The organism is Azohydromonas aeria (assembly GCF_009760915.1).
Taxonomy (GTDB): Bacteria; Pseudomonadota; Gammaproteobacteria; order Burkholderiales; family Burkholderiaceae_C; genus Azohydromonas; species Azohydromonas aeria.
Genome location: NZ_VIDQ01000051.1, coordinates 1 through 53,686 on the forward strand (window position 1 = coordinate 1; position 53,686 = coordinate 53,686).

Annotated in this window: 38 protein-coding genes and 1 pseudogene; 18 read left to right on the forward strand and 21 right to left on the reverse strand. The window is 71.6% G+C overall.

The genetic code is table 11. The features are described 5' to 3' along the window. The 6 genes from FJ694_RS24220 to fliF all read right to left on the reverse strand — a co-directional run. The coding region (locus FJ694_RS24220) for a flagellar hook-length control protein FliK (protein WP_198320969.1) at nucleotides 1-2,179 on the reverse strand (2,179 nt) is incomplete at its 3' end. Further along, on the reverse strand, nucleotides 2,176-2,646 hold the full coding sequence (fliJ, locus tag FJ694_RS24225; RefSeq protein ID WP_157269891.1) for a flagellar export protein FliJ: 471 nt from the start codon (nucleotides 2,644-2,646) through the stop codon (nucleotides 2,176-2,178). The genes fliJ and FJ694_RS24220, both read right to left, overlap by 4 nt. A 209-nt stretch (nucleotides 2,647-2,855) precedes the next feature. Beyond that, nucleotides 2,856-4,280, reverse strand: coding sequence for a flagellar protein export ATPase FliI (fliI, locus tag FJ694_RS24230; RefSeq protein WP_157269892.1), 1,425 nt, complete (start codon nucleotides 4,278-4,280; stop codon nucleotides 2,856-2,858). Further along, nucleotides 4,277-5,179, reverse strand: a complete 903-nt coding sequence (locus FJ694_RS24235; RefSeq protein WP_157269893.1) for a FliH/SctL family protein — start codon at nucleotides 5,177-5,179, stop codon at nucleotides 4,277-4,279. The genes fliI and FJ694_RS24235 overlap by 4 nt, the downstream gene beginning before the upstream one ends. Then, on the reverse strand, nucleotides 5,163-6,161 hold the full coding sequence (fliG, locus tag FJ694_RS24240; protein WP_157269894.1) for a flagellar motor switch protein FliG: 999 nt from the start codon (nucleotides 6,159-6,161) through the stop codon (nucleotides 5,163-5,165). The genes FJ694_RS24235 and fliG overlap by 17 nt, the downstream gene beginning before the upstream one ends. 42 nt (nucleotides 6,162-6,203) lie before the next feature. Further along, entirely contained in the window at nucleotides 6,204-7,967 is a 1,764-nt protein-coding gene (gene fliF, locus FJ694_RS24245) for a flagellar basal-body MS-ring/collar protein FliF (protein ID WP_157269895.1), read from the reverse strand. A gap of 210 nt (nucleotides 7,968-8,177) precedes the next feature. Here fliF and fliE point away from each other — a divergent pair, with 210 nt between their 5' ends. Together fliE and FJ694_RS24255 are read left to right on the forward strand one after the other, a co-directional pair. Then, nucleotides 8,178-8,501: a flagellar hook-basal body complex protein FliE gene (gene fliE, locus FJ694_RS24250; RefSeq protein ID WP_157269896.1), complete on the forward strand. Its 324-nt coding sequence runs from the start codon at nucleotides 8,178-8,180 to the stop codon at nucleotides 8,499-8,501. A gap of 244 nt (nucleotides 8,502-8,745) precedes the next feature. Then, nucleotides 8,746-18,864: an SPM autocatalytic domain-containing protein gene (locus tag FJ694_RS24255; RefSeq protein WP_157269897.1), complete on the forward strand. Its 10,119-nt coding sequence runs from the start codon at nucleotides 8,746-8,748 to the stop codon at nucleotides 18,862-18,864. Nucleotides 18,865-18,976: 112 nt separating this feature from the next. On the opposite strand, the gene FJ694_RS24260 is transcribed toward FJ694_RS24255, so the two are convergent. Beyond that, complete coding sequence (locus FJ694_RS24260) at nucleotides 18,977-19,576, reverse strand: class I SAM-dependent methyltransferase (protein ID WP_157269898.1); 600 nt, start codon at nucleotides 19,574-19,576, stop codon at nucleotides 18,977-18,979. 256 nt (nucleotides 19,577-19,832) lie between these two features. Here FJ694_RS24260 and FJ694_RS36785 point away from each other — a divergent pair, with 256 nt between their 5' ends. Further along, a complete protein-coding gene (locus FJ694_RS36785; RefSeq protein WP_198320970.1) occupies nucleotides 19,833-21,419 on the forward strand; it encodes a methyltransferase domain-containing protein in 1,587 nt (528 codons plus the stop codon). A gap of 84 nt (nucleotides 21,420-21,503) precedes the next feature. Here FJ694_RS36785 and FJ694_RS24270 read toward each other — a convergent pair whose 3' ends face one another. From FJ694_RS24270 to FJ694_RS24305, 8 genes are all read right to left on the reverse strand, one after another. Next, the gene (locus FJ694_RS24270) at nucleotides 21,504-22,175 is read right to left on the reverse strand and encodes a class I SAM-dependent methyltransferase (RefSeq protein ID WP_157269899.1); all 672 of its coding nucleotides are present in this window, start codon (nucleotides 22,173-22,175) and stop codon (nucleotides 21,504-21,506) included. A 22-nt stretch (nucleotides 22,176-22,197) separates the two neighbouring features. Continuing rightward, complete coding sequence (locus tag FJ694_RS24275; protein ID WP_157269900.1) at nucleotides 22,198-23,016, reverse strand: glycosyltransferase family 2 protein; 819 nt, start codon at nucleotides 23,014-23,016, stop codon at nucleotides 22,198-22,200. A 94-nt stretch (nucleotides 23,017-23,110) separates the two neighbouring features. Continuing rightward, nucleotides 23,111-24,499, reverse strand: coding sequence for a TolC family protein (locus tag FJ694_RS24280; protein WP_157269901.1), 1,389 nt, complete (start codon nucleotides 24,497-24,499; stop codon nucleotides 23,111-23,113). Nucleotides 24,500-24,509: 10 nt separating this feature from the next. After that, nucleotides 24,510-25,724 (reverse strand): beta-barrel domain-containing protein, encoded by a 1,215-nt coding sequence (locus FJ694_RS24285; RefSeq protein ID WP_157269902.1) that lies wholly within the window; start codon nucleotides 25,722-25,724, stop codon nucleotides 24,510-24,512. A 19-nt stretch (nucleotides 25,725-25,743) separates the two neighbouring features. Continuing rightward, nucleotides 25,744-27,963: a type I secretion system permease/ATPase gene (locus FJ694_RS24290; protein WP_157269903.1), complete on the reverse strand. Its 2,220-nt coding sequence runs from the start codon at nucleotides 27,961-27,963 to the stop codon at nucleotides 25,744-25,746. 21 nt (nucleotides 27,964-27,984) lie between these two features. Continuing rightward, nucleotides 27,985-29,841: an O-linked N-acetylglucosamine transferase, SPINDLY family protein gene (locus FJ694_RS24295; RefSeq protein WP_157269904.1), complete on the reverse strand. Its 1,857-nt coding sequence runs from the start codon at nucleotides 29,839-29,841 to the stop codon at nucleotides 27,985-27,987. 122 nt (nucleotides 29,842-29,963) lie between these two features. Further along, nucleotides 29,964-30,440, reverse strand: coding sequence for a hypothetical protein (locus FJ694_RS24300; protein WP_157269905.1), 477 nt, complete (start codon nucleotides 30,438-30,440; stop codon nucleotides 29,964-29,966). Nucleotides 30,441-30,533: 93 nt separating this feature from the next. Further along, complete coding sequence (locus FJ694_RS24305) at nucleotides 30,534-31,238, reverse strand: hypothetical protein (protein WP_157269906.1); 705 nt, start codon at nucleotides 31,236-31,238, stop codon at nucleotides 30,534-30,536. Nucleotides 31,239-31,462: 224 nt separating this feature from the next. On the opposite strand from FJ694_RS24305, the gene FJ694_RS24310 reads away from it, so the two are divergent. After that, nucleotides 31,463-32,155: a hypothetical protein gene (locus FJ694_RS24310; RefSeq protein WP_157269907.1), complete on the forward strand. Its 693-nt coding sequence runs from the start codon at nucleotides 31,463-31,465 to the stop codon at nucleotides 32,153-32,155. 31 nt (nucleotides 32,156-32,186) lie between these two features. Here the strand turns inward: FJ694_RS24310 and FJ694_RS24315 are convergent, their stop codons facing one another. The 6 genes from FJ694_RS24315 to FJ694_RS24340 all read right to left on the reverse strand — a co-directional run bounded on the left by FJ694_RS24315 (nucleotide 32,187) and on the right by FJ694_RS24340 (nucleotide 37,385). After that, on the reverse strand, nucleotides 32,187-32,957 hold the full coding sequence (locus FJ694_RS24315; RefSeq protein WP_157269908.1) for a flagellar regulator YcgR PilZN domain-containing protein: 771 nt from the start codon (nucleotides 32,955-32,957) through the stop codon (nucleotides 32,187-32,189). A gap of 8 nt (nucleotides 32,958-32,965) precedes the next feature. Further along, entirely contained in the window at nucleotides 32,966-33,250 is a 285-nt protein-coding gene (locus FJ694_RS24320) for a flagellar protein FliT (protein WP_157269909.1), read from the reverse strand. A gap of 83 nt (nucleotides 33,251-33,333) precedes the next feature. Next, entirely contained in the window at nucleotides 33,334-33,768 is a 435-nt protein-coding gene (gene fliS / locus FJ694_RS24325) for a flagellar export chaperone FliS (protein ID WP_157269910.1), read from the reverse strand. Between the two features lie 95 nt (nucleotides 33,769-33,863). After that, a complete protein-coding gene (gene fliD, locus FJ694_RS24330) occupies nucleotides 33,864-35,282 on the reverse strand; it encodes a flagellar filament capping protein FliD (protein ID WP_157269911.1) in 1,419 nt (472 codons plus the stop codon). Between the two features lie 147 nt (nucleotides 35,283-35,429). Then, complete coding sequence (locus FJ694_RS24335) at nucleotides 35,430-36,296, reverse strand: flagellin N-terminal helical domain-containing protein (RefSeq protein ID WP_157269912.1); 867 nt, start codon at nucleotides 36,294-36,296, stop codon at nucleotides 35,430-35,432. Nucleotides 36,297-36,521: 225 nt separating this feature from the next. Next, nucleotides 36,522-37,385: a flagellin domain-containing protein gene (locus FJ694_RS24340; protein WP_157269913.1), complete on the reverse strand. Its 864-nt coding sequence runs from the start codon at nucleotides 37,383-37,385 to the stop codon at nucleotides 36,522-36,524. Between the two features lie 395 nt (nucleotides 37,386-37,780). Between FJ694_RS24340 and flhD the strand changes: the two genes are divergently transcribed. From flhD to FJ694_RS24410, 14 genes and pseudogenes are all read left to right on the forward strand, one after another. Beyond that, a complete protein-coding gene (gene flhD / locus FJ694_RS24345; RefSeq protein ID WP_157269914.1) occupies nucleotides 37,781-38,104 on the forward strand; it encodes a flagellar transcriptional regulator FlhD in 324 nt (107 codons plus the stop codon). Nucleotides 38,105-38,167: 63 nt separating this feature from the next. Beyond that, nucleotides 38,168-38,707: a flagellar transcriptional regulator FlhC gene (gene flhC, locus FJ694_RS24350; RefSeq protein WP_157269915.1), complete on the forward strand. Its 540-nt coding sequence runs from the start codon at nucleotides 38,168-38,170 to the stop codon at nucleotides 38,705-38,707. 156 nt (nucleotides 38,708-38,863) lie between these two features. Further along, on the forward strand, nucleotides 38,864-40,048 hold the full coding sequence (locus tag FJ694_RS24355) for an HD-GYP domain-containing protein (RefSeq protein ID WP_157269916.1): 1,185 nt from the start codon (nucleotides 38,864-38,866) through the stop codon (nucleotides 40,046-40,048). A 101-nt stretch (nucleotides 40,049-40,149) separates the two neighbouring features. Next, complete coding sequence (locus FJ694_RS24360; RefSeq protein WP_157269917.1) at nucleotides 40,150-41,337, forward strand: HD-GYP domain-containing protein; 1,188 nt, start codon at nucleotides 40,150-40,152, stop codon at nucleotides 41,335-41,337. A gap of 166 nt (nucleotides 41,338-41,503) precedes the next feature. Then, nucleotides 41,504-42,694: an HD-GYP domain-containing protein gene (locus tag FJ694_RS24365; RefSeq protein WP_157269918.1), complete on the forward strand. Its 1,191-nt coding sequence runs from the start codon at nucleotides 41,504-41,506 to the stop codon at nucleotides 42,692-42,694. 83 nt (nucleotides 42,695-42,777) lie between these two features. Further along, nucleotides 42,778-43,638 carry a flagellar motor stator protein MotA gene (gene motA / locus FJ694_RS24370; RefSeq protein ID WP_157269919.1) on the forward strand — a complete coding sequence of 287 codons (861 nt, stop codon included), beginning with the start codon at nucleotides 42,778-42,780 and terminating at the stop codon, nucleotides 43,636-43,638. Between the two features lie 21 nt (nucleotides 43,639-43,659). After that, nucleotides 43,660-44,640: a flagellar motor protein MotB gene (gene motB / locus FJ694_RS24375; protein WP_157269920.1), complete on the forward strand. Its 981-nt coding sequence runs from the start codon at nucleotides 43,660-43,662 to the stop codon at nucleotides 44,638-44,640. Then, nucleotides 44,637-45,038: a chemotaxis response regulator CheY gene (gene cheY, locus FJ694_RS24380; RefSeq protein ID WP_157269921.1), complete on the forward strand. Its 402-nt coding sequence runs from the start codon at nucleotides 44,637-44,639 to the stop codon at nucleotides 45,036-45,038. The genes motB and cheY overlap by 4 nt, the downstream gene beginning before the upstream one ends. A 21-nt stretch (nucleotides 45,039-45,059) precedes the next feature. Beyond that, nucleotides 45,060-45,704, forward strand: coding sequence for a protein phosphatase CheZ (locus FJ694_RS24385; protein WP_157269922.1), 645 nt, complete (start codon nucleotides 45,060-45,062; stop codon nucleotides 45,702-45,704). Nucleotides 45,705-45,864: 160 nt separating this feature from the next. Next, nucleotides 45,865-47,157, forward strand: a complete 1,293-nt coding sequence (locus FJ694_RS24390; protein ID WP_157269923.1) for a toll/interleukin-1 receptor domain-containing protein — start codon at nucleotides 45,865-45,867, stop codon at nucleotides 47,155-47,157. Between the two features lie 4 nt (nucleotides 47,158-47,161). Beyond that, complete coding sequence (locus tag FJ694_RS24395; protein WP_157269924.1) at nucleotides 47,162-49,768, forward strand: KGGVGR-motif variant AAA ATPase; 2,607 nt, start codon at nucleotides 47,162-47,164, stop codon at nucleotides 49,766-49,768. 123 nt (nucleotides 49,769-49,891) lie between these two features. Next, on the forward strand, nucleotides 49,892-51,037 hold the full coding sequence (gene flhB / locus FJ694_RS24400; RefSeq protein ID WP_157269925.1) for a flagellar biosynthesis protein FlhB: 1,146 nt from the start codon (nucleotides 49,892-49,894) through the stop codon (nucleotides 51,035-51,037). 149 nt (nucleotides 51,038-51,186) lie between these two features. Beyond that, on the forward strand, nucleotides 51,187-53,274 hold the full coding sequence (flhA, locus tag FJ694_RS24405) for a flagellar biosynthesis protein FlhA (RefSeq protein WP_157269926.1): 2,088 nt from the start codon (nucleotides 51,187-51,189) through the stop codon (nucleotides 53,272-53,274). Further along, a pseudogene (locus tag FJ694_RS24410) lies at nucleotides 53,271-53,686 on the forward strand (flagellar biosynthesis protein FlhF); the annotation flags it as partial. The gene flhA and the pseudogene FJ694_RS24410, both read left to right, overlap by 4 nt.

The window sequence follows — 53,686 nt, forward strand, 5'->3', positions numbered from 1 at the left end:
CGTCGCTGCCGTTGCCGTTGCCGCCGCCACCCGCCTGGCGCTCCGACACGCCGCCGCCGGAAAGCGTGAAGCCGCTGTCGCGCAGCGCCGCGGCCAGCGTCGGCAGGCTGTCCTGCAGCGCCGCGCGCGTGGCGGCCAGGTCGGCACCGAATGCCACGTGCGCGCTGCGGCCGTCGAGCTCGATGCTCACCGACACCGGGCCCATCTCGACCGGGTTGAGCTCCAGCCGCGCCTGGCCGATGCCCTCGCGCACCAGCATGCGCAGCTGCGTACCCAGTGCCGGCGCGAATCCCGGCGAGGCCAGCGCCGCCGCCAGCTGCGCCTGGAACGGGGCCGCCGGCGCAGCGGCCGGCGCCGCCGCGGCGGTGGGCGTACCGGGCTGCGCCGCCACCGAAGGCATGCCCGAAGGCAGCGGCGCTGCCGCCGCGGGCTGCGCTTCGGCCGGCAGGCTCGCCGCCGCCGTTGCTGCCGCGGGCCGGTCCGTACCGGCGCCGGCACGCTCGGCCGCGCCGTCGCGGCCAGGCCCGGACACCGCGCCAGCCCCGGCGACGCTCCGCACGCCAGGCTCGACGGCCGTGCGCGCCGGGGACTCGGAACCCGCGCGCCCCGCGGCCGGGCCGCCGGCCCGCACGGTCGGAGCGGCCGGCGGCGCTACCGGGGCGGCCGGTGCCGGTGCCTGCGGCGTCACCGCCTGGTCCGTGCCGGCGGCCGCGGCCGCCGGCTGCTCCTCCGGCGCCGTGGCCCGTGGCCCTGCGGCGCCCTGTACCGGGCGGCTGACGGCCGCCGGCACCGAACCCGGCATGGCGGGGCCCTGCGCCATGGCGCGGTCCGCCGTGGCGGCCGGGCCCGCCGCTTCCGACGCCTGCGTCTCGCGCTTGCCCGCGATCCTGGCGCCGCCGCGTTCGCCCGGTGCCGGCGTGCCGGCCATGGCGGCCATGCCTGCCGGGCGCGGCACTGCGGCCGGTGCCGTGGCGGCGGCAGCCGGGACCGCCTGGACCGGCGCCGTGCTGGCAGCAGCCGGAACGGCCTGGGTCGGCGCCGTGGTGGTGGCAGCCGGGACGGCCTGGGCCGGCGCCGTGGTGGTGGCAGCCGGGACGGCCTGGGTCGGCGCCGTGGTGGCGGCAGCCGGGACGGCCTGGGCTGGCGCCGTGGTGGCGGCAGCCGGGACCGCCTGGGCCGATGCCGTGGCGGCGGCAGCCGGGACCGCCTGGGCTGGCGCCGTGGCGGTTGCAGCCGGGGTGGCCTGGGCTGATGCCGTGGCGGCCTGGGCCGTGAGCGTGGCGCCGGGCGCCGGCGCGGCCGGCGCCGTGTCCTGCGCGGACGCGCGGGCGGCAGAGACGGTGGCAGGCGTCGCGGCAAGGCCGCGCGCCTCGCTTGCGGCCGCGCCGGCCTGCGCCGTGCGAAGCAGTCGGGCCATGCCGTTCGGGGCGTCGCTGGCGGCTTCGGGCCGGGACACGGCAGCCGCGCCGGCCTGCGCCTCGCGGGCCGGCTGCGCGGCCGGGGTCGCTTCGGTAGCTGCGGTGGCCGCCACGGTCCCGGCCGCATCGCGCCCGGACGGGCCGGAGGCCGCCAGGCCGCCGGGGGACGGGTGGGCCGGGAGGTCCGGGGCCGCGCCGGCCACCACGGGTGCGCCAGGTGCGCCGGGTGCGCCGGGTAATAAATCGTCGCTGCGCTGGGGGGCGGCGGCACCGAAGCGGCGCCCGGCAGCCCCCGGCGCGGTGGCGCCGGCGTCCAGCGCGTCCACGCCGACCGGCGCCTGGCCGGCCGGCGTCCCGGCGACGGCCTCGCCCTGCGGCGCGGCGGCGAATCCGGCCATCAGCGCCGCCAGGTCCTGCGCGGGCGTGATGGCTTCGGGCACCGGTACCGGTACCGGTGCCGGCACGGCGGCCGCCGTGGCCGTGGCGGCGTCCGCCATCGGCTCCTTGTCTTCGGGCCGGGCGTGATCGGGGCGCTCGGCTGCGTCCGCGGGATCGGCCGCGGCCGTGGCCGCGTCCAGGCCCGGATCGGCGCCGTCCTGCGCTGCCTGGCTGGCGGCGTGCAGGGCCTGCCTGAAATCGTGGGCACCGGCGCGGCCGGTGGCCGCGGCGGCCGCGGCGGCACCGACGCCGCCGTGCCGGGCTGCGGCCGTGGCCGAGGTGGCCTTGGCGGCCAGGAGAGGGTGGGCAATCGGGTTCGTCATCCCAGGGCTCCGCCGGGGTGGTTCCATGCGCCGCGGGCCGCGGCGCGGCTGGCGGCTTCGTCATTGCGTTTCTGGTCGCGCCGCTCCTCGGCCAGGCGCGCCTGCGCCTGCCGGCGCTCGATGAGCTTTCCCACCGCCGCCACGCGCAGCTCCTGCGCCTGCAGCGCCTGGCGCGCGCGGTCCACCTGGGCCTGCGCCAGCCGGCTGGCCTGCTGCTGCTGGTCCACGGCCTGGTGCAGCCGCTCGGCGAAGCTCTGGTAGCAGCCCAGCACCGCCATGTCCGTGGCGGCGCGGCTGAACTGCGCGCTCCAGCGCTGCTGGTACTCGCCGCGGTAGCCGTCGAGCTGCTCGGCTTGCGCCTGGGCCTGCTGCAGCCGCTGCTGCGCCTGGCGCAGCACGGCCAGCGCCTGGTCGCGCCGGCGCTGCTCGTGTTCGAGCAGCACCTGCAGGCTGCGCAGGTCGCTCATTGGGGCAGCCTCGCGCTGCGCGCGGTCCCGCCGGGCGGGACGGCTCGTCCCCTTCGGAGCGGCCGTGCGGGGGCGTTCACGGCGGCACCCTCGCGCGGCGCGGGGCGGAATGGGGGTTCATGCATCCCGGCAGTGTCCGGCGCGGCGGGCTGGGGTGATGCGTGGAAAAGGCGGGGGAGTGCGGTGCTTTCGCACGCGCGGTGCCGGTTTCAGCCCGCCACCAGCGCCGCCAGCTGCCGCTTGCACAGGTCCAGCGGCGCGTGCTCGTGCATGCCCTGCTGCAGCAGCTGCATCAGCTGCGGGTGCAGCCGCACCGCCAGGTCCAGCTCCGCGTCGTGGCCGGGGGTGTAGGCGCCGAGCTGGATCAGGTCGCGCGCGCGGCCGTAGCGCGCCAGCAGCTGGCGCGCGCGCCGCGCGGCGTCGATGTGCGGCTTCTCCGCCACGCTCGTCATCACCCGCGACACCGACTTCTCCACGTCGATGGCCGGGTAGTGCCCGCCCTCGGCGAGCTCGCGCGACAGCACGATGTGCCCGTCCAGGATGCCGCGCGCCGCGTCGGCGATCGGGTCCTGCTGGTCGTCGCCCTCGCTGAGCACCGTGTAGAACGCCGTGATCGAGCCCACGCCGTGCAGCCCGTTGCCGCTGCGCTCGACGAGCTGCGGCAGCTTCGTGAAGCAGCTCGGCGGGTAGCCCTTGGTGGCCGGCGGCTCGCCGATGGCCAGCGCGATCTCGCGCTGCGCCTGCGCGTAGCGCGTCAGGCTGTCCATGAGCAGCAGCACGTGCCGCCCCTGGTCACGGAAGTGCTCGGCGATGGCCGTGGCGTAGGTGGCGCCCTGCATGCGCACCAGCGGCGGCGCGTCCGCCGGCGCGGCCACCACCACCGAGCGGCTCAAGCCCTCCTCGCCCAGGATGTCCTCGATGAATTCCTTCACCTCGCGCCCGCGCTCGCCGATGAGTCCCACCACGATCACGTCGGCCTGGGTGTAGCGCGCCATCATGCCCAGCAGCACCGACTTGCCCACGCCGGTGCCCGCGAACAGGCCCAGGCGCTGCCCGCGCCCGACCGTGAGCATGGTGTTGATGGCGCGCACGCCCGTGTCCAGCGGCTGGCGCACCGGGGCGCGGTCCATGGCGTTGATCGGCCGGCGCGCCAGCGGCGCCACCGCGCCGGGGGCCAGCGGGCCGTGGCGGTCCATGGGCTGGCCGTGCGGGTCCACCACGCGGCCCAGCAGCGACTCGCCCACGGGCAGCAGCAGCCCGCGGTCCTCGCTGCGGCGCCAGGGATGCACGTCCTCGCCCAGCCGCGGCGCCGCGATCGGCGCCGGGCGCGGCAGCACGCGCGCGCCGCTGGCCAGGCCGTGCAGCTCGCCCGTGGGCATCAGGAAGGCGCGGTCGCCGTTGAAGCCCACCACCTCGGCCTGCACCGGCGCGTCGTGGCCCATGCGCACCTCGCAGGCCGCGCCCACCGGCAGCCGCAACCCCGCGGCCTCCAGCACCAGCCCCGTGACGCGCATGAGCGTGCCCTCGGCCGCCAGCGGGACGGGCTGGTCGGCGAAATCGGGCAGCCGCGACAGGAAGCGGTCCCAGCGCCGCTGCCGCGCGGCCTGGGTGGATGCGATGAACTCGGCGCTCATGGCGCAGCGCCCCCGGCCATGTCGGCCAGGGCGCCGTCGTCGACCGCGACGTCCTCGGCCAGCAACTCCAGCTCGATGTCCGGCTCCTGCACGGGCAGCGGCATCGACACCGGCGCCGCTGCCGCGGCGGCACGCACCGGCGCGGTCGCGCCCGGGGTTGCCGGCGCGGCCGGTTCCTCCCACGGCAGCGGCTGGCCCAGCAGCTGCGCCGCCACGGCCCAGCGCTGCTCGATGCGAGCATCGACGCGGCCGAGCTCGGACTCCACCACGCAGCCGCCGCGCGAGACCGCGGCGCTGGCCAGCACGCGGCCGCCGCGCGCCTCGACCTGCATGCCGGCGCCGGCCTGCACCAGCGGCTCGTCCTCGGGATGTACCAGCACGCGCAGCTGGCGCGCGCCGGCCAGCATCGCGCCCACCGCCTCCAGCGCCACCTCCGTGACCACTTCGGGCCGGGTCGAGAGTTCCGCGCGCAGCACCGCGCGCGCCAGCCGCGTGGCCGTGGCGGCCACCGACTGCGCCATGGGCACCTCCAGCGCCTCGAACTGCGCGTCGATGGACTGCAGCAGCGCGCCCACCTGGGCTGCCATCTGCGCGCCGTGGTGCTGCTTGAAGCTCTCCAGCGCCGCCAGCCCGTCGCGGTAGCCGTCCTCGTAGCCCTGGCGCTGGCCTTCGGCGCGGCCCTGCTCCAGCGCCTCGGCGCGCGCCTGCGCCAGCGCCGCGGCATGCACGGCCGGCGGGATGTCGGGCGGCGGGGGCGGGGCCACCGGCGTTGCCGCGACGGGTTTCGGTGGCTCGAAGCTGCCCGGCATCCAGGCCTGGAAGCTGGTCAGCTCCTCGCGCGGGATGAAGCGCGCGTACAGGCTGCCCGCGCGCGCGGGGCGGTCAGACGAACTGGTCATCCGCGCCACCACCCAGCACGATCGTGCCCTCGTCGGCGAGTCGGCGCACCGTCTTGAGCATCTCCTTCTGCTGCGCCTCGACCTCGGACAGCCGCACCGGGCCGCGCGACTCCAGCTCCTCCTTGAGCGCCTCGGCGCCGCGGCTGGACATGTTCCTGAAGATCTTGTCCTTGAGCTCGGGCGAGGCGCCCTTGAGCGCCACGACCAGCTCGGAGGTCTGCACTTCCTTGAGCAGCGCCTGCATGCCGCGGTCGTCCACCTTGACCAGGTCGTCGAAGGTGAACATGTTGTCCATGATCTTCTGCGCCAGGTCGGTGTCGGCCTCGCGGATGTAGTCCAGCACCGCCGTCTCGGCCGAGCCGCCGAGCATGTTGAGGATCTCCGCGGCGGCCTTGACGCCGCCGAGGTTCGAGCTGCGCGTGGTGCGGTCGCCGCCGGCGAGCACGCGGCCCATGACCTCGTTGAGGTCCTTGAGCGCGCTGGGCTGGATGCCGTCGAGCGTGGCGATGCGCACCAGCACCTCGTTGCGCTGGCGGTCGGGGAAGCACTTGAGCACGCCGCTGGCCTGGTCGGAGTCCAGGTGCACCAGGATCGCCGCGACGATCTGCGGGTGCTCGTTGCGCAGCAGCTCCGCCACCGACGGCGCGTCCATCCACTTCAGGCTCTCGATGCCGGTGATGTCGCTGGACTGCATGATCCGGTCGATCAGCAGGTTGGCCTTGTCCTCGCCCAGCGCGCGGCGCAGCACGCCCTTGACGTACTCGTCGGTGTCGGGCACCAGCAGGCTGTGGTTGTTGGCTTCCTCGGCGAAGCGCCCGATCACGCCGGCCAGGCGGTCGCGCGACACCGGCTTCATGCGCGTGAGCGTCTCGCCCAGGCGCTGCACTTCCTTCGGCGCGAGGTGCTTGAACACCTCGGCCGCCTCTTCCTCGCCCAGCGTCATCAGCATGATCGCGGCGTCTTCCAGGCCCTGTTCGTCCATGACTCTTTCAGCTCGCTCGGGTCGATCGCATCGATCGGGTTGTCAGGCGGATTCCTTGTTGAACCAGCTGCGCAGGATGTTGGCCACCACCACCGGGTTCTCCTTGGCCAGCTTGCGCAGCTGCTCCATCGTGTGCGCGTCGGTGCTCTCGCCGATGAGCATCGGCGCCTGGATCAGCGTGCCGGGCACGCCTTCCTGGGCCGCGTCGGCCGCCACCGCGTCGCCGTCGGGCGCGGGCAGCGCCTCGGTGTCGTCCACCACCGCGTCGAGCTGCGTGCCCGGCGGGGGCAGGGCGGGCTCGGGCGGCTTCGGCGGGCGCAGCGCCGGGCGCACCACGCCCAGCAGCAGCATCAGCGCCACCAGCACCAGCGCCACGGGCATGCCGAAGGTGCGCGCCAGCTCCAGCAGCCAGGGCTGGCGCCACAGCGGCAGATCCGAGGCGCCGTCGGCCGCCGGCGCGCGGAACGGCGCGCTCACCACCTTGACCGAGTCGCCGCGATCCTTGCTGAAGCCGATGCTCTCCTGCACCAGCGCCGTGAGCTTGTCGATCTCCTCGTCGGACAGCGGCACGCTGTTGACCTTGCCCTTGGGGTCGGTGGCGCTGCGGTGGTTGACCACCACCGCGGCGGTGAGCCGCTTGATGTTGCCGGTGGCGTTGCGCGTCACGCGCACCGTCTTGTCCACCTCGTAGTTGATGACGTTCTCGCGCTTGGCACCGCTGCCCAGCGCTCCGCCGCCGGAGTTCACCTGCGTGGGCTGCAGCGGGGCGGAGGCGCCGTTGACGGGCGCGCTGGGCGGCACGGGCGGCTGGTTGGTCAGCGCGCCGGGCACGCCGGCGGGCGGGGCGCTGGCCGCGCCGGGGCCGACCTCGGCGCTGTGCAGGCTGCGCACCGCCGCGGGCTCGCTGCCCTGGTTCGGGCGGAACGACTCGGCGGTGGACTCCGACTGCGAGAAATCGACCTCCGCCGTCACCGTGGCGCGCAGGTTGTCGCGCCCGACCACCGGCTCCAGCAGCTCCAGCACGCGGCGCTGCAGCCCGCGCTCGACCTGCTGCACGTAGGCCAGCTGCTGCGCGTCCAGCCCGGGCTGCTGCTGCCCGGCCGCGCCCTCGGGCCCGGTGAGCAGCGTGCCGCTGTGGTCGAGGATGCTCACCGCCTTGGGGTCCATCTCCGGCACCGACGACGCCACCAGGTGCACGATGCCGGCGAGCTGGGTGCGGTCCAGCGCGCGGCCCGGGTGCAGCGTCACCAGCACCGAGGCGCTGGGCTTTTGCTGCTCGCGAAAGAACCCCGTCTGCTGCGGCAGCGCCAGGTGCACGCGCGCCGACTCCACCGAGCCCAGCGACATGATCGAGCGCGTGAGCTCGCCTTCGAGCCCACGCTGGAAGTTGGTGCGCTCCTGGAACTGGGTCTGCCCGAAGCGGGCGTTGTCCATGAGCTCGAAGCCCACGATCGAGCCCTTGGGCAGCCCGGCCGAGGCCAGCTTCAGCCGCACGTCGGGCACCTTCTCCGCGGGCACCAGCAGCACGCCGCCCTCGCCGTGGCGGTAGGGCACGTTCATCTGCTGCAGCGCCGCCAGCACCGCGCCGCCGTCCTTGTCGGACAGGCCGGCGTAGAGCACGCGGTAGTCGGGGTCGCGGCCCCACAGCAGCAGCGCCACCACCACCGCCAGCAGCCCGGCCACGCCGGCGCCCAGCAGCAGCCGGTTGCGCGGCGGCAGCGCCGCCAGGCGCGCCAGCGGGCCGGCGGGCGACGCGGGCGCTGCGGGCAGCTGCGGGTCAACGGGGGCGGCGAGGGCTTGGTCCATGGCGGCGCGGCGGGATCGGCCCGGCAAGGCGCCGGGCAGGGCATTTCAAAGATGCGCATTCTTGGCCCTCAAGTCCCGGCGCCATCGGCCGATGAAGGCCGCAAAGCCCGGCCACTTCGCGCCACCGTGCCCATCGCGGCGTGCCTACAGTCGCCTCCAGCCTCGGGGGACCACGTCCGCGTCCAACCTGCCCGCGGCGTCCGCACCGCCATGGAACTCAAGCTCAAACCCTTCGACTTCAACCAGGCCGCGGCCCGCGCGGGGCTCCAGCCCAACGGCCAGCCGCTGCGCGACGCCGCCCCGGTGGCCAGGGCCGGCTTCGCCCAGGCCATGGACCAGGCGCTGCGCTCGGTCAGCGCCAGCCAGAACGAGGCCCGGGAGCTGCAGCAGCAGGTGCAGCTCGGCAATCCCACCGTGAGCATCGAGGAAACGATGGTGGCGATGCAGAAGGCGCAGATCGGCTTCCAGGCCACCCTCACCGTGCGCAACCGCCTGGTGCAGGCCTACACCGACATCATGAGCATGCAGGTCTGACGCCCGGGCCATTGCCAGCGCCGTGAAGTTTTCACAACTCGCGCCGCAGCCTCTCAAGTCGCCTTTTCTGGCGCCGATAACACGTAGCAGAACCCCCCTACCGCAGTAGGGGTGAACGACATCGAACGCCGGCCCGACCCTGGGGCGGCGCGTCGCCGGTCGTGGCCCAGCGCAGCGCATCCCTGCTTTATCGGTTGCGATGGCACACGGCCGCCGGCAGCACTTGCTTGAGGAACTTCCTTCCATGGCCACCAACATCTCCTCGATGACCCCGGCGCAGATCGCCCAGCTGTCCACGGCAACCATCGCTGCCTTGACGACGGCGGAGTGGTCGCAGTTCACCGGGGACAAGATCGCGGCGCTGACCACCGCGCAGGTCGCGGCCATCAGCCCCGTGGGAGCAGCGTCGCTGACCACGGCCCAGGTGGCCGCCATCGAGGTGCAGGACATCAGTCGCCTGACCACTGGCGCCCTGTCGATGCTGGGCACGGCCCAGATCAACGCGCTGAGCGTGGACCAGCTCGCCGCGCTGACGACCCGCCAGATCGCCGCGCTCAAGACGTCGCAGCTGGCCAGCCTGACCACCAGCGACCTCAACGTGCTCAGCACGGCGCAGTTCGCCGCGCTGAGCAGCACGCAGGTTGCCGGGCTGACCACCACGCAGGTCGCACGCATGGAGGTTGAAGACCTGCGTGCCCTGTCGCCTGCCGCCATTCGAGCGTTCAGCACCGCGCAGGCGGCCGCGCTCAACAGCACGCAGATCGCCGGGCTGACCACGGCCCAGGTTGCCTCGCTCGCAGGTGCGCAGCTCTCCACCTTCAGCACCGCCGAGATGGCCACGCTGAGCGTGGCGCAGGTGCAGGCGCTGTCCACCGCGGCACTGGCCGGGCTGGGCACGTTGCAGCTCGGGGCACTGGGCGCCGAGCAGCTCGCCGCTCTCAAGACCGCGCAGATCGCCGCACTGAACTCCACGCAGATCTCCAGGCTGTCCACGGACGACCTCAACGCGCTGACCACGGCCCAGTTCGCCGTGCTGAGCACCGCGCAGGCCGCCGGCCTGACGCCGGTGCAGCTGTCCAAGCTGGAAACCCCGGATCTGCGGGCGCTGTCCACGGGCGTCATCCGCTCGCTGAGCACGGTGCAGCTGGCCGCGCTGGACTCCGACCAGATGGGCGCGCTCACCACGCAGCAGGTGGCGGCGCTGACCTCGGCCCACGTCGCCAGCCTGACCACGGGCGACCTCAACGCGCTGAGCACGGCCCAGTTCGCCACGCTGAACTCGGCGCAGCTCGCGGGCCTGACCAATACCCAGATTTCCCGGCTCAACGTCGAGCACCTGGCCACGCTGACCACGGCGGAGATCCGTGCGCTGAGCACGGCGCAGGTGGCCGCGCTCACCAGCGTCCAGGTGGATGACCTCACCACGGCACAGATCGCTGCGCTCACCAGTGCACAGATCGCCACCTTCAGCATTGCCGAGATGGCCGCGCTGAGCGCGGCGCAGGCCGCGGCGCTGTCCACTGCGGCGCTGGTCGGACTGGGCACGGCGCAGTTGGGCGCGCTCGGTGCGGAGCAGCTCGCCGCGCTCAAGACGGCGCAGATCGCCATGCTGAGCTCCTCTCAGCTGGCCGGCCTGGGCACCGACGACCTCAACGCCCTGACCGCGACCCAGTTTGCCGTGCTGAGCACTGCGCAGACTGCCGGGCTCACGCCGGCCCAGCTTTCCAAGCTGGAGCTCGAAGACCTCAAGGCCCTGTCCTCGGCCGTGATCGGCGCGCTGAGCACGGCGCAGCTCGCGGCGCTGGACACCAACCAGATCGCTGCCCTGACCACGCGCCAGGTGGCCGCGCTCACTTCGGCCCAGATCGCCAGCCTGACCACGGGCGACCTCAACGCGCTGGACGCCGCCCAGTTCGCCGCGCTGAACACGGCACAGCTCGCCGGCCTGACCACGGCGCAGGTGGCCAACCTGGAGCTGGAAGACCTGGCCACGCTGACCACGGCAGAAATCCGCGCCCTGAGCACCGCGCAGGTGGGCGCGCTCACCAGTGACCAGATCGACGACCTGAGCACCGCGCAGGTGGCCGCGCTCACCAGCGCACAACTGGCCACCTTCACCACCGCCGAGATGGCCGCGCTGACGCTGGCCCAGGTGGCGGCGCTGTCCACGGCGGCGGTGGCCGGACTGGGCACGGCCCAGCTGGGCGCGCTGGGCGCGGAGCAGCTCGCTGCGCTGCGCACCGCGCAGATCGCCGCGCTGAGTTCCACGCATTTCAACCGGCTCTCCACGGACGACCTCAACGCGCTGACCACGGCCCAGTTCGCCGTGCTGACCACGGCCCAGGCCGCGGGCCTGACGGCCGGGCAGCTTGCCAAGCTGGAACTGGAGGATCTGCAGTCGCTGTCCACGGCCGTGATCCGCTCGCTGACCACGGCGCAGCTCGGTGCCCTGGAAAGCGACCAGATGGTGGCGCTGACCACGCGCCAGATCGCTGCGCTGAGCTCCGACCAGATTGCCAGCCTGAGTACCGCCGATCTCAACGTCCTGGGCGATGACCGCTTTGCCCTGCTGAGCACGGCGCAGGTGCTGGGCCTGACCACGGCGCAGATCGCTGGCCTGGAGGTGGAGGACCTGGTGCGCCTGTCCACCGCCGCCATCAAGGCGCTGAGCACGGCGCAGGTGGCCGCGCTCACCAGCGTGCAGATCGACGACCTCACCACGGCGCAGGTCGCCGCACTCGGCAGCGCTCAGCTCGCCACCTTCACCACCGCTGAAGTGGCGGCACTGAGCCCGGATCAGGTCGCGGCACTGTCCGCACCGGCGCTGGCCGGGCTGAACGCCGCGCGCCTGAACGCGCTCAACGCCGACCAGCTCGGCGCGCTCAAGACCGCGCAGATCGCCGCACTGAGCTCAACGCAGCTTGGCGGCCTGGCCACGGCCAGCCTCAATGCGCTGGGCACCGCCCAGTTCGCCGTGCTGAGCTCGGCGCAAGCCGCGGGCCTGACCACGGCACAGCTTTCCAAGCTGGAGATCGAAGACCTCCAGGCCCTGTCCACGACCGTGATCCGCTCGCTGGGCACGGCGCAGCTGGCAGCGCTGGATACCGACCAGATGGCTGCACTGACCACGCGTCAGGTGAGCGCGCTCAACGCGGTCCAGGTCGCCAGCCTGGGCACGGGTGATCTCAACGCCCTGGGCACGGGACAGTTCGCCGTGCTGAACTCGGCCCAGGTGTCGGCGCTGACCACGGCACAGCTGGCCCAGCTCGAAACCGAGGACTTGCGCGTCCTCACCACGGCCGGCATCAAGGCGCTGACCGCCGCCCAGGTGGCCGCGCTCACCAGCGTCCAGGTCGGCGAACTCAGCACCGCGCAGATCGCGGTGCTCAACAGCGCCCAGCTCACCACCTTCACCACGGCCGAGATGGCCGCCCTGAGCTCCGCGCAGGCCGCGGCGCTGGGCACCGCCGTGCTCGCCGCGCTGAGCACGGCCCAGCTCGGCGCCCTGGGCAGCGACCAGTTCCGTGCCCTGTCCACGGCACAGGTCCAGGCGCTGTCCACGCTGCAGCTGTCGAAGTTGTCCAGCGATGACCTCAACGCGCTGACCACGGCTGCCTTTGCCACGCTGAGCACCGCGCAGGCCGCGGCGCTGGGCACGAGCCAGATGGCCACGCTGGAGACCGACGACCTGCGCGCGCTGAGCTCGACCGTCATCGCCTCGCTGACCACGGCGCAGCTTGATGCGCTCAATGCCGACCAGTTCGCTGCGTTGACCACGCGCCAGGTGGCCGCGCTGGGCACCGCCCAGGTGGCTGCGCTGTCCACGGACGACCTCAACGCGCTGGGCACGGCGCAGTTCGCCGCCTTGGGCACGGCGCAAGTGGCCGCGCTGACCACGGGCCAGGTCGCGCAGCTCGAAACCGACGACCTGCGCGCCCTGTCCACCGCCATGATCCGGGCGCTGAGCACGGCCCAGGTGGCCGCGCTCACCAGCGTGCAGGTCGATGACCTGACGACGGCGCAGATGGCCGCGCTCAACAGCGCGCAGCTCGCCACCTTCAGCACCGCCGAGGTGGCGGTGCTGAGCGTGGCTCAGCTCAAGGCCCTGGGCAGCGCGACGCTGGCCGGGCTGGGCTCGGACCAGCTCGCGGCACTGACTTCCGACCAGTTCCAGGTGTTCAGCACGGCGCAAATCAGTGCGCTGGGCGGCACGCTGCTGTCCAAGCTCGCCACGGACGTGCTCAACGCGCTGGGCACGGCCTCGTTCGCCGGGTTCAACACCGAGCAGGTCGCGGCCCTGAGCACCGGCCAGATCTCCAAGCTGGAGACCGACGATCTGCGTGCGCTGACCACCGCGGCCATCGGCGCGCTGACCACGGCGCAGCTCGCGGCGCTGGGCTCCGACCAGATCACGGCGCTGACCACGCGCCAGCTCGCGGCGCTTGGCACGGCCCAGATCGCCGGCCTGACCACGGAAGATCTCAATGCGCTGACCACGGCCCAGTTCGCGGCGCTGAACTCGGCCCAGGTGGCCGCAATGACCACGGGCCAGATGGCCCAGCTGGAAACCGACGACCTCGTCACGCTGTCGTCGGCCATGATCCGCGTCCTGAGCACGGCCCAGGTGGCTGCGCTCACCAGCGTGCAGGTCGATGACCTGACGACGGCGCAGATGGCTGCGCTCAACAGCGCGCAGCTCGCCACCTTCAGCACCGCCGAGGTGGAGGCACTGGGCGTGGCCCAGGTCAGGGCGCTGACAACCGCAGCGCTGGCCGGGCTGGACTCCGCGCAGCTGGGCGCGCTGGGCTCCGACCAGCTCCAGGCGCTGAGTTCGGCTCAGGTGCTGGCGCTGAGCACGGCGCAGCTCTCCAGGCTGAGCACCGAGGACCTCAACACGCTCACGAGCGCGCAGTTCGCCGTGCTGACCCCCACGCAGGCTGCCGGGCTGACCACGCAGCAGCTCGCCGCGCTGGAGACCAGCGACCTGGCCGCGCTGTCCACGGCCGTGATCGCCGCGCTGTCCACGGCCCAGGTGGCCGCGCTCACCAGCGTGCAGGTCGATGACCTGACGACGGCGCAGATGGCTGCGCTCAACAGCGCGCAGCTCGCCACCTTCAGCACCGCCGAGGTGGAGGCACTGGGCGTGGCCCAGGTCAGGGCGCTGACAACCGCAGCGCTGGCCGGGCTGGACTCCGCGCAGCTGGGCGCGCTGGGCTCCGACCAGCTCCAGGCGCTGAGTTCGGCTCAGGTGCTGGCGCTGAGCACGGCGCAGCTCTCCAGGCTGAGCACCGAGGACCTCAACACGCTCACGAGCGCGCAGTTCGCCGTGCTGACCCCCACGCAGGCTGCCGGGCTGACCACGCAGCAGCTCGCCGCGCTGGAGACCAGCGACCTGGCCGCGCTGTCCACGGCCGTGATCGCCACGCTGTCCACGGCCCAGGTGGCCGCGCTCACCAGCGTGCAGATCCAGGGCCTGGGAACCGCGCAGGTCGCAACGCTCAGCAGCGCGCAGCTCGCCACCTTCGCCTCCGATGAGGTGGCGCAACTGTCCTCGCGGCAGGTGGCGGCGCTGACCACCGCAGCGTTGCCCGGCCTGAACTCGGCGCAGCTCAATGCCCTGGGATCCGACCAGCTCCAGGCAATGACCCCGGGCCAGGTGCTCGCGCTGAGCACGGCGCAGCTGTCGCGCATGAGTTCCGATGCCCTCAACGGGCTGAGCACGGCGCAGTTCGCCGCGTTGACCACCGCGCAGGTGGCCGGGCTGACCACGTCGCAGCTGTCCACCCTGATCAGCAACGACCTGGCCGCGCTGTCCACGGACGCGATCCGGGCCATGACGACGGCCCAGGTCAGTGCGTTCACCAGCCAGCAGGTCGAGTTCCTGCGGGCCGCGCAGCTCAACGCCATGACCACGGCGCAGCTGGCCACCTTCACCACTGGCGAGATGGCGGCACTGACCTCGGCCCAGGTGGCGCAGCTGTCCACGGCGCTGGTGCGTTCGCTGAGCACGGACTACCTCGCCGCGCTGGGCACGGATGACCTGCCGGTGCTCACGTCGGAGCAGCTCCAGGCGTTGAGCTCGCAGCAGATCGCCGGCCTGAGCACCGCCCACCTGAACGCGCTGGGCAGCAGCCAGTTCGCCGCACTGGGCAGTACCCAGACCGCGGGCCTGACGACGGCGCAGGTTGCCGCACTGGAATCCGATGACGTCGTGGCGCTGTCCACGGCCGTGATCCGGTCGCTGACCACGGCGCAGCTCGATGCGCTGACCAGCGCCCACATGGGTCAGCTCACCGTCGCGCAGGTGACGGCACTGACCACGGCACAGCTGGCCGCACTGACCACCCAGGATCTCAATGCCCTGGGTACGGACCGCTTTGCCGCGCTCACCAGCACGCAGGTCGCAGGCTTCACCACGGCGCAACTCTCCAGATTGGACACGGACGACCTCGCCGCGCTGTCCACCGCCGTGATCCGGGCACTGACCACGGCGCAGCTCGATGCGCTGACCAGTGACCAGATGGCCTGCCTGAGCACGGGCCAGGTGGCCGCGCTGACCCAGGCGCAGCTCTCCGCGCTGACGACGCTGGACCTCAGCGCCATGGGCTCGGCGCAGTTCGCCGCGCTCACCAGCGCGCAGGCTGCGGGCTTCACCACGGCGCAGATCTCCAGGATGGACACCGACGACCTCGCCGCGCTGTCCACCGCCGTGATCAAGGCGCTGAGCACCGACCAGGTGGCCGCGCTGACCAGCGCGCAGGTTGACGACATGAGCGTGGAGCAGCTCAACGCGATGAGCAGCGCGCAGCTCGCTACCTTCACCACCGCCGAGATGGCGGCGCTGTCGGCCGGTCAGGTCGCGGGGCTGTCCACGGCGCTGATCCGCTCGCTGTCCACGGCGCTGCTGTCGGCGCTGGGCACGGACGACCTGCCGCAGCTCACCGCGGCGCAGGTCGGCGCGCTGACCTCGGCGCAGCTCGCCGGGCTGAGCACTGCGAACCTCAATGCGCTGACGCCGGAGCAGTTCGGCGTGCTCACCAGCGACCAGGCCGCGGGCCTGACCACGACCCAGATCTCCCGGCTGGCGGCCGACGACCTGGGCGCGCTGTCCGCAGCGGTGATCCGCTCGCTGACCACGGCGCAGATCGATGCGCTGACCAGCAGTCAGATGGCCCAGCTCACGCCTGTCCAGGTGGCCGCGCTGACCACGGCACAGCTCGCCGCGCTGACCACGGTGGACTTCAACGCCATGGCCCCGGAGCAGTTCGCTGCGCTCACCAGCGCGCAGGCTGCGGGCTTCACCACGGCGCAGATCTCCAGGATGGACACCGACGACCTCGCCGCGCTGTCCACCGCCGTGATCAAGGCGCTGAGCACCGACCAGGTGGCCGCGCTGACCAGCGCGCAGGTTGACGACATGAGCGTGGAGCAGCTCAACGCGATGAGCAGCGCGCAGCTCGCTACCTTCACCACCGCCGAGATGGCGGCGCTGTCGGCCGGTCAGGTCGCGGGGCTGTCCACGGCGCTGATCCGCTCGCTGTCCACGGCGCTGCTGTCGGCGCTGGGCACGGACGACCTGCCGCAGCTCACCGCGGCGCAGGTCGGTGCGCTGACCTCGGCGCAGCTCGCCGGGCTGAGCACGACACTGCTCAACGCGCTCACGCCGGAGCAGTTCGGCGTGCTCACCAGCGCGCAGGCCACGGGCCTGACCACGGGCCAGATTTCCAGGCTGGAAGTCGAGGACCTGGCCGAGCTGTCCACGGCGGTGATCCGGTCGCTGAGCACTGACCAGGTGGCAGCCCTGACCAGCACGCAGGTTGATGACCTGCGCATCGAGCAGCTCAATGCCATGAGCAGTGCTCAATTCGCGACGTTCACCACCGCCGAAGTGGCGGCGCTCACGGCGGAGCAGGCCACGCAGCTGTCCACGGCGCTGATCCGCTCGCTGAGTTCGGAGCACCTGGGCGCGCTGGGTGCGGCCCATCTGCCGCTGCTCACGGCGGCGCAGGTCGGGGCGTTGAGCTCGGCACAGATCGCCGCCATGAGCACGGCCACGCTCAACGCGCTGACGGCGGAGCAGTTCGGCATGCTCACCAGCGCGCAGGCCGCAGGCCTGACCACGGGGCAGATTTCCGCGCTGGAGGTTGCAGACCTCGCGGCGCTGTCCACGGCGGTTCTCAGGTCGCTGACGACGGCCCAGGTGCAGGCGCTCACCAGTACGCAGGTCGATGACCTGAGCGTGGAGCAGCTCAACACCTTCAGCAGCGCGCAGTTGGCCACCTTCAGCACCGCGGAAATGGCGGCGCTCACCGCAGGCCAGGTCCAGGGCCTGTCCACGGCGTTGATCCGCTCGCTGAGCACGGATCTGCTGTCGGCCTTGGGCACCGGTCACTTGCCGCTGCTTTCGGTGGAGCAGGTGGGGGCGCTGCGTTCGGCGCAGATTGCCGGCCTGACGACGGCTGCGCTCAACGCGTTGACGGCGGAGCAGTTCGGCGTGCTCACCAGCGCGCAGGCCGCAGGGTTGACCACGCTGCAGGTTTCCGCGCTGGAAAGCGCCGACCTTGCAGCGCTGTCCACGGCGGTGATGAAGTCGCTGAGCACTGACCAGGTGCAGGCACTGACCAGTGCGCAGGTGGACAGCCTGGGCATCGAGCAGCTCAATGCGCTGAGCAGTGCGCAGCTGGCTACCTTCAGCACCGCGGAGATCGCATCGCTGACGGCCGAGCAGGTCACGGGGCTGTCCACGGCGCTGATCCGCTCCCTGAGCACCGCCCACCTGTCGGCGCTGGGCACCGAGGACCTGCCGCAGCTGACCGCGGCGCAGATTGGCGCGCTGACCTCGACGCAACTCGCCGGGCTGGCCACGAACCTGCTCAATGCGCTGACGGTGGAGCAGTTTGCCTTGCTGACCAGCGCCCAGACTGCGGGCCTGAGCACGGCACAGATCTCCAGCCTCGAAGTCGAGGACCTCGCCGTGCTCTCCACCACGGTGATGCGGTCACTGACCACGGCCCAGGTCGAGGCGCTTACCAGCACGCAGGTCGACGACCTGACAGTGGCGCAGCTCAATGCCTTCAGCAGCGCGCAGCTGGCCACCTTCAGCACCGCCGAGATTGCGGCGCTGACACCCGACCAGGTGCCGGGGCTGTCCACGGCGCTGATCCGCTCGCTGAGCACGGACCACCTGACCGCGTTGGGCACGGACGATCTGGCGCTGCTCACGCAGGACCAGATCCGGGCACTGACCTCGGCGCAGATCGCCGGGCTGGCCACGGCCACGCTCGACGCGCTGACGGGAACGCAGTTCGCTGCCTTCACCAGCGCCCAGGCGGCCGGCCTGACTGCGGGGCAGATATCGCAGCTCTCGGCGGAGGACCTGGGCGCGCTGTCCACCGCCGTGATCCGCTCGCTGAGCGTGGCCCAGGTGACGGCGCTCACCAGCGCCCAGATCGACGACCTGACTGCAGCGCAGGTTGGTGCCTTCACCAGCGCCCAGATCGGGGCCTTCACCACGGCCGAGATCGCGCAACTGAACGTCGAGCAGATCGCCGCGCTGAGCGTGGCGGGCATCGACGGCCTGACCACGGCGCAGCTCGCCGGGCTGAGCATGGAGCAGTCCGCGGCCTTCACGTCGGTGCAGGTGGCCTCGATGACGGCCGACCAGATCGCTGCCCGGCCGGGGGTGTCGCCCATCGTGCTGGATCTTGACGGCAACGGCGTGCGGACCTTGTCCGCCGCCCATGGCGTGAGCTTCGATATCGAGGCCACGGGCCACAAGGTGCAGGTGGGCTGGGTCGGAGCGGGTGACGGCCTGCTGGTGATGGACCGCAACGGCGACGGCATCATCAACGACGGCCGCGAGCTGTTCGGCGACGCCACCCAGGCCGCCGACGGCACGCGTGCCGGCAACGGCTACGCCGCCATGGCGCTGTCGGACAGCAACGGCGACGGGTTGCTCAGCAGCCTCGACGTGGACTGGGACCGCCTGCGCCTGTGGGTGGACGCCAACCATGACGGCGTGACCGACGCCGGCGAGTTGCAGACGCTGGCCCAGCATGGCGTGGCCTCGATCGACCTGCGCGCGCAGGCCGGCACGGCCACCGACCAGGGCAACCTGCTGGGGCTGGTGTCGAGCTGGACGGGCAGTGACGGCACGCAGCACGCGGTGGCCGACGTGTGGTTCGCCAAGCAGCCTGCTGCCGTGCCCAGTGCCGGCGAGCTGCTGGCCGAGGCCCCGGCCAGCGTGCTGGCGCAGCCGGAGGCCGCTGCGGTGGTGCCGGCCGCGGCCGGCACGCTGCTGACGGCGCAGGTACTGCCGCTCAAGGAGCAAGAGCAGGAACAGCAGCACCTGCCGCTGATCTGATCCGGCGCATGCGGCGCGGCTCCCCCGGGAGCTGCGCGTCGCGGTCCCCGCAATGCAAGGCGGCCCCAGGAGGGGCCGCCTTTTTTTGTCACCGGCCTGTGCCGGGGTCGCCTCAGCGTGGGAAGTGCTCGCCGGCCAGCGCCTGCAGCGCAGCCTCGTCCATCGGGTCCAGGCAGGCCAGTGCCCAGAGGTCGAAGGCGGCGGGCCGGCGGCGCAGCGCGATGGCGCCGAAGCCGGCCTGGCGCAGCGTGCCGCCCAGCACCTTGCGCGTGAAGCCGCAGCGGTGCGCCATGTACAGGTTGCCCGTGGCCATGGCCGCGCGGTGGCCATAGAGCATGTCCAGCGGCGCGATCGGCCCGGCGGAGGAGCGGTACGCGGGTTCGGCAAGCTTGTCCTCGGCCACCAGCGCGCACACCGACTGCAGGTCCGGGCAGGTGACCACGACAAAGCCGCCCGGGCGCAGTACCCGCCGGAACTCCGCCAGCGCCAACGGCACCTCGTGCGGGTACAGGTGCTCGATGTTGTGGCTGGAATAGACCGCGTCCACCGACGCCGTGGCCACGGCCGACATGTCGGTCATGGTGCCGACCAGGTCGGGCTGCACCGCGGCGTCGATGTCCAGGCGCAGCTCGCGCCAGTCGTCGCCCGCGAAGCCGGCGGTGGTCTGGTGCTTGCGCTTGGGGCCGCAGCCCACGTGGAGGAAAGTCTTCATCGCGGTTGGTCGTCGAACGAGGGATGCGGCGCGCCGCACTGCACTGCGCTGCGCGGCGCTGTGAGGGGGCCGGAAGCGCGATTGTTGCAGGCCGGCGCGGCGCGGCGCGCGCCGTGGCCGGCGTGGAAACAGCCCCGTCACACGGGCGTTGTTCGCGGCATCGGGGTGGCCGCGCCACTCCTAGACTGCGCTCCACACTCAGGCCCTGCGTGCCGGGTCCGCCGTCGCGGGTCCACGGCGCGCGCCGAACCCGCCCATGGACGCAGTACGACCCGACATCCACCTCTTCCAGATCGCTTACTCCGAGGCCACGCTTGCGGCCGTCGAGCCGGGCTTCGCCGTGCTGGACAATCTGGCCAATCCGCGCCCGGACTGGTTCGAGTACTGGCCCATCCGCCGCTTCCTGCTGGAGCAGCCGCTGGACGAGGCCGCGTTCTACGGCTTCTTCTCGCCCAAGTTCGGTCAGAAGACCAGCCTGACGGCGCAGCAGGTGCGCGACTTCGTTGCCGCAGCCGCGCCGCGCGCCGACGTGGTGCTGTTCTCGCCGCAGCCCGATATGGGCGCCTTCTTCCTCAACGTCTTCGAGCAGGGCGAAACCTTCGACCCCGGGCTGATCGACGCCTGCACGGCGTTGCTGGAGGCCATCGGCCGGCCGGCGCCGCTGCGCGAGCTGGTCATGGACTCGCGCCAGGTCGTGTTCTCCAACTACTTCGTCGCGCGCCCCGCGTTCTGGCGCGAGTGGCTGGCGCTCAACGAGGCACTGTTCGCCGTGTGCGAAGGCCCCGAGAGCGTGCTGCGCCAGGCACTGTGCCAGCCCACGTCCTACCGCGGTGCCGCGCAGCGCAAGGTGTTCGTGCAGGAGCGCATGGCCTCGCTGCTGCTGGTCACGCAGCCGCGCTGGCGCAGCGTCGCGCATGACCCATTCGGCTTTGGCTGGTCGATGTCGAAGCTGCGCGAGCACCCGATGGATGCCTTCGTCAGCGACGCGCTCAAGCTGGCCTGGCGCGAGCAGCGCTTTCCCGAGTACCTGAGCGCCTTCGCCAACGTGCGCGAGAGCCTGCGCAACGCGCCGGCGGCCGTGCCCGCGCCCCCCGCCGTGCCGCTGCTGGATCGCGAGGCCGCCTTCCAGCCGGTGGTGCGCGACTACGAGCTCGTCGCCGCCATCCCGCCGGGTGACTACAACTTCACCGGCAACTCCGTCGGCCTCAAGGGCATCGTTCAGCACGTGTTTCCGGCGCGGCGCGACGAGGTGCTGACGCTGCTGGACATCGGCTTCGGCCAGGGCGACCTCGGCCGCCTGGTCAAGACCAGTCCCGTCTCGGCCCACTGGCAGGTGGACGGCGTGGAGGGCTTCTTCGACGCCTGCTGCAACACCGCGCTCTTCGAGCAGCGCTTCTATCGCAACGTCTGGCATGGCCTGGCCAGCGGCATCCCGCCGGCGGAGCTGCAGCGCTACGACATGCTGTGCCTGTTCGACGTCATCGAGCACCTGGAGGCGCCCGCGGCCCGCGCGCTGCTGGCGAGCCTGCTGGAGTCGCTGGGCGAGCACAGCCGCCTGGTGCTGAGCACACCGCTGTTCTTCTGGCCGCAGGCCCATCAGAACCCGGGCGACCTGGAGGAGCACAAGATCGGCATCCCGGCGCAGTCGCTGCTGGCGCTGCAGCCCAGGGCCTACCACATCAGCAGCCGCTACCTGGTGGGCACCTTCGTGTTCTCGCGCGAGAGCCTGCGCCACATCGAGCACTTCCAGCCGCTGTCCACGCCGGCCTTCGACTTCGAGGCCGGCCTGCGCCACCTGCAGCAGCTCGGCCTGCAGGCCGACGACGTGCTGTACCTGGGCTGAAAGCGCGCCAGGGGCCCGCGGGCCCCTGGTGTTTGTCTTGCCTTGGAGCCGCCCGCGCCTGCGCGCTTGGCGGCTTTTTCGTGCTCAGGCCGGCACCAGCTTGAAGACGTACTGGAACGGCAGCGCGTCGCGCACGGCCGTCTCGGGATCGAAGCCGCTGGCCTGCGCCATGCTGCGGATCCCGGCGAGCACGCCTTCCTGCAGCGGCGAGGCCGGCAGGTTGCGCGTGAGGCCCTGCTCCACCTTCCAGCCCGCGGCGGCGAACATCTCCAGCATGGTGATGCGGGTGAACCAGCGGATGTGGGTCCGGTCCATCAGGCCATTGTCCTCGTAGCGGAACTGGCCGCTGGCCAGGCGCCACTGCACGCTCCAGTGCTGGGCATTGGGAATGCAGGTCAGCAGGCAGCCTTGCGGGTCGATGCGCTCGCGGATGCGCCGCAGCAGCGTCCAGGGGTCGCGCAGGTGTTCCAGGCAGTCGCCGAAGATCCAGCAGTCGCTGGGAAAGAGGCTGTCGAAGACGGCCGGCTCCAGCCGCTCCACGTCGCCGGCGAAGGCTTGCGTGCAGTGCTCGGCGGCGGCGCGCGCGTAGTCGGGGTCGATGTCCACGCCGACGTACTCGGCGCGCGGGTGCGCGCCGCGCCAGGCCTGGGCCATGGCGCCGAGCATGCAGCCGATCTCCACGACGCGCTGCGCGCCGTCGGGAATGAGGGCCAGCAGCTCCTGGTTGACGACGTGGTGGGCGGGGGTCTGTTTCATGGGGGGGAGGGGGTGGAAAGGGTCAGGCGGCGGCCAGCGCGGCCTGCAGCTCGCGCACCTTGAGCTTGAGCGGGATGAGGAAGTTGTGGCTGACGCCGTCGTCACAGTCGTTGCGGTCGTACTGGCGGTACCAGCTGTCGGGCCGCACCAGCGCCGGGCTGCCGTCGGCCGCGCCCATGTTCTGCTTGGTCTGCTTGAAGAATTCCCAGCTCTGCACCGCGTAGTGGTTGATGCGCAGCACCTCGCACGACGGCGCGAGTTCCGGCACGAAGCCGTGGCGCAACGGGCGCAGCCGTTCGTCAAAGGTGCCTCGCGGCGTGTCGAAGACGTGCGAGGCCTGGATGTCGATGCGCTCGCCGCCGCGCACGAGGGACTTGACGTGGCGGTTGGGCAGGAAACCCGGCGCGCTGTGGCGCGGGTAGTTCTGCATCACCAGCCCGGCAGGCTCCTCGACGTGGCCGTTGCCGCCGTAGCAGACCCAATACGCGCCCAGGGCCGACAGTGGCTGGTCCTGGTAGGGGGCCAGCGCCTGCGCGAGCTGCTCCTGTGCCGGCGAGAACAGGAACTCGTCGCCGTCGATGAAGGCCATCCAGTCCACCGCCTGGCCGTACTGGGCCCAGGCGTGGCGGTAGGCGGCGAGCTGGGGCTGCGCGTCGGTGTCCAGGGCGTGCACGGCGATCGGGTAGTGGCGCGCCAGCTTGAGCAGCGTCTGCGTCATCCCGTCATCGGTCTTGTGGGCGTAGATGTAGAAGCGGTTGAAGCCCACCAGCATGTGGAAGGCCAGCCACTCCACGATCCACGGACCGCGGTTGCGCTGTATGGAGGTGATGCCCAGGTTCATGGCGTCGGTTTGGCGAGCATGGCCACAGTGGAACGCGGATCGTGGCGCGGCGGTCGGCGGATAAGTCGGGGCCCGGCGCCGGCAATTCGGGCTTTCAGCGCACTGCCGGCGGCGCGGGCAGTGCGGAGGCTTCCACGCCCGCAGCCACGCCCGTGCCCAGCGACCACAGCAGCGCCGTGGCCTGCTGAGCGTCGAGCAGCGCATTGATGCGCGTGACCTGCAGGTTGTGGAAGTCGCCCTCGGTGGAGATCACGTCGAAGAGCGAGCGGCGGCCGAGCTGCTGCCACTGCAGCCGCGTGGCCTGGCGCAGCCGCTGGCTGACCTGCAGCACCTCGGCGCTGCGCAGTGCGCGCTCGAAGGCCGCATCGGCCTGCTCGTGCAGCCCGGCCACGCGTTCCAGGCGCTGCGACAGCGCCTCGTCGCGCTGCGCCACCGCGGCTTCGCCGCGCTGCGCCGAGGCGCGGATGGCCGGCTGCGCCGTCGGATCGAGCAGCGGCACGCTCACGCTGATGCCGCCGCTCCATACCGTGGAGGCGCCGCCGCTGCCCGCGAGCTGCGTGCCGCCGACGCTCCAGCTCCACTGCGGCTGGCGTTGCGCGCGCAGCGCGCGCGTGAGCTCGCGCTGCGCCTCGGCCTGCGCCGTGAGTTGTGCGACGGCGCTGGCGCGTGCGGCCTCGTCGAGCGCGCGCTGCAACGGCGGCGGCTGCTGCAGCAGCAGCTGCAGCGGTGCCGTGGGCAGCGATGCATCACCGATGAAGCGGCGCAGCCGGATCTCGGCCTGGCGCTGCTGTGAGCGTGCCTGCGCCAGCGCCAGCTCGGCCTGGCGTTGCGTGTTGCGGGCCTGCAGCAGCTCGCTGGCGCGGCCGCGGTCGGCAGCCACGATTTGTTCCAGCGCGCCCACCAGGCAGCCCATGCGCGCCGTGTAGCGCTCGTACACCCGGGCCTGCAGCCCGTAGCGCTGCTGCTCCAGCGCGCTGGACAGGGTCTGCAGCGCCACCTGCTCGCGGGTGTCGAGTTCGCCCAGGCGCGCAGCGTCGAGCAGCCGCGCGCGCCAGTCGGCCAGCGCGGCGCTGTAGCCGGCGTCCCACAAGGGTGCACTGACGTTGAGGTCGGCGCGGGCCTGGCTGCCGTTGCGCTGCAAGCCGGCCACGCGCTGGCCGTTGGCCAGGGCGCTGCTGCTCAGCGTGGCGCGCGGCAGCGGCGCGGCCCGGGCTTCTTCCAGGTCGCTCTGCGCGGCCTCGGCCAGCAGCCGGGCCGCGCCCACGGCGGCGCTGCGCGCCTCGGCCTGGGCCAGCAAGGCCTGCAGCTCGCGCCGGGCCGCTGCGGCGGCCTGCGCGTCTGCGGGCAGCAGCTCCACGGGCTGTTCCTCTTCCGTGCCGCAGGCGTCGGCTGCGGCGGCTGGCCCTGCCAGCGCGGCCGCCAGCAGCGCGGCAGCCGCGCGCAGGCCCCAGGCCTGCAGCCGGGGCGGTGTCCGGTACTTCATGGCTCAGCGATCAACGTTCCTGGAAGGCCTCGTGCGCGCGCAGCATCGGGCGCATCAGGAAGGTCAGCACCGAGCGCTCGCCGGTGCGGATGTCCACCGTGCCGGTCATGCCGGGGATCACGGGTAGCGGCTCACCATGCGCCGGGCGCAGCACCGCCTCGTCGGTACGCACCAGCACGCGGTAGTACGTGGCGTCGGCGCCGGGGCGCTCGGGGTCGCCCAGCACGTCGGGGCTGATGTGCTCGACGCGGCCCTTGAGCCCGCCGTAGATGCCCACCTCGTAAGCGCTGAGCTTGAGCTCGGCGCCCTGGCCGGTGCGCAGGAAGCCGATCTCCGCCGGCTTCACGCGCGCTTCCACCAGCAGCCGGGAGCTGCTGGGCACGATCTCCAGCACCGGCGCACCGGGGCCGACCACGCCGCCCACGGTGTTGACGCGGATGTTCTTCACCAGCCCGTCCACGGGCGAGGTCAGCACCGTGCGGCGCAGCACGTCGGCGCGGCCGCCCTGCTGCTCGTCGAGCTGCGCCAGCTCCGAACGCACGCGCAGCAGCTCGGTGCTGGCGTCCTGGCGGAAGCGGTTGGCGCGCTCCTGGCCCTGCAGCAGCTGCTCGTTGAGCTGGCGCTGCAGCCGCATCACTTCAACTTCCGACAGCAGCCCCTGCGACGACATCTGCTGCGCCACGTCGAGCTCGCGCTGCAGCAGTTCGGCGCTGCGGCGGTTGGCGGCCAGGGCATCGTCGAGGGCGCGACGCCGGGCCTGGAAGGCATCGGTCTCGGCGCGCAGCAGCGCCGTTTCCTGCCCCAGCGACGCGGGAAAGCGTGGCGCGCGGCCGGCGGCTTCGGCCTCCAGCCGGGCGATGGTGGCGCGCAGCGCCTGGCGCCGGGCCTCGCCCTCGTTCTGCTGGGCCTGGAAGCGCGTGGGGTCCAGGCGCGCCAGCGGCTCGCCGGCACGCACCTGCTGGCCTTCGCGCACCAGCAGCTCCGCCAGCAGCCCGCCTTCGAGGCTGGCCACCTGCTGCTCGCGGCCGTCGGGGATCACGCGCGCGTCGGCGCGCGTGACGCGGTCCACCCGCGCCAGCGCGGCCCACACGACGAAGGCCACCATCAGCGCGCCGATGAGTACCAGCGCCCAGCGCCCGCGCGGCAGGTCGTCCAGGTGCTGCGCGGCGCGCAGCTCGGACAGGTATTGCGCCTCTTCGGCGCTGATCGGGGTTCGGGAGGCCATGCGCGACAGCTCTGTCTCTCTAGGCACGGGCGGCCAGTGCCGCGGGGGCCATGGCGGCTGGGGTCGATGTGGGCGCTGGTCCAGGCGCAGACGGGGCCGGGGCCGCGGCGCCGGGCTTGTGTCCGGCCAGCGCAGCCAGCACCAGTGCCTTGGGTCCGTCGAGCAGGACCTGGCCGGCGTCGATCACGACCACGCGCTGCGCCAGCTCCAGCACGGCCGGGCGGTGCGTGACCATCACCAGCGTGCGCTCGCCGGCCGCGGCGCCGAGCTGGCGCAGGAAGGCTGCCTCGGACTGCGCGTCCATGGAGCTGGTGGGCTCGTCCATGAGCAGGATGCGTGGGCGCGTGACCAGGCAGCGCGCCAGCGCCACGAGCTGGCGCTGGCCGCCCGAGAGCAGCGCGCCCATCTCGCCAACCTGCAGTTCCCAGCCTTGCGGGTGGCCCTCCACCAAGCGGTCGAGGCCGGTCAGGCGCCCGACCTCCGTCAGCGCTGCGGCATCGATGCCGGGGCGGCCCAGCACCACGTTCTCGCGCAGCGTGCCGGTGAACAGCCGCGGCTCCTGCGACACGAAACCCACCTGGCGGCGGAAGTCGGCATGGTCCAGCTGGCGCAGGTCGATGCCGTCCACCTCCACGCGTCCCTGGGTCGGCTCGTACAGCCCGGCCAGGATGCGCAGCACCGTGGACTTGCCGCTGCCGATGCGGCCCAGCACCGCCACGCGCTCGCCCGGCTCGAAGCGCAGGTTCACGCCCTTGAGCACCTGCGGGGGCGGCGCCTCGCCGCTGGGCGGGTAGCTGAACTGCACGTCGCGCAGTCCGATGCGCCCGCTCAGCGCCATGGGCGGCAGCGCCGGCGCGCCGGCGCTGCGCTCGGTGGGCAAGGACATCAGGTGGTCGAGCGACTGCAGCGCCGCGCGCGCGCTCTGGTAGCGCGTGGCCAGCGACACCACGCCCGACAGCGGCGCGATGGCGCGCCCGGCGAACATGATGCCGCCGATGAGCGCGCCGGCGCTGAGCTGGCCGTCGGCGATGAGGTGCACGCCCCACACCAGCATCACCAGCGTCACGAGCTGCTGTGCTGCGGAGCTGAGGTTGTTGGTCCAGCTGGCCAGGCGGCGCGAGCGCAGCGCCGTTGCGGCGCCGGCAGCCGTGGCCTGGTCGTGGCGCTGCACGAAGCGGCCGGCAGCACCGACGGCCTTGAGGTCTTCCAGTCCCTCCAGCGCCTCGACCTGCAGCGCATGCAGGTCGGCCTGGTGGCGCAGGTTGTCTCGCATGGTGCGCCGCAAGGCACCCTGCATCAGCGCTGCGGTGCCCAGCACCAGCGGGATGGCAGCCACCATCACCCAGCCCAGCGGACCGGCAGTGGCGAAGATCATGGCCGTGAACAACAGCACGAAGGGCACGTCCGACAGCGCCGAGAGCGTGGCCGAGGCGGTGAAGTCGCGCACCAGCTCGATCTGCGCCATCTGGTGCGCGCAGGCACCTGCCGAGGCCGGGCGGTGCTCCATGCGCACTTCCAGCGTCTGGCGGAACAGCGCCGAGCCCACCAGCAGGTCGGCCTTCTTCCCGGCCAGGTCGATGAGGTGGCTGCGCAGCTGGCGTGCGGCCAGGTCGAACAGCAGCGCCACCAGGCTCACGGCGGCCAGCGCCCACATCGTCACGAACGCCTGGGTCGGGATGACCTTGTCGAAGGTCACCGCCGACACCAGCCCGATGGCCAGCGTCAGCACGTTGCTCAGCAGGGCGGCCAGCAGCGCCGAGCGGTAGTAGGGCAGGAAACGCCGCAGCGTGCCCCAGAGCCAGTGCGGAGCGTCGCCGCGCGCCGTGATGCCCGTGCCCGTGCCCGTGCCCGTGGTTTGCGGCGTGGCCAGCAGCGCGAAGCCGCTGTGGCGCGCTGCCAGCGCGGCCTCGTCCTGCGTGGTGGTGGCGCCGGTGAGCGGGTCCGTCACCTCGTAGCGTCCGTCGTCGAGGCGGCGCTGCACGATGCAGGCGCCGCGCTCGTGCAGCATCAGCACGGCCGGGAGCAGCAACTCGCTGAGCTGCGCCAGGGGCCGCTCGACGATGCCGGCCTTGAAGCCCGCGGCCTGCATCACGCGCAGCGCCTGTGGCGCGCCGAGCTGGCCCTCCACGGGCTGGCCGGCCAGCAGCGAGGCGGCGCTGTGCGTGCGGCCGTGGTGGCGGCACAGCCACAGCAGCGCGGCCAGCAACGGGTCGGTCGCAGTGGCGGGATCGTGGGACATGGAGGGCTTTCTGCTGAGAAATCAGCCCGCGCGGTGCTGCAGCGCCAGGCGCTCGAACTCGGTTTCGAGCGCGCGCACGAAGCGCGGCGTGTCAAAGAGCACTGACGCGCGGCCGTGCTCCTGGAGGTAGCGCCGGTACGAGGCCACGCGCGCGGGCGTGCGGCCCAGCAGGATCGCCATGCGCTCGTACTCGGGCAGCGTGGTCGTGATCAGGTCCGGCAGGCCCACGTGCGTGAGCAGGCTGCCGGCCATGCGCGAGATGTAGCTGCGCCCGGAGAGCGTGAGCAGCGGCAGGCCCATCCACAGCACGTCGCTGGCGGTGGTGCCGCCGTTGTAGGGGAAGGTGTCCAGGAACAGGTCGGCCAGCTGCAGCCGCGCCAGGTAGTCGGGCGGCGCCACGCGCGGCGCGAAGATCAGGCGCTCGCGTGCCACGCCGGCGGCGTCTGCGGCGCGGCGCATGTTCTCCTGTGCCCACTCGTTGTCCGCCAGCAGCCACAGCACGCTGCCCGGCACGGCGTGCAGCACGCGCATCCAGCTGCGGAACACGTCCTCGGTGAACTTGAAGTTGTTGTTGAAGGCGCAGTAGACGAAGGCATCCTCGGGCAGCCCGTACTGGGCGCGGGTCGGGCGCGGGCCGATCTCGCGCTTGCGGTCGCTGACCTGGTAGCAGTCGGGCATGTAGATGGGCCGCTCGCTGCTGTAGGTCAGCAGCTCGGGCGGCATGACGTAGCGGTCGGCGATGACCCAGTCCACGCCCGGCAGCCCGCAGGTGCCGGGGAATCCCAGGTAGCTGACCTGCACCGGTGCCGGCCGGTGGGCCAGGATGGCCGGGCGCGCGCCGCTGGTCAGCCCGTGCAGGTCCACCAGGATGTCGATGCCCTGCTGCGCGATGAGGTGTGCCGCGGCCTCGTCGGAGAGCGCGGCGATGGGCCAGAGCTTGTCGAAGCCGGCCTTGAGCCGCGCGCGCAGTGCCGAGCCGTCCTCGCTGCTCCAGCAGAAGGCGTGCACCTCGAAGCGGCTGCGGTCGTGCAGTTCGTAGAGCTCGGCCGTGAGCAGTCCCACGGCGTGCATGTGCAGGTCGCTCGACAGGTAGCCGATCCTGATGCGCCCGCTGCGCGGCGGCTGCGCGGCGTGCAGCGGGGTGGGCGGCAGCTTGGGCACGCGCTCCAGCACGAAGCGCTGCGCCGCCACCATGTGCAGCGCCGGATCGTCGGTGGCGCTGAGCATGGCCAGCGCCGAAGTGCCCGCCAGCAGCTGGTAGTGCGTGACCGCGCCCACGGGCTCGTACACCGGCCAGGCGCACTGCTTCTGGCGCAGGTGCACGTAGTGCTGGATAGGGCCGGACTGGGCGGGATTGAGCGCAAGGCTCTGGCGCAGCCAGGCCTCGGCCTGGTCAAAGCGGCGCAGCTGCTCCGTCACGCGCGCCAGGTTGTTGAGGGCGTGCAGCCGCAACTCCAGCGTGGCGGCGTCGGTGCCGGGCAGCGCGGCCACGGGCTCCCACTGGGCCAGCGCCTCCTCGTGATGGCCCTGGCGTTCGAGCTGATGGCCCAGGTTGAGCTGCGCCTGTGAAAAGCCGGGAGCGAGCTCCAGGGCTTGGCGGTAGGCGCGTTCCGCGTCGGTGCTGCGGCCGAGCGCACCCAGCACCACGCCCCAGTTGAAGCAGGCCACGTGGCGCATCGGCGAGGCCGTGTGCGTGATCCAGTGCTCGTAGAGCGCCGCCGAGGCCTCGGGCAGCCCCTGCTGGGTCAGGCGGCCGGCGCTGTCGAGCAGCTCGGCCAGCGGCATGCGCCCGGAGCGGGCCTGGGCCAGGATCCGTTCCACGGCAGCGTCGTGCACGGTGGCGGAAGCGGGCGTCGTGTCGAGGGGCTGGGAAGGCATGGGCGTCCGAAGAATGGGAAGCATCGGCCGCGATTGTCGGAAAGGCCTGCCCCGCCCGATCGCTGCATCAGGCCGGTGAAGGCGGGCCAGATCGGGCGACGGCGCGGGCTCGTGCGCCGCGGTCAGCCGGCCGGCTTGAGGGGCTGGACATGCTGCTGCATCCACGTGCACAGCGCCGCCGTGGAACTTGGACACTTGTAGTCCGCGACCCAGGCGGTCAGCAGGCCGGCAATACCGATGAGCAGTCCGATCCAGTAAAGCCCATGGTGCAGGAACCTGCGGCGCATGGAAAAGGCTTCCAGTTCGAAATTGACCAGGTAATCGTCCTGCCAGGGGTCATTGACATGGCGCGACATGAACAGCGCGGCATTGATGCCCGCCAGCAGGAAAAGCAGCAGTGCCGCGAGCAGCGCTGCCACGAAGACAGGATTGCGCTTCAGGTTCAAGCCGTCCGCGATGAGTGCCAGGGCGGCAGGCGTGGCCAGGTACAGACCTATGTGGAACTTGATGTAGTCATAAATCAGCTTGAATTGATCCCTCCGGTCGGCAGGTGGAACCGAAGATCCCCAGCGCTTTTTGGGCATGGTGCGCGTCATCATCTTTGTCCTGCTGAAGGTTTGAAGTAATTTCCAAGGGGAAAATGGCGCCGAGAAAGGCGCCATGACTGTGGTGCCAACGCCATGGGGCGAGGCTCAGGCCAGTTTCACGCGCTCCTTCTGAAAAATTTCAAGGGCGCATCGGGCTGCCTCGGAAAAAATTTCGAAATTCTTCAAAGGACTGCGCCCGATGAAGGCATTCAGGCACGGCAGGCTTTGCAGGGGAATGGGGTCCAGGTTCTGATCCCTCAGGCCGGCGTCCTCGTACTCATTCACCAGCTTGTCGAGATACTTTTCCATGGTTCTTACCTGGCCCGTCAGGCCCTGGTTGTCGTCGATGACGTCGTTGAATATGGCGAGTTCCCGGTTGACGACTTCGAGGGCGAGCTGCATTTCATTGACGGCGATCATGTATTTCTCATATGCGGCATGGGAAATGAATTCCGAGCCATCCTTCACCACAACGGATGCCTTCAGCTGGCGACGTGCCATCTTCGTTTTGGAATAGATTTCTATCAGGTTTTTCAAGGTTGCCCGCCGGAATTCATTGATGGCGTTCTTGCGGTTCTGCAATCGTCCATATCGATGCATGAAAACACCGCCGGAGACCACGATGACAATCAACTGGACCAGGAATTCCGCGAGCCGAAGGCCCAGATGGTTGGCTGTCTTGTCCGATGGCTTCTCGATCAATCCATGCGCAACGAAAGCCAGAAGCGCTATCAAGGCCACCAGGAGAAGCACGGTTTTCGCGATGAAGTTGGCAGTGACGCTGTCGCTGATTCCGACCAAGGCACGCATGGGAACCTCCAGAAGAAGATTTGGGGGATCAGGTCCTGCCCGACGAGGCGTCTGCCTGCCCGGCGGACAACGCCGGTGTAACCAACTTTGCCGGCGGCATGAAAGATTCAATGCTGGTGTGGGGGACACCGCCGCGGTCGGTGCAAGCCTCACGGACCGGCCGGGCGTTGACAATGCCTGTGCCAGCATGATCAACCGCAGCCGCCTGTGAAAGGAGCGTCCCGATGCCGCATCGCCTGCCTCCCTGGAGCGAGGTGCACGCCGAGGTGTCGCCACGGGCCCAGGCGCTGGAGGACTGGCTGCTGGACCCCGGCCGGCGCCAGGGCCCGGGCTGGCGCGAGCGCTTTGCCGAGGGCTGGGCGCGGCTGCTGGCCGAGGCCTCGGTGAAGGACTGCATGTACGTGGGCTTCCGCTTCGAGCCCGGGCGCTCGCCGCTGCGCGGCAGGCTTTCGGACCAGGGCTGGCTCAGCACGGTCGAGTTCTGCGGCGACGACGCGCGCGCCGCCCGGCACCGCGCCGTGTGCGTGTCCTGGATCGAGGATTTCGGCACGCGTGCCTGGGTGGACGGCGTGGAGCTGCCCGTGCCGCGCGCCGAGGACGGCTGCCCGCTGGCCGATCCGCACCTCACCGGCTGGAGCGCCGGGCGCTGGTGGGCGATCGGCGTGGGCGGGCTCTTCGACCACCCGCTGGACGACCCGGCGGAAGGGCTGTGGCTGGGCAGCGTGCGCGGGCTGCTGGTGTGGGATGCGCAGCGCCGCGCCGCGCACTTCGAAGTCCCGCACGACGACGAGCTGTGGACCGCGCCGGCCATGGCCGTGGAGGAGGGCGAGCTGAGGGTCTACGCGTCGGTCGACGACGTGGGCCTGGCCGCGCCGGCGCGGCGGATTGCGCTGGAGCGGGCGTTCGGGGGCGCGTAAGCGCGGCGGCGGGCGTCGGGGTCCGGGCGGCTCAGCCCGAGCGCTTGCCCTGCGCCCGCCACAGGTACTTTTCCAGCCGCTGCAGCGCCTGCGGCTGGGCGTCGGCGAAGCGGCAGCCCAGGCGCAGCCCGGCGGCGTCGGTGCTCATGAAGGTGACGTGCAGCAGCTCCAGCGTGAACTGCAGCCGCGTGTCGATGTCGAGCTCCAGCCAGGCGTGGGGCACGGTCTGGCCCGGGTGCAGCAGCGGTGGCTGGCCGTGGGGCAGCAGCAGCGCGCAGCCGCCCAGGCTCACGTCGAGCACCTGCAGCGACAGCGCCGTGCCGGGGTCGTCCGGGCAGCGCAGGTGCGCGGTGGGCGCGCCCGCGGGGCGCACGCGGCGGCTGCGGCGGCGGCTGATGCGCAGCACGCATGCCGGCAGCGCCGCCTGCAGCGAGCTGCCCGCGGCACCGTGCGCCAGCAGCAGGTCGTGCAGCTCGAACTGCAACTGCACGCCGTCCAGGTAGGCGGTGGCCAGCGCCTCGGCGCCGGCCAGCAGCGCCTGCAGTTGCGGCGCGGCGGCGTCGGCGACTTCGAAGCCGATGCGCCGGCGCACGCCGTCGTGCGCCAGCAGCCGCGTGCCCAGCAGCGCGCCTTCAGGGGTGCTCAGGTGCAGCGGCGTGCCCTCGGCAATGAGGCGCCGCAGCAGCGAGGCGATGTCCAGCGGCGTGCGCAGCTGCCGCACCTCGGCGTCTTCGGGCGGCGGCAGTGCCGTGCAGGCCGGCCGGCGCGCCTCGTCGGCGAGGGCGTCGGCGCCGGTCGGCATGGCCGGGTTCAATGCAGCGTGCGCGGCTCGTCGAAGCCGGCAGGCAGGGGCCCGGCCAGGCTGCGGATGCGCGCGTCGTTGAGCAGGATGCGCTGCAGGATGCGGGCCTTGTCGCGCGCCTGTTGCGGCGCCAGTGCCTTGCTGCGCGCGGCCTGGTTGAGCGCGGAGATCAGCACCCCGCAGGCGCCTTCGAGCCGCATCACCTGGTCCCAGTCGCCGCGCTGCGCGGCCGACAGCATGTCGGCGCTGGCCTGTTCGATGGCTTCGTAGTAGCTCAGCAGCGGGGTGTCCATGGCGGGCGCGGTCGCTTCGGGCAGGAGAGCGGGAAAGGGCAGGCGGTGGTGCGGCGTGGCGTGCGGCGGACGGGCGAGGCGCGTCAGCGCGCGCCGTCCACCTTCGGGCCGATGGCTTCCCAGGCCTCGCGCAGCGGCTCGATGAGGCGCTTGCACTCGTCGAGCATCTCGGCGCTGGCGTGCAGGTTGGCCTGCGTCAGCCGCATCGACACGTAGCCGTAGAGGCTGTCGAGGTCGGCGGCGAGCTGGCCGCCCTGCCTGAGGTCGAGGGCGCTCTTGAGGCCCTCGTCGACGATGCGCGCGGCGCGGCCGATGGCGTTGCACTTGCCCGCCACGTCGCCCTGCGCGATGGCGCCCTGCGCCTGCGCGATGGCGCCCAGCAGCCCGTCGAAGAGCATGGCCACGAGCCGGTGCGGCGAGGCGCCGGCCACGCCGGTGTGCACGCCCACCTGGTGGTAGGACTGGGCCAGGACGGCGCCGGGAGCGCGGCGGGGGGCGAAGGGAGAAGCGGAATACATGGCGGGTGGGCTGATCGGTGTTGTGCCTGGGTGTTCTTATCGGCCTCCCGCGGCTGGCGCTTGAGTGCCGAGTGGTTGCGTGCGCAGGTTTTTCTTCAGGTGTCGGAGGATGAAGTGCCCAGCGCCTTCATCTGCGCGGTCACGTACGACGACAGGCTGTTGAGCTTGCTCATGTTGGCGTCCAGCGCCTGATACTGCTTCTCCAGCCGCGCCTTGGTGTTGGCCACGCGCGCTTCGAGCTTTTCCTGGTCGGTCTGGTTGCGCTTGAGCTTGGTCTGCAGGCCCTCGGTGCGGCTGGTCACCAGGCCGTCGGTGCCGTTGAGCCGGTCGGCCAGCTCGCGGAATCGCACCGCCAGGCCGTCGTTGCTCGCCGTCGCGGTGTCGGTGCTGGCGAAGAGCTTGCGCACCTCGTCAGGCTGCTGCAGCGCCGTCTTGGCCTTGGCCGTGTCGAGCTTGAGGGTGCCGTCGCTGCTGGTGTCGAAGCCCACGGCGCGCAGGCTGGAGAACACGCCGGCGGCGCCGTTGCTGGCGTTGAAGAGGCCGCGCAGCTGGCTGCGCAGGCTGATGGCGGCGCTGTCGCCCTGCAGCGTGGCGGCGGTCTTGGTGCTGGCGTTGTACCTGGTCTGCGTCACCAGGTAGGAGTTCAGGGCGTTGTAGGCACCCATGAAGTCCTGCATGGCCTTGAGCTGCGCTTCGGCGTCGTTGGCCACCGACACCTTCACCGGCGTGTCGCTGGTCTTGTTGAGCGTCAGCGACAGGCCGTCGAGCGCGCCCGTGACCTGGTTGGTGGTGGACTCGGACTCCACGCCGTTGATGGTGAACCTGGCGTTCTGCGCGGCCTGGCCCTGCGTCATCTCGGGGCCGCCGCTCAGGCCGGCGGCGTAGCTGAAGTCGGCCATGCCGTCGGTGCCGGTGACCATGATCTGGTCGTTGAGCCCGGTGGACTTGGCGCTCAGCGCCAGGCGGGAGGTGCCATCGGGGTTCCTTACCACCGAGGCGGTGACGCCGGCGCCGGAAGCGTTGATCTTGTCGCGCACCGCCTCCAGCGTGGCGCCGGCCTCGAAGCTCATGTTCATGGCCGCGGAGCCGGACTTGGCCACGGGCGGGGGGCCGTAGTCCTGCACCAGCTGGATCGAGAGCGTGCCCGCGCCCATTGAGGCGGAGGTGGCGATGGCACGCGAGTACAGCGTCTGCGAATAGGCGATCTGCTGCACCGTCACCGAGTACTCTCCCGAAGCGACGGCGCCGCTGGAGCTGGCCGTGAGCACGCTGGGGTCAGAGGCGGTGGCCGTGCCCTGCTTCCACAGCGTCGGGCCGGCCAGGGCGGCGGCCTTGTCGCGCAGGTCCGACACCAGGCTCTGGACCTTGCCGTAGGCGGAGATCTGCGTCTGGATCGACGAGGCCGCCTTTTGCAGGTTGGCAATGGGCTGGCGCTCCAGGCTCACCAGCTGGGAAACGATGCTGCCGGCATCGAGGCCGCTGCCGATGCCAAGCGAGGAGACGGTGCCGCTCATGCTCGCTGTCCTTTAATGGAAGTTCACTGGCAAATCGGCACGGCGGCGCGGAACTTGAGGGTCGAATGTGCGCGCGCGGGCACGCCGGCGGCGCGGGCGCGCATTCGGTCTCCCTCCCGTCCGGCGCCCGCGACGGGCGCCGCTGCCTCAGCCCTGCAGCAGCTTTGCCACCTGCTGGGGCATCTGGTTGGCCTGGGCGAGCATGGCGGTACCGGCCTGCTGCAGGATCTGCGCGCGCGAGAGGTTGGCGGTTTCCGCGGCGAAGTCGGTGTCCATGATGCGGCTCTTGGCAGCCGACTGGTTCTCCACCGAGGTCTGCAGGTTGGAGATCACGGAGTCGAAGCGCACCTGCGTGGCACCCATGAGGCCGCGCTGCGTGTTGACGGTGTCGATGGCCGCGTCGATGTTGTCGATGACGGTGCTGATGGCCGCGGCGTTGGCGGTGTTGTCGATGACGGCACGGCCCGCGCCGGTGTTGTCGGTGCCGGCCACGGCGGTCATCGTGGCGTCAGCGGTCAGGTCCGTGGTCGTGACGGTGATGGAGTCGTCGCTGGTGGTGTTGGCGCCGATCTGGAACTGCATCGCGCCGGCATCGGCACCCAGGATGTTCTTGCCGTTGAAGGTCGTGCCGCCGAGCACGCGCTGCACTTCCTTGGCCAGCTCGCCGAATTCCTTGTCCAGCGAGTCCTTGTCGGAGTTGCTGTTGGTGTCGTTGGAGGCCTGCACGGCGAGTTCGCGCATGCGCTGCAGCGCGTCGCTGACGCGGCCCAGCGCGCCTTCGGCGGTCTGCGCCAGGGAGATGCCGTCGTTGGAGTTGCGCATGGCCACGTTCATGCCGCGCACCTGCGCGCTCATGCGCTCGGCGATGGCCAGGCCGGCAGCGTCGTCCTTGGCGCTGTTGACGCGCAGGCCGCTGGACAGGCGCTGCATGGCGGTGGCCTGGGCGCTCTGGCTGTTGTTGAGGTTGTGCTGCGCGTTGAGCGAAGCAAGGTTGGTGTTGATGACCTGTGACATCGCGGCTCTCCGGTTCGGGCGCCGGCGGGGAGTCCGGGCGCGGGATGGTGTTCGTGAGGCCCCGATTCTTGGGCGTCGCGGCGGCTGCGTATGCGGCGACTAGCGGGGTATTTCCGGCCCAGTTCGGGCAGCAAAGAGAAAGGCCGCGCTCCGGCGGGGAGGGCGGCCTTCGGGGGTGCAGCAGCGGTCGCGCCCTGGGCGCTGCCGCTGTTGCCGAGCCAGTGCTTACTGCAGGAGCTTGACGACCTGCTGGGGCATCTGGTTGGCCTGGGCGAGCATGGCGGTACCGGCCTGCTGCAGGATCTGCGCGCGCGAGAGGTTGGCGGTTTCCGCGGCGAAGTCGGTGTCCATGATGCGGCTCTTGGCAGCCGACTGGTTCTCCACCGAGGTCTGCAGGTTGGAGATCACGGAGTCGAAGCGCACCTGCGTGGCACCCATGAGGCCGCGCTGCGTGTTGACGGTGTCGATGGCCGCGTCGATGTTGTCGATGACGGTGCTGATGGCCGCGGCGTTGGCGGTGTTGTCGATGACGGCACGGCCCGCGCCGGTGTTGTCGGTGCCGGCCACGGCGGTGATCGTGGCATCAGCGGTCATGTCCGTGGTCGTGACGGTGATGGAGTCGTCGCTGGTGGTGTTGGCGCCGATCTGGAACTGCAGCGCACCGGCATCGGCGCCCAGGATGTTCTTGCCGTTGAAGGTCGTGCCGCCCATGACGCGCTGGATTTCCTTGGCCAGCTCGCCGAATTCCTTGTCCAGCGAGTCCTTGTCGGAGTTGCTGTTGGTGTCGTTGGAGGCCTGCACGGCGAGTTCGCGCATGCGCTGCAGCGCGTCGCCGACGCGACCCAGCGCGCCTTCGGCGGTCTGCGCCAGGGAGATGCCGTCGTTGGAGTTGCGCACTGCCACGTTCATGCCGCGCACCTGGGCATTCATGCGCTCGGCGATGGCCAGGCCGGCAGCGTCGTCCTTGGCGCTGTTGACGCGCAGGCCGCTGGACAGGCGCTGCATGGCGGTGGATTGCGCGCTCTGGCTGGTGCTGAGGTTGCGCTGCGCGTTGATCGACGCGATGTTGGTGTTGACAGACATGCTCATGATGGAACTCCGTGTCTAGTGGATAGCCCGGCAGACGCCGGCGTTGCGGCCACTGCTGTCGGTTTTGACGAACCGTTGTGTGATCCGTTGCTTGGTGTATCGGCGCGGCCTCCGGAGAACTTGAGGCCATGTCAACAGAAAAATGCGGGGCTTTTTTCGGCCATTTCAGGCGACCGAGGCCCGGGCTTTCCAACCCGTTATCGGAGCCTGCGCGGCGGACTTGAGGCCCTCGTGCGGGCCCGGCGCGGGGACAGGCCTGTAGGAAAAAGCCTTACACGGGCCCTGGAAGAAAAAGGACTCCAGGCACGGAGATGGACCGATATTGCCGCTTTATTTCCGGCTCTACAGTTCGCTACACGCTGAGAACGCGCCCACCTTCCTACCGGAGACCGCCCATGAACACCGAACAGATCCTTGCCGAAATCCGGGAAGCCAACCTGTCGTACCTGATGCTCGCGCAGAGCCTGATCCGCGGCGACCGCGAGCAGGCGCTGTACCGGTTGGGCGTCTCCGACGAGACCGCGGGCCTGATCGCGGCGCTGACGCCGGCGCAGATGCTCAAGATCGCCTCGGGCAGCACGCTGCTGTGCCGCTTCCGCATGGACGACGAGCTGGTGTGGAACCTGCTGACCAACCATGGCCGCGGCGCCGCCAACGACGGCGTCAACCGGCTGCATGCCTCGATCCTGATGGCCGGGCGCCACCAGGAAGCGGCCTGATCCGGCCGCTGCCGCCGATCCGACGAACCCCGACCCCGCCTTTCCTCCGGAAGAAGCTGAACCATGGCCCGCAACAAGAGCATCCTGTCCGAAGCCCGCCAGATCGAGCGCGCCGTCACGCTGATCAACCTGGGCGCGCGGCTGCAGGTGCTCGAGAGCGAGACGGACCTCAGCTACGAGCGGCTGCTGCGGCTGTACAAGGAAGTCTCGGGCAAGAGCCCGAGCAAGGGGCAGCTGCCGTTCTCGACGGACTGGTTCATGACCTGGCAGCCCAACATCCACGCCAGCCTGTTCCTCAACATCCACGAGTACCTCAACAAGAGCGCGGCGCTGGAGGACATCGACATCATCATCAAGGCCTACCAGCTGTACCTGGAGCACACCGGTGCGCAGCAGCTGGAGCCGCTGCTGTCGGTCACGCGCGCGTGGCGCCTGGTGAAGTTCATGGACAACGGCATGCTGGCCATGACCAAGTGCAGCCGCTGCGGCGGGCACTTCGTGACGCACCCGCACGAGATCGCCAAGCATTACGTGTGCGGGCTGTGCAACCCGCCGGCGCGCGCGGGCAAGGGCAAGGCCGCGGGCAGCCTGTCGATGCATTGACGGCGCCGGGGCTGCAGCCCCGTGGGGCCACGGCTCGCGGGTGCCGCAATGCGGGCACCGCGGGGGCGGCGCACCGATTTTCCTCAAGGGCGGTGCCTGCGCCGCCGATAAGGCCGGCAGCGGGCCGGCACGGCGCAGCCCGCGCCGTGTCCTGCCGTGAAGCTCGCTCCCTTTCCCATCCAGTTCGTGCTCTCGCACCCCTCGTTGCCCTTCGACGTCTTCAACGTCCAGGGCCACTTGCTGCTGGCCGCGGGGCAGCCCATCGACGCGCAGACGCGGCAGCAGCTCTCGCGCTGGGCGCTGTATGCCGACGCGACGCTGAGCCAGGCCTGGCGCCGCGAACTGGCCAACCGGGCCGTAGCGCGCCAGGGCGGCGACGAACCCGAGGAGTTCGACGAGGACGAGCTGCGCCAGCGCGCGCGGCGCCTGAACCTGAGCCAGCAGTGGATGCTGCTGGTGCTGGCCCTGGAGTCGGCGCTGCGCGAGCCGCAGCCCGACGGCGCCTGGGTACGCGAGGCGCTGGCGGTGCGCCAGCGCGCGCGCCGCCTGGCCGAGGCGCTGCCCGACGCCTCCACGTGCCATCTCGTGCACGTCGGCGGCACGACCACCCATCTCTACAGCTGTCACCAGGCGCTGCGCAGCATGGTGGTGGCCGGAGCCTGCGCGCGCGCGCTGGGCTGGAGCGAGGCCCAGGTGGCCTCGCTGGAATGCGCGGCGCTGACCATGAACGTGGCGCTGCGCCCGTTGCAGGACATGCTGGCGCAGCGCGACGCGGGCCTGAGCGCGGGTCTGCGCTGGCAGGTGGCGCAGCATCCGCGCGAGGCCGCGAAGCTGCTGGCGGCCGCGGGCGTGGCCGACCCGGTGTGGCTGGGCGCGGTGCTGCTGCACCACGACGCGGCGGTGGGCGCGCTGCCGCCGGCCGGGCTCACGCCGGCGCAGCAGGCGGCGCAGCTGCTGCGCCGGGTGGACATCTTCGGCGCCAAGCTCAGCCGGCGCGGCCGGCGCGCGCCGCTGAGCGGATTGCGCGCCGTGCGCGAAACCTGCCTGGGGCCGGACGGGCAGTCCGACGCCATCGGCGCGGCGCTGCTGCAGGCGGTGGGCCTGTACCCGCCGGGCAGCTTCGTGCGCCTGGCCAGCGGCGAGGCGGCGCTGGTGCTGGCGCGCGGCAGCCGCGTCAACGCGCCGCGCGTGGGAGCCTTCACCGGCGCCGACGGCGCGCTGCTCGCGCTGCCGCGGCTGCGCGACACGGCGCAGCCGGCCTTCGCCGTGAAGGCGGCGCTCGATGCCGCACAGGTGCCCGAGCGGCCCGACCACGAGCAGCTGCTGGCCCTGCTGCGCTGAAGGCGCCATGCCCGGCGGCGCGGCGTCTTGATTCAGGACAAATCCGCTGCGACCGGATCAGGTAAGTATCGGTAACGGCTCGACCAGGCCGTGGACCCGCCGTGAACCTCATCCGCCTGCCCTCGCACTACCTGGAACCTCAACGGGCGCTGCCTTTTGACGTCTTCGACGCCCGCGGCCGGCTGCTGCTGTCGGCCGGCCATGGCGTGGACGCAGCCACGCTGTCGCAACTGCTGCGCTGGGAGCCGCACGCCAACGTGGTGCAGTACCGGGCGTGGCGCGCCGAGGTGGAAGGCGGCGCACCCAGGCCCGACGCGCCGCAGGAGCTGCACCTGCCCACGCGCCGGCTGAGCCTGGCGCAGGAGTGGACCATGCTCGTGATGGCGCTGGAGTCGGCGCTGCGCGAGCCGCAGCCCGACGGCGCCTGGCTGCGCGCGCTGCACTCGGTGCGGCTGCGCGCGCGCCACGTGGCGGAGCTTGCCCCGGACGGCTCCATCGGCCATTTCATCCATGCCGGCGGCATGCACACCAACCACTACAGCTGCCACCAGGCGCTGCGCTGCATGCTCCTGGCCGGTGCCTGCGCACGCGCGCTGAACTGGAGCGAGGAGCAGGTGCAGGCGCTCGAAGGCGCGGCGCTGACGATGAACGTGGCCATGCGGCCGTTGCAGGACATGCTGGCGCAGCGCGACTCGGGCCTGAGCGCCGGGCTGCGCCAGCAGGTGGCGCAGCACCCGCGTGAAGGCGCGCGGCTGCTGGCGGCCGCGGGCGTGGCCGACCCGCTGTGGCTGGGCTCGGTGCTGCTGCACCACGACGCGGCGGCGGGCGCGCAGCCGCTGGCCGCGCTCACGCCGGCGCAGCAGGCGGCGCAGCAGGCGGCGCAGTTGCTGCGCCGGGTGGACCTGTTCGGCGCCAAGCTCAGCCGGCGCGGGCAGCGTGCGCCGCTGAGCGGGCTGCGTGCCGTGCGCGAGGCCTGCCTGGGTCCGGGCGGGCAGCCCGACGCGATCGGCGCGGTGCTGCTGCAGGCGGTGGGCCTGTACCCGCCGGGCAGCTTCGTGCGGTTGGCCAGCGGCGAGGTGGCGATGGTGCTGGCGCGTGGCAGCCGCGCCAACACGCCGCGCGTGGGCGCCTTTGCCGATGCCGCGGGGCAGGCGCTGCGCGCGCCGCAGCTGCGCGACACGGCGCAGCCGGAATTCGCCGTGAAGGCCGCGCTCGAACCCGCGGCCGTGCCCGGACGGCCGGACCACGAGCGGCTGCTGGCGTTGCTGGTCCCGTCGCGGCGGCCATGAGGGGCGGCGCGGGCGGCGGCGGGCCGGGCCGGGCGTGCGCGCGCCGGATGATGCCGCCCGGATGCGACTTTTCTCACGCTTGCCGCGCTTGGCGCGGTGCGCGCCCGGCGGTCCGGGCGGCTGGGCCTCGCGTGCTTGCCATGATGGGGCGCCTGCTGCCGCCGCCGTGAACCTGATCCGACTGTCCCCACAGCTCCTGGAGCCCTACAACGCGCTGCCCTTCGACGTCTACGATGCGCGGGGCCGGCTGCTGCTGGCTGCCGGGCGCGGCATCGACGGGGCCACGCGCGCGCACCTGCAGCGCTGGGACCTGTATGCCGATGCGGCGCAGAGCCGGGTGTGGCGCGAGCGCGTGGCGCTGGCGCGCTGGCGCGCGCGCCAGGGGCGGCATGCCACGCCGGGCGAGTCCGCGCCCGCGGCAGCGCGCGTGGAGCCGCCGCGGCTGAGCCTGGCGCAGGAGTGGACGATGCTGGCCATGGCGCTGGAGTCGGCGCTGCGCGAGCCGCTGCCCGACGGCGCGTGGGTGCGCGAGGCGCAGGCGGTGCGGCTGCGCGCGCGCCACGTCGCGGCGCAGGCCAGCGACGCCTCGCTGTGCCACCTGATCTACACCGCCGGGCTGCACACCAACCTCTACAGCTGCCACCAGGCGCTGCGGCGCCTGCTCGTGGCCGGGGGCTGCGCGCGCGTGCTGGGCTGGAGCGAGGCGCAGGTGGCGTCGCTGGAATGCGCGGCGCTGACCATGAACGTGGCGCTGCGCCAGCTGCAGGACATGCTCACGCAGCGCGACACGGGCCTGAGCGCCGGGCTGCGCCAGCAGGTGGTACAGAACCCGCGCGAGGGTGCGCGGCTGCTGGCGGCCGCGGGCGTGGCCGACCCGGTGTGGCTGGGCGCGGTGCTGCTGCACCGCGAGGCGCCGCGCACCGCGCAGCCGCTGGCCGCGCTGGCGCCGGCGCAGCAGGCCGCGTGGCTGCTGCGCCGCGTGGACATGCTGTGCGCCAAGCTCAGCCGGCGCGGCCGGCGCGCGCCGCTGAACGGGCTGCAGGCCATGCGCGAGGCCTGCCTGGGCCCGGAAGGGCAGTCCGACGAGATCGGCGCAGCGCTGCTGCAGACGTTGGGGCTGTACCCGCCGGGCAGCTTCGTGCGGCTGGCCAGCGGCGAGACGGCGCTGGTGCTGGCGCGCGGCCGCCGCGCCTGCGCGCCGCTGGCCGGGGCCTTCGCCGACGCCGACGGGCTGCCGCTGCCCGCGCCGCGGCTGCGCGACACGGCGCAGCCGGAGTTCGCCGTGGAGGGCGCGAGCGACCCGGCGCGGGTGCTCGTGCGGCCCAATCACGAGAAGTTGTTGGCGCTGCTGCGCTGAATGCGCACTGCGCGCGCCGCGCGCCGCTCAAGTCACTGCGTGGCGGGCCGATATCAGGCCGACTCCGAACCAAAAACCCTCACATGTTCGTCCTCATCGGCTGGGCCCTCGCCATGGCGTGCGTCTTCGGCGTCTTCATCTTGCACGGCGGCAACATCGCCGTGGTGGCCAAGGCGCTGCCCTTCGAGATGATCACCATCGGCGGCGCCGCGTTCGGCGCCTTCGTGGCCAACAACCAGCCCAAGGTGCTCAAGGCCACGGGCAAGGCGCTGGCCGGCTGCTTCAAGGGCTCCAAGTACAGCAAGACGCGCTACATGGAGCTCATGGCGCTGCTCTACGACATCCTGCAGAAGGCGCGCAAGGAAGGCCTCATCGCCATCGAGAACGACGTGGAGTCGCCGCACGAGTCCGAGCTCTTCAAGCGCTACCCCACCGTCAGCGCCGACCACCACGTGGTGGAGTTCATCACCGACTACCTGCGCATGATGGTCTCGGGCAACCTCAACGCCCACGAGATCGAGAGCCTCATGGACAGCGAGATCGACACCCACCACCACGAGGCGCATGCGCCCGCGGCGGCCATGACGCGCGTGGCCGGGGGCCTGCCGGCCTTCGGCATCGTCGCGGCGGTGCTGGGGGTGGTCAACACCATGGGCTCCGTGGGCCAGCCCCCGGCGGTGCTGGGCGGCATGATCGGCTCGGCGCTGGTGGGCACCTTCCTGGGCATCCTGCTGTCCTACGCCATCTTCGAGCCGCTGGCCGGGCTGATGGAGCAGAAGGTTGACGAGGGCACCAAGGAGCTGGTGTGCATCAAGACCACGCTGTTGGCGTCGATGCAGGGCTATGCGCCGCAGGTGGCCGTGGAATTCGGGCGAAAGGTGCTCTATTCCACCGACCGGCCGACGTTCGCCGAGCTGGAAAATCACGTCAAGGGCAAGAAGTGACCCGGGCCCGGGACGACTGACATGGCAGGCAACGACAAGAAGCTGCAGCCCATCATCATCAAGAAGGTGAAGAAGGGCGGCCACGGCCACCACGGCGGCGCGTGGAAGATTGCCTATGCCGACTTCGTCACGGCGATGATGGCCTTCTTCCTGCTGATGTGGCTCATGGGCTCGATGAGCGAGGGCGACCGCAAGGGCATCGCCGACTACTTCAGCTCGCCGGTGAAGCTGTCGCTGCTGGGCAATGCCGGCAGCGGCACGGGCGACTCGCAGAGCATCATCCAGGGCGGCGGGCAGGACATCACGCGCTCCACGGGCCAGGTCAAGCGCGGCGACATAGACGCCACGCGCGAACACAACGCGCTCAAGATCCTCAAGGCCGAGCAGGCCGCGGCCGAGGCGCGCAAGCTCGAGGCGCTCAAGCTCAAGGTGCTGTCCAAGCTGCAGGAGAATCCGCGGCTGTCGGCGCTGCAGTCGCAGATCAAGCTGGAGATGACGCGCGACGGGCTGCGCATCCAGATCATTGACGAGCAGAACCGGCCGATGTTCGCCAGCGGCTCCGCGGTGGTGCAGACGTACATGCGCGAGCTGCTGCGCGAGATCGGGCAGGCGCTGTCCGACATGCCCAACCGCCTCACGCTCGAAGGCCACACCGACGCGCACGCCTACTCCGGCGGCGACCGCGGCTACAGCAACTGGGAGCTCTCCAGCGACCGCGCCAACGCCAGCCGCCGCGAGCTCATCGCCGGGGGGCTGCCCGAGGACCGCGTGGTGCGCGTGCAGGGCCTGGCCTCCAGCGTGCTTTTCGATCCCAAGGATGCGATGAACCCGCAGAATCGGCGCATCAGCATCATCGTCATGAACCGCGAAGCCGAGGAGCGCTTCTTCCGCAATGCGTCCGACCTGGCCGAGGCCCTGGACGCGCCGGAAGGCAGCCGCCCCGGCGCTGCGCCGGCCACCGCGCCGGCGCCTTCTCCCACACGCCCCCGGAACACGCCATGAGTACCCCTACCGATCTGAAATTCCTGATCGTCGACGACTTCTCCACCATGCGCCGCATCGTGCGCGGGCTGCTCAAGGAAATGGGCTGCCACAACGCCGACGAGGCCGAGGACGGCGCCATCGCGCTGAGCATGCTCAAGAACCAGCGCTTCGACTTCGTCGTCAGCGACATCAACATGCCCAACATGAACGGCTTCGAGCTGCTGTCGGCCATCAAGGCCGACCCGGCGCTCAAGCACCTGCCCGTGCTCATGGTCACGGCCGAGGCGCGCAAGGAGGACATCGTGCGCGCGGCGCAGAGCGGCGCGGCGGGCTACATCGTCAAGCCCTTCACCAAGGCCACGCTGGAGGAGAAGGTGCAGAAGATCATGCAGAAGCTCGCCACCACGCGGGCCTGAGCCGGCTTCAGGAAGTACGCCATGAACCTGCCTGAAATTCCCCAGCCCAATGCGCCGATGATCGTCTCGCCCGAGGTGTTCCAGCAGCTTGGCGCCATCACGCGGCTGCTGCACGACACGATGCAGCAGCTCGACGTGATGCCGCGGCTGCAGACCGCCACCGACGGGCTGCCCGACGCGCGCAGCCGGCTGCAGTACATCGCCACCAAGACCGCCGACGCCGCCAACAAGGTGCTCAACTCGGTGGACCAGGCCAAGGCCGAGCAGCAGCGCATCAGCGAGTCCACGCGCGAGATGGCCGCGGCCATGGTGGCCAACCCGGTCAAGGCCGTGGCCTCCGGCGCCGTGATGAACTTCATGCACGACGTCGAGGCGTCGAGCGCGCGCATCGACGGCCACCTCACCGACATCATGATGGCGCAGGACTTCCACGACCTCACCGGCCAGGTGGTGGCCAAGGTCGTCAAGCTCGCCAGCGAGCTCGAGGACAGCCTGCTGGCGCTGCTGGTGCAGGTGGTGCCCCCGGACCAGCGCGACAAGCTCGGCGCCAACGCCCCGGTGGTGGCGGCGCAGCTCGACGGCCCGGTGGTCAACGCGCAAGGGCGCACCGACGTCGTCACTGACCAGAGCGAGGTCGACGACCTGCTCGCCAGCCTGGGCTTCTGAGCCGCCGGCATCGTCGGCCACGGCTGCGCGGTGCCCGCCCGGTGCCTGCCCGCCACGGCATGCATCCCCCGGACGATTTCAATAGGGAGAACACCATCTCGCCGCCGCAGCCTGATCAGGCGCAATGCCGTGAGGTTCATGGCCTCGGGGAGACGGCGACATGGCTTACGAGTTCTTCTTCAGTTACGCACGCGCCAACGACGACGCGTACCTCAAGCAGTTCTTCAACGACCTGAGCGAGGACATCCGGCAAAAGCGCGGCCTGCCCCGGGGCGCCGAGGTCGGCTTTCTGGACCAGGCGGGCCTGGATCTGGGCACCGAGTGGGATCCCGCCATCGTCGCCGCGCTGCAGGACAGCAACGTGCTGCTGGCGGTGGCCTCGCCGGCGTACTTCAAGAGCGACTACTGCGGCAAGGAATGGGCGCTGTTTCGCCGGCGCTGCGAGGCCGCGGCGGGCCCGGGCGGCCAGTTGCCGCCGCTGCTCAAGTCCATCGTCTGGATCAAGTACCCCATCGAGCCGCTGCCGCACGAGGTGCGCTCGACGCAGCTGCTCTTCGCCGATCCGCAGGCCCTGCACAACGAAAAGGGCTTCAGGTACCTGCTGCGCCAGCTCGCGGTGCAGCAGACCCTCTACAACGACCTCATCGACCAGCTCGGCACGGAGATCATCGAGGCTGGCGACACCCATCGCATCCCGCCGCTGCCGCCGGCGCAGGTGCCCGCGCTGGCCCAAGTGCGCTCGGCCTTCGAAGCCGCGGCGGCCGAGGTGGCGCCGGCCAGGCCCGGTGGGGGCATCACGGGGGGCGGCGCGTCGGGACCCCGGCACGTGCACTTCATCTTCGTCGCGGCCAATCCCCAGGACTTCGGCCCGGCGTTTGCCGCCGATGCCTACCTGGAAGCCGGTGCCGGCGACTGGAAGCCGTTCTTTCCCGACGATGTGCGTCCCATCAACCCGTTGCTGGCGCAGGTGGCCGCGCGCGACGACCTGCTGTTCTCCAGCACGGAGGTGCCCTTCGGTCCCGACCTGATCGAGCGGGTCGATGCGGCCTGGAAGCAGCGGCAGATCGTCGTGATCGTGATCGACCCCTGGTCGGTGCACTGGGATGCGCAGCGCCACCAGCCCAGCTACCAGGCGCTGCTGCGCCAGCTCGATGCCCGCCTGGACTACCACTGGTGCGTGCTGGTGCCGTGGAACGAACGCAGCGAGCCGCTGAGCACGCAGCGCGACCAGGTCGTCGCCACGGTGCTGCACACCTTCGACCGCCATGCGACGCTGGCGCCCAACCCGATGTTCTACCGCGACGGCATCCGCTCGGCCCAGGAGCTGCAGTCGGCGGTCGCGGAGGTGCTCACGCGGCTGAAGGAGGAGATCAAGAAGCGCGCCCCGGTGGAGCGGCCCGTGCCCGCGGGGCCGGCGCGGCTGGTGGTCAGCGGTCCGAGTGCCAGGAGCTGAAGCCATGGCCGGACCTCGCGTTGCCGGGCGCGTCATCACCTTCTACTCCTACAAGGGCGGCACCGGCCGCTCGATGGCGCTGGCCAACATGGCCTGGATCCTGGCGGCCGGCGGCAAGCGCGTGCTGGTCATCGACTGGGATCTGGAGGCCCCCGGGCTGCACCGTTACTTCAAGCCCTTCCTGATCGACCACGAGCTCGGCGCCTCCGACGGCCTGATGGACCTGATCGACCGCTACGCGAGCGAGGCCATTCGCCCGCTGGCCGAAGGCGAATCGCTGCCGCCCGACTGGTGGCTGCCGCTGGCCGACATCGGCGAGTACGTGCTGTCGGTCAACTTTCCGCACTTTCCCAGCGGCGGCGGCATCGACCTGCTGCCCGCGGGCCGGCAGAGCGAGACCTATGCCGTCAAGGTCAGTGCCTTCAACTGGCAGAACTTCTATGACCGCCTGGGGGGCGGCGGCTTCCTCGATGCCGTGCGGCGCCAGGCGCAGTCCGAGTACGACTACGTGCTCATCGACAGCCGCACCGGCGTCAGCGACACCGCGGGCATCTGCACGGCGCAGCTGCCCGACACGCTGGTCGTGTGCTTCACCTACAACAACCAGAGCATCAAGGGCGCCGCGGCCGTGGCCGCCTCGGCCCAGCGGTTGCATAGCGAAGTCCGTCGCAAGCAGCCGAGCGATCCGGCCGTCGGGGTGGCGGACACGCCGGTTCCCTACCGCATCTACCCGGTGCCGATGCGCGTGGATGCCGGTGAGAGCGAGCGCCTGGCCCAGCGCCAGGCCTTCGCCCGCGAAGCCTTCGCCGCCTTGCTGGACAGGGAAGGCCTGACCGACCCGGCGCAGTACTGGTCCGAGGTCGAGGTGCCGCACCGGGTGTTCTATGCCTACGAAGAGGTTCTGGCGCCCTTCAAGGACGATCCGCACGACCCCAAGACCGTGTTCGCGGCGTTCCTGCGCATGACGCGCTATGTGACCCGCGGTGACGTGCAGGACTACCGGCTGCCGCTGGAGCCTGCGCTGCGGCAGCGCCTGCTGGAAGCCTTTGCCGAGACGCCGCGCGCGGCGCCGGCACCCGCGTCCTCCGCGCAGCCAGCGCCCGAAACCGAGGAGCAACTGCTCGTGCGCACGGCGGACACGGCGCTGCTGGCGCTGGACGGGGAGCAGCGGGAACTGGCGCGCAGCGTGCTGTGCCGCCTGGTGCGCGTGGCCCGCGACGAGGAGGGCGGGCGCTTCTATCCGATCCGGGTGGCGCTGCAGGACTTCACCGGGGAGCAGCACGCCGTCGTGGGCCTGCTGGCGCAGCACGGCATGCTCACGGTGGGCGTGGAGTCGCGGGGACGGCGCCATACGCGCTCGCAGCCGCCGGAGCAGGTGGTGGGATTCGCCGACGAGCGGCTGGTCGCGCTTTGGCCGGTGCTGCAGCGCTGGCTCGACGAGGACCGCGACTTCCTGCTGTGGCGCCAGCAGCTGCGCGACTACCGCACCGATTGGCTGCGCACCGGCGAGCGCAGCGCACTGCTCACCGGCACGCTGCTGGGCGAGGCCCAGCTGTGGGCCCGCAAGCGGCCGGAAGAGCTCAACGCGGCCGAACATGGCTTCATCATGGACTCGCTGGCCGCGGCGGAGAAGCAGGCCCAGGCGGCTGCGCGGGCGCCGGTGCCGCCGGTGGGCGTGGGCGCTTCGCTGCCCATGCCGCGTGCAGCGCCAGCGCCAAGCCGCCGCCCGCTGGCACGGCTGGCGCTGGCGGCCGGTGTCCTGGCCGTCGTGGCGACAACCCTTTGGTTCCGTGGTCCGGGGGACACGACGCAGCCATCTGCCAGCGTCGGTACCGTGCCGGCCATGCCGCCGGTTCCAGCCCAGGGCGCCACGGACGCACAGCAGGCCGCGGAGATCTACAAGGCCGGCGAAGCGCTCGCGGCCTTGCCGGTGACCGACGTGCAGCGCAAGCGGCGCCAGGCCACGGCCGTCGAGTATTTCGCGCCCCCGGAGCGCCGGGACGAGGTCGGGTCCGCGCTGCAGTCGCTGGGCTTCAAGGTGGCCCTGAAAGACGCGCTGATCCCGGGCGCGGTGGCCAACTGCCTCTGGTACAGCCCGTCGGTCGATCCCGAGGACGTCAAGGCCGCGGCGCTGGCGCTGATCCGTGCCGGCCTGCTGGTGCGTGCCATCCGGCCGATCGCACCCGGGGCGCCGGGCCGCGACAAGGCGCTGATCCAGATCGGTGCCGACGCGTCGCAGGTCGCCATGGAGCCTTACACGGTGGCCCGTGTCCAGGAAGCCACCTTCACCGTGCCGCAGGTCTACATCCAGTTCGCCGGTGCCGTGGACCGGCAGGCCGTGATCGAGCCGCTGCGCAAGGCGCTGGAGGCCGCCGGCATCGCCGCGCCGCCGGCCGAGCGCATCAACAGGCAGCAGTCCAACGAGGTGCGCTACTTCACGGACAACGAGGCCGACCGGCAGCTGGCCGACAGGGTCAGGGATGTGGCCATGAAGGCATTGACCGGCACGGGCTGCCCGCTCCAGGAACTGCCGGTGCGCCGCAACGACTTCACCCGCGGCAGCGCCGCGCCCGTGGAGCTGTGGCTGATGCTCAACTGCGGGAAGAGCTGAATCCCGGCCGCCGGCCATGCCGGCGCGCAGCGCTGAACTCGGCCGGCTTCGTGCCGCTTATCCGGCTGCTGCAGCGGCTGCCGCACCTGCATCATCGCGGCCTTCTTCCACTGAAGCGCAGCCATGGCCGACGAGGGCGCCCAGGACCGCCAGTTACCCGCCACAGAACGCAAGATCCGCAAGGCCCGCGAAGAAGGCCAGGTGGCGCGCTCGCGCGACCTGGGCCACTTCGCGGCGCTGGCCGCGGGCGGCGCGGCGCTGGTGGCGCTGGCGCAGCCGCTGGGCTCGTGGCTGCGGCGCATCCTCACGCACGGCCTGCGCTTCGACCACCGCGTGCTGGCCGACCCGGCGCTCATGGGCGAGCGGCTGTGGGAGCTGTCGCTGCAGATGCTGGCCGTGGTGCTGCCGCTGGGGCTGCTCATGGCCGCCGTGGCGGTGGCCGGGGCGCTGGGCGGCGGCGGCTGGAACTTCACCATGCAGCCGCTCAAGCCCGATTTCACGCGCTTCAACCCGATCACCGGGGTGAAGCGGCTGTTCTCCAGCGACCAGCTGGTGCAGACCCTCAAGGCCAGCCTGCTGGCACTGGTGCTCGGAGTCGTGGGCGGGCTGTACCTGCGCGCGCACCTGCCGGACTTCACGGCGCTGCTGCAGCTGCCGCTGCCGGCGGCGCTGGCCGAGGGCACGGCGCAGCTCTACGTCGGGCTGGCGCTGCTGGTGGGGGCGCTGGCGCTCTTCGCGCTGGTGGACGTGCCGCTGCAGCGCTTCCTGCTGCTCAAGCGGCTGCGCATGAGCCACGAGGAAGCCAAGAAGGAGCACAAGGAGGCCGAGGGCAATCCGGAGATCAAGGGCCGCATGCGCCAGCGCATGCGCGAGATGTCCAGGAAACGCATGCTCGCCGCCGTGCCCGAGGCCGACCTGGTGGTGACGAACCCGACGCACTACGCCGTGGCGCTGAAGTACGACGAGGCCTCCATGGCCGCGCCGCGCGTGGTGGCCAAGGGCACGGACCTGGTGGCGCAGCGCATCCGCGAGCTCGCGCGCGAGCACGAGGTGCCGGTGCTGGAGGCGCCGGCGCTGGCGCGCGCGCTGCACGCCCACACCGAGATCGACCAGGAGGTGCCCGGCGCGCTGTTCACGGCCGTGGCGCAGGTGCTGGCGCACGTCTACGCGCTGCGCGCGGCGTTGGCCGGGCGCGGCGCCATGCCCGGCGCGCTGCCGGAGCTGCCGGTGCCCGAGGACATGGACCCGCTGGCGAAGAAAGCCCGCTGACGGGCACAGCCGGGCGCGGCGAGCCTGCCTCATGGCGAGGCGGGCTCTTGAGCGGGGTCGGGCACGCCGGGCGGTCGCGCCGAACAGCGGCCTTTTCGGCCCGCTAATCCGGCTCAAGTTTTCGCGCCGGGCCGGAACAATCCCTACCCATGAACCCCTATCTCGCCCGGCTGCAGGCGACGCTGGGCGTGAGGCCGGACTTCGTGCGCACGCTCGCGGCGCCACTGTTCGTCGTCCTGATCCTGGCCATGATGGTGCTGCCGCTGCCGCCCTTCGTGCTGGACCTGCTGTTCACCTTCAACATCGCCATGGCGCTGATGGTGATGTTCACGGCCTCCAGCATGGTCAAGCCGCTGGACTTCGCCGCGTTCCCGGCCGTGCTGCTGGTGACGACGCTGCTGCGGCTGTCGCTCAACGTGGCCTCCACGCGCGTGGTGCTGCTGGAGGGCCACACCGGCACCGGCGCGGCCGGCCACGTCATCGAGGCCTTCGGCCACTTCCTCATCGGCGGCAACTTCGCCGTGGGCCTGATCGTGTTCGCGGTGCTGGTGGTGATCAACTTCATCGTCATCACCAAGGGCGCCGAGCGCATTGCCGAGGTCGGCGCGCGCTTCACGCTCGACGCCATGCCCGGCAAGCAGATGGCCATCGACGCCGACCTCAACGCCGGGCTCATCGACGAGAAGGAGGCCAAGCGCCGCCGCGCCGAGGTGGGCGAGGAGGCGGAGTTCTTCGGCTCCATGGACGGTGCCAGCAAGTACGTGCGCGGCGACGCGATGGCGGGGCTGCTGATCCTGTTCATCAACATCATCGGCGGCTTCGTCATCGGCGTGGTGCAGCACGACCTCAGCGCCGCCAAGGCCGCCGACACCTACATCCTGCTGGCCGTGGGCGACGCGCTGGTGGCGCAGATCCCGGGGCTGCTGATCTCGGTGGCCTCGGCGATGGTGGTGTCGCGCGTGGGCAAGGACAGCGACGTCGGCAGCCAGATCGGGCGCCAGCTCTTCGGCGCGCCGCGCACGCTGGCGCTGAGCGCGGGCATCATCGGCGGCCTGGGGCTGATCCCGGGCATGCCGCACCTGGTGTTCTTCATCATCGCCGCGGTGCTGGGCGCGGCGGCCTGGCGGCTGCAGCAGGCCGAGCGCCGCCGCGCGCAGGCGCCCGAGCGCGCGGCCGAGCCCGAGCGGCCGGCCGATGCCGAGGCCAGCTGGGACGACCTGGTGCCCGTGGACACGCTGGGGCTGGAGGTGGGCTACCGGCTCATCGCGCTGGTGGACAAGGCCCGCAACGGCGACCTGCTCGGCCGCATCAAGGGCGTGCGCAAGAAGTTCGCGCAGGACGTGGGCTTCCTGCCGCCGCCGGTGCACATCCGCGACAACCTGGAGCTGCGCCCGAGCCTGTACCGCGTGACGCTGCGCGGCGCGGTGGTGGGCGAGGGCGAGGCCTTCCCCGGCCTGTTGCTGGCCATCAATCCCGGCGGCGCCACGCAGCAGCTGCCCGGCACCACCACCACCGACCCGGCCTTCGGGCTGCCGGCGGTGTGGATAGAGGAGCGTCACCGCGAGCAGGCCCAAATGGCGGGCTTTACGGTGGTTGATTGCTCGACCGTGGTCGCCACCCACCTCTCACACTTGATGCAGGTCCACGCCGCGAAGCTGCTGGGCCGCGTGGAGACCCAGCAGCTGGTGGACCACGTGGCCAAGCTCGCGCCCAAGCTCATCGAGGACGTGGTGCCGAAGATGGTGGCGATCCCCGTGCTGCAAAAGGCGCTGCAGCTGCTGCTGGAGGAAGGCGTGCACATCCGCGACATGCGCTCCATCGTCGAATGCCTGGCCGAGAACGCCGGCGCCGGCACCGACGCCGCCGAGCTGGCGCGGCGCGTGCGCGTGCACCTGGCGCCGGCCATCGTGCAGCAGATCTACGGCCCGGTGCGCGAGCTCGACGTGATCGCCATCGAACCCAACCTGGAGCGGCTGGTGACGCAGGCCCTGAACTCGCCGCACGGCGCGGCGCTGGACCCGGGCGTGGCCGAGGCGCTGAGCCGCGGCGCGGCCGACACCGCGCAGCGCCAGGAGGAGATGGGCGTGCCGGCGTGCCTGCTGGTGCCCGACGCCATCCGCGCGCCCATGGCGCGGCTGCTCAAGCGTGCCGCGCCGCGCCTGAAGGTGCTGGCGCACAGCGAGATTCCTGAAACCCATTCCATCCGGATCGCCTCGATCATCGGAGGCACAGCATGAACGTCAAACGCTTCACCGCGCGCAGCCCGCGCGAGGCCCTGCAGCTGGTGCGCCAGGCTTTCGGCGAGGACGCCGTGGTGGTGTCCACGCGCCCGTGCCCGGAAGGCGTGGAGATGCTGGCCATGCCGCCCGAGAGCGTGCGCCAGCTCGAAACTTTCACGCCCGGGCTGCCGGCGCGGCCGCTGGCGCAGGGCGCCCCGGCGCAGGCCCGGTTGCAGCCGCAACCGCAGCCTCAATTCCAGCCGCAGCCGCAGCCGCAGCCGCAGGTCCAGCCCCAGGCCCATGCCCAGGCGGCCGCCGCCGAGCCCGACGCCGAGCAGCAGGCCATGAGCACGCTGTCGTTCCAGGACTACGTGCGCGAGCGCATGCTCAAGCGCCGCCAGGCCGAGATCGCGCGCCCGGCCGCCGCCGC

Bases quoted from the DNA above. Each gene is read 5' to 3' on its own strand.
- FJ694_RS24235 (WP_157269893.1), bottom strand. From the start codon at position 5,179: ATGACCAGTTCGTCTGACCGCCCCGCGCGCGCGGGCAGCCTGTACGCG.
- FJ694_RS24385 (WP_157269922.1), top strand. From the start codon at position 45,060: ATGAACCTGCCTGAAATTCCCCAGCCCAATGCGCCGATGATCGTCTCG.
- flhB (WP_157269925.1), top strand. From the start codon at position 49,892: ATGGCCGACGAGGGCGCCCAGGACCGCCAGTTACCCGCCACAGAACGC.
- flhA (WP_157269926.1), top strand. From the start codon at position 51,187: ATGAACCCCTATCTCGCCCGGCTGCAGGCGACGCTGGGCGTGAGGCCG.
- FJ694_RS24295 (WP_157269904.1), bottom strand. From the start codon at position 29,841: ATGCCTTCCCAGCCCCTCGACACGACGCCCGCTTCCGCCACCGTGCAC.
- FJ694_RS24395 (WP_157269924.1), top strand. From the start codon at position 47,162: ATGGCCGGACCTCGCGTTGCCGGGCGCGTCATCACCTTCTACTCCTAC.
- motA (WP_157269919.1), top strand. From the start codon at position 42,778: ATGTTCGTCCTCATCGGCTGGGCCCTCGCCATGGCGTGCGTCTTCGGC.
- fliG (WP_157269894.1), bottom strand. From the start codon at position 6,161: ATGGACGAACAGGGCCTGGAAGACGCCGCGATCATGCTGATGACGCTG.
- cheY (WP_157269921.1), top strand. From the start codon at position 44,637: ATGAGTACCCCTACCGATCTGAAATTCCTGATCGTCGACGACTTCTCC.
- FJ694_RS24315 (WP_157269908.1), bottom strand. From the start codon at position 32,957: ATGCCGACCGGCGCCGACGCCCTCGCCGACGAGGCGCGCCGGCCGGCC.
- flhC (WP_157269915.1), top strand. From the start codon at position 38,168: ATGGCCCGCAACAAGAGCATCCTGTCCGAAGCCCGCCAGATCGAGCGC.
- FJ694_RS24320 (WP_157269909.1), bottom strand. From the start codon at position 33,250: ATGGACACCCCGCTGCTGAGCTACTACGAAGCCATCGAACAGGCCAGC.
- fliF (WP_157269895.1), bottom strand. From the start codon at position 7,967: ATGGACCAAGCCCTCGCCGCCCCCGTTGACCCGCAGCTGCCCGCAGCG.
- FJ694_RS24255 (WP_157269897.1), top strand. From the start codon at position 8,746: ATGGCCACCAACATCTCCTCGATGACCCCGGCGCAGATCGCCCAGCTG.
- FJ694_RS24300 (WP_157269905.1), bottom strand. From the start codon at position 30,440: ATGATGACGCGCACCATGCCCAAAAAGCGCTGGGGATCTTCGGTTCCA.
- FJ694_RS24335 (WP_157269912.1), bottom strand. From the start codon at position 36,296: ATGTCACAGGTCATCAACACCAACCTTGCTTCGCTCAACGCGCAGCAC.
- FJ694_RS24305 (WP_157269906.1), bottom strand. From the start codon at position 31,238: ATGCGTGCCTTGGTCGGAATCAGCGACAGCGTCACTGCCAACTTCATC.
- FJ694_RS24280 (WP_157269901.1), bottom strand. From the start codon at position 24,499: ATGAAGTACCGGACACCGCCCCGGCTGCAGGCCTGGGGCCTGCGCGCG.
- FJ694_RS24275 (WP_157269900.1), bottom strand. From the start codon at position 23,016: ATGAACCTGGGCATCACCTCCATACAGCGCAACCGCGGTCCGTGGATC.
- FJ694_RS24260 (WP_157269898.1), bottom strand. From the start codon at position 19,576: ATGAAGACTTTCCTCCACGTGGGCTGCGGCCCCAAGCGCAAGCACCAG.
- FJ694_RS24340 (WP_157269913.1), bottom strand. From the start codon at position 37,385: ATGAGCATGTCTGTCAACACCAACATCGCGTCGATCAACGCGCAGCGC.
- flhD (WP_157269914.1), top strand. From the start codon at position 37,781: ATGAACACCGAACAGATCCTTGCCGAAATCCGGGAAGCCAACCTGTCG.
- FJ694_RS24270 (WP_157269899.1), bottom strand. From the start codon at position 22,175: ATGAAACAGACCCCCGCCCACCACGTCGTCAACCAGGAGCTGCTGGCC.
- motB (WP_157269920.1), top strand. From the start codon at position 43,660: ATGGCAGGCAACGACAAGAAGCTGCAGCCCATCATCATCAAGAAGGTG.
- fliI (WP_157269892.1), bottom strand. From the start codon at position 4,280: ATGAGCGCCGAGTTCATCGCATCCACCCAGGCCGCGCGGCAGCGGCGC.
- fliD (WP_157269911.1), bottom strand. From the start codon at position 35,282: ATGAGCGGCACCGTCTCCTCGCTTGGCATCGGCAGCGGCCTCGATGCC.
- fliE (WP_157269896.1), top strand. From the start codon at position 8,178: ATGGAACTCAAGCTCAAACCCTTCGACTTCAACCAGGCCGCGGCCCGC.
- fliJ (WP_157269891.1), bottom strand. From the start codon at position 2,646: ATGAGCGACCTGCGCAGCCTGCAGGTGCTGCTCGAACACGAGCAGCGC.
- FJ694_RS24285 (WP_157269902.1), bottom strand. From the start codon at position 25,724: ATGGCCTCCCGAACCCCGATCAGCGCCGAAGAGGCGCAATACCTGTCC.
- FJ694_RS24310 (WP_157269907.1), top strand. From the start codon at position 31,463: ATGCCGCATCGCCTGCCTCCCTGGAGCGAGGTGCACGCCGAGGTGTCG.
- fliS (WP_157269910.1), bottom strand. From the start codon at position 33,768: ATGTATTCCGCTTCTCCCTTCGCCCCCCGCCGCGCTCCCGGCGCCGTC.
- FJ694_RS36785 (WP_198320970.1), top strand. From the start codon at position 19,833: ATGGACGCAGTACGACCCGACATCCACCTCTTCCAGATCGCTTACTCC.
- FJ694_RS24290 (WP_157269903.1), bottom strand. From the start codon at position 27,963: ATGTCCCACGATCCCGCCACTGCGACCGACCCGTTGCTGGCCGCGCTG.
- FJ694_RS24390 (WP_157269923.1), top strand. From the start codon at position 45,865: ATGGCTTACGAGTTCTTCTTCAGTTACGCACGCGCCAACGACGACGCG.